Source organism: Flagellimonas sp. 389 (genome assembly GCF_018449435.1).
Taxonomy (GTDB): domain Bacteria; phylum Bacteroidota; class Bacteroidia; order Flavobacteriales; family Flavobacteriaceae; genus Flagellimonas.
This window is the reverse complement of sequence record NZ_JAHCMU010000005.1, coordinates 115,344-173,014: the sequence shown is the minus strand read 5'-3', so window position 1 is coordinate 173,014 and position 57,671 is coordinate 115,344. Positions and strand designations below refer to the sequence as shown.

The following is a 57,671-nucleotide window of genomic DNA, read 5'->3' as shown; positions in this document are numbered from 1 at the left end:
GGCTGCTACGTCTACACTTTCATCTTCAACGGGAAGATTTAGGGCATCGCCTTTTACTAGATTTACAAATTCACTTTTGAACCAATCGTTTTCCTCCTCCGCAATTTTGAAGTTCTTCTGGGATGCCTCCAACATTTCATCTACGGAATCCACCCCGGTAACACCTCCCTTTTGTCTAGAGAAATAGGAGAATTGTAGTAATTCCATTCCGCCGCCAACTCCTACATAAAGTACCTTTGGGTCATTTACAAGGTCTTGTGCCGAAACTGTACTTCCGCATCCATAGTTCATTTCTTGCATGATTTTTGGAATGGAAAGCCCAGGGAACTGCCAAATAGGATTGGTAGTACAGCAAAGCCCAACATCTGGAGTTATTGCCGCTTCTTTATATAAATCTTGGGTTGCATCTAGATAGCTCATAATTCCTTTATTAATTCTTTAAACAATTGTATCATTTTAGGCTCTGTTTTCCCTGCAATTTCTATGATTTCTTGAATGTTAACAGGTTCCAGATTGTCTGGGTCGCATTCATCCGTTAAAACAGATACGGCTACAATGGGTAGTCGTAAATGATTGGCAACAATTACTTCTGGTACCGTACTCATTCCCACGGCGTCCGCTCCTAAAATTTTTAGCATTCGATATTCCGCCTTTGTTTCCAACTGTGGCCCCACCACAGATGCATAAACTCCTTTCTTTAAAGAAATACCTTCTTTTTGCGCGGTCGCTTCTATTTTATTGCGCATTTCCACATCATAAGGTTCGCTCATATCTACAAATCTGTCGCCAAACTCGGCAACATTTTTGAAAGCAAGTGGCGAACCACCCTGTAGGTTTATGTGATCTTCAATCAACATAATGTCACCTTTCTTAAAATTCAGGTTAATTGCTCCAGCAGCATTTGAAACAAATAACTTTTTAATTCCGAGCTGATGCATTACTCGAATGGGATATGTGATATCTAAAAAATCATACCCTTCATACAGATGAAAACGTCCTTGCATGACAACCACTTTTTTATTGGCTATCGTTCCAAAGATCAATTTCCCGGTATGAAACTCTACCGTTGCTAATGGAAAGTAGGGAATATGGTTGTAGTGTGCTTCGATAGGGCTTTCGATTTCGTCTACTAATTGTCCCAGTCCTGTACCCAATACAATGCCTATGTCCGGTGCATCGAACCCTTTCTTTTGTAAATAGGCTACGGATTCGCCTAGTTGCTTCTTGGTCATTCTTTAATGTGTTTTAAATAAGGACTAAATGCCTCAATGTCTTTTATGTCTTCGTAAAGGTCTATGTCGTTCTTTGTAGGGAGCATAAAAATATCTTCGCCCTCTAGATTGTTCATGGTTTCTGGCAAAACGGTTGCTGTGCCCCAATCTTTATTTTGAAAGAGTTCCACTTTTAAAGATGTCATTCCTAAAAGATAATACCCTCCATCTTTTGCTGGTCCAAGCACATAATCGTGTTTGTTAAGTTGTTCAAAGGCTTCTTCCAAATCACTTTGCGAAAGGTCGTACATGTCACTGCCAATTATAATGATTTTTTCAAAACCGGCATCAAAGCCATTTTTGAAGGCATTCTCCATTCGTTCTCCCAAATCTTTACCGTACTGAAGTTTTTTGTGGTAAAGTTTATTGCCCCAGATGTCATCTTTCCAAATAGCTTCGGAATAATGAACCTGTTTTTCCACTTTTAAATCTTTGGTGATGGTAACGGTATGTTCAAGTAAGAATTTGTAGATGCTCAGTGCTGCCTCATTACCAGTCTTGGCGGCAAGTCTGGTTTTACATTTTCCGAGTTCGGGATTACGTGTAAAAATCAGGAGTAGGTTACTGTTTTTCTGGTTCAATTTGTTTTAATTTGGTTCCATTTGCGTTTTGCATTGGTCACTAATTGGTTCTATTACTTACGAAATACCTTGGATTCTATGATACTTTAATAGTTGAAAAACCACGGTGTTTAAACATAACATTTTTGCAATAAAATGATTTTCAAAGATAGTGTTTTGCTAGTTTGAAATTTTATTATCATTATCTTAAGCTTTGAATTTTATGAATACAAAATGCTTAAAAAAACCTTCTCGCTTACAATACTGGTTCTATTTCTATCATGCAAATCTAAAACTGAAAAAAAAGTGGTTGAGGGTGAAGAACAAAATGTTTACAAGGAGCTATACCGTCCCCAATATCATTTTTCACCACCTCAAATGTGGATGAACGATCCTAATGGATTAGTTTATCATGAAGGGGTGTACCATCTTTTTTATCAATATTATCCAGAAGATATTGTTTGGGGGCCTATGCACTGGGGACATGCGATAAGCGATGATCTGTTACATTGGAAACACAGGCCCATAGCCCTTTATCCAGATGAGCATGGGTTTATTTTTTCTGGTAGTGCCGTAGTGGACAAGAACAATACTTCTGGATTTGGAGTGGATGAAGAAATACCATTAGTTGCAATTTTCACGTATCACCTAATGGAAGGCGAAAAACAAGGAAGAAAAGATTTTCAAACCCAAGGTATAGCTTATAGTTTGGATAATGGGGAAACTTGGAAAAAATATTTGGGAAACCCAGTAATTGGCAATGAAGGAATCAAAGATTTTAGAGACCCTAAAGTGTTTTGGTATGAAGATACCCAGAGTTGGATTTTATCTTTGGTAGCCGGAGACCATGCCAAATTTTATACATCCAAGGATTTGAAGAATTGGAAATATTTAAGCGAATTTGGAAAGTATAATGGAGCTCATGGCGGTGTTTGGGAGTGCCCGGATTTATTTCCGTTGAAGGTTGAAGGGTCAGATGAGGAAAAGTGGGTTTTGATAATCAGTATTAATCCTGGAGCGCCAAATGGTGGAAGTGGCACACAGTACTTTATTGGTGATTTTGATGGAACTTCTTTTACTTCTGACCAAAAAGAGCCTAAATGGTTGGATTACGGAACCGATAATTATGCAGGTGTCACCTACAACAATACACCCAATGGAGATAGAATTTTTATAGGTTGGATGAGCAATTGGGATTATGCAAGGGATACCCCCACCAAAAAATGGCGAAGCGCCATGACTGTTCCTAGAAAATTAGCGCTCAAAAAAAATGAAGATGATTACTTGTTGACAAACATGCCCGTCAAACAAATAAATGGACTGGCAGCTTCAACTCTAAAAAAAGACATCAATGTTCCGCCTAAAACCTCAGACACCTTCAAAATAGATGATTTGAATCAATCGCAAATTGATTTTACTACGGCGTCCCGAAATTTTAAATTGATTTTTTCCAATGATTTAAACGAAACGCTGACCTTGACTATGGATTCAAAAAGCAAAGGTTTTATAATTGATAGAATGTATTCAGGAAAGATTGATTTTCAATCTGAATTTGGCAACAAAAAACATTTTATGCCATTTGAGAGAACCAATAGCAAGCCCTACGAAGTAATTATTCTGATGGATTGGTCTTCCATAGAAGTTTTCTTGGACAACGGAACCTATGTGATGACGGAACAAATCTTTCCTACCAAACCTTATAACATGTTGGTCATTGAAAATTTAGATGAACAAGCAACCATTGAGAATGGTCATATAAAACATCTAAAATCAATTTGGTGAAACTTGTTTTGGCCTTTATTTTAAAGTTAAATCTAAACATCTCTGATTTTTATCAGGTTTTTTATATCAATTGATTCAGAACTTTAGCGCACTAAATTTCTATACAAGGGCATGCCTTTTGAGCAACTAAATGAGATAGGTTCACAGATTGAAGCTTTAATAGCTAAAATTGAACAACAGGACATTGCCAACAGAAAAGCCCTTAAAGATATAAACCAAGAATATAAAGAAAGTGCTAGAAATCTTCTACACTACGGAACCTTTAGAAGTTTTGATGTACGGGAAGTTCAGGAAAAACTCAAGCACTTGGGTTTAACACGTTTGGCAAATGCAGAGGGCAATATTTTGGGAAGTCTAGTAAATGCCCGAACGGTGATAGATCGTTTGAACTTTTGTTCGGAAAAATCAAGTAGCAACGATTGTTTGCCCATAGGAGAAGGGAGTAATCGCTTAAAAAAGCACACGAATAATCTTTTTGGAGCTAGGTCAGAGGATAGAAGGGTGCGCATTATGGTAACCCAGCCCACAAAAGCGGCGCATGACTATAATATGGTTCTAGAAATGGTGAAGAGCGGAATGGATTGTGCACGAATTAACTGTGCCCATGACAATGCCGAGATTTGGAAGGACATTGTGCTGAACATAAAAAAAGCAGCTTTGGAGTGCGGTACTACGGTTAAAATTGCGATGGATCTGGCAGGACCCAAGATAAGAACAGGCAATCTTTTGGAGGGTTCCAAGGTAAAAAAATTCAAACCAAAGCGAACAGCGGTCGGAATTGTTGAAAGCCCAGCACATATCGAACTTGTTCCAGATACAAAAGGTGATTTAGGTCCAAATGAAATTCCTGTTTCCAATTCTTGGATGACACAGTTACAAGAAAGAGATTTTGTTGCTTTAAAAGATACCAGGGGCAAGTTTCGTAAGCTACAAGTCGTAAAGGTTAAAAAAGACAAGCTGTTGCTCAGTAGTGAAAAAACGGTGTACATAGGAACAGGGACCAAATTGTTTCCCATGCGTTCGGATTTAGATAAAGGTGTTGTAGGTGAACTTCCTGAGATAGCTAGGTACATTGTTTTGCGTAAAGGGGATTTGTTAATAGTTTCAGGAAAAGGTGAGGAAGGAAGCCTTTCTAGATTTGACGGAGAGGGACACTTGATACAGCCAGGTAAGATATCCTGTATACCCGGCTCTGTCGTTACAAAAGTAAGAGAGGGAGAACCTATTTTATTTGATGATGGGAAAATCAAAGGAATCGTAGAAGATGTAAGTGATGATTTTTTCACGGTACGTATAAAAAAAGCAAAAGAAAATGGGTCTAAATTAAAAGCTGAAAAGGGAATTAATTTTCCAACTCTGGATATGGGTATAAGTGGGCTAACGGCAAAGGATAAAAAAGATTTAGAATTTGTTGCCCAATATGCAGATATCGTAAACTACTCATACATCAACACTGAAGCTGACGTAGTCGAGTTATTGGAAGAAATGGAACGATTGAATATAAAGGATAAGATAAGTATAATCCTCAAAATAGAAACGCGCTTTGCTTTTAGGAATTTAGTGAAAATATTGCTTGAGGCAATGAAGACAAAGTATTTGGGAATCATGATAGCAAGGGGCGATTTGGCATTGGAAGTAGGGTGGAAAAATATGAGCAAAGTACAGGAAGAGATTTTGTCTTTTTGCGGTGCTGCACATATCCCGGTTGTTTGGGCCACTCAGGTTTTGGAAAGTTTGGCTAAAAATGGACTGCCATCGCGCTCCGAGATTACGGACACGGCATCTTCCGTTAGGGCAGAATGTGTAATGCTAAATAAAGGCCCTTACATCAATGAAGCTATTATGTTGTTAGATGAAATTCTACGTGATATGGAACGTTTTCACGAAAAAAAAGAAGGGATGTGGCCAAAAATAGAATGGCTTTGACGTTGTTAAGATAGTGAAAATTGAGCGGTTTAGAGGCATAGGTGCTACTGCAGGATGCAATAGGCTTAGGAAAAAAGGGATGGAAGAATCAATTAAAAAATGGGTGTCGGTTTGGCTGACACCCATTTTTTAGTTTACATAATAATAGAGGCTGGTAATAAAAGCACACATAGAACATGCAATGACAAAAAACCAGAATAGATAGCCTACTTTTTCTTCTATAGTGTTCATAATAAATTATTTATTTGGGGGTTGAGGTTTGATTTATATTCCGAAATTAAGGAATAGAATGCCTCAAAGTTTTAGCTTTTCGTCAGTTGTAGCTAAAAAGATGTAATTGGTAAAGATTTCTTTGTAAACTGCAAAACACCATTACAGGTCAGTAAAGCTTTCTACAAACCTATAATGAAGTATAATAGAAAAATCATGTAAAGCTATTCAGCTTTGCTATACATTGATTTTCTGAGGTTTACTTTTGTACAAAGTATAGCTGTATGGAATTACAACAAATAGATCAGAAGATTGCAAAAATAATGCGCAGATGGGGACTGTTGGCGGTTCGTATCTCCTTTGCCATAATTTTCTTTTGGTTCGGTATTCTAAGCCCTTTGGTTTATCTGCGGCAACAGAACTGTTATTGGCCACTGTAGCCTGGCTGCCCGTTGGAGAGCCACAAACCTGGCTTGTAATTATTGGATGGTGGGAAGTTGGTATTGGAATTACATTTCTTTTTAGGAGAACAACAAAAATTGCAATAGCACTATTGTTTCTACAAATGTTGGGCACTTTTATGCCACTGCTATTTTTACCAGAGATTACATTTCAGGACAAAAATTACCTCCTGCCCACATTAGAAGGGCAGTATATTATAAAAAATATATTGATTATATCTGCGGCATTAATTGTAGGAGGAACATTCTACAAGCCAAAAACAATCCCTGAAATTTCTAAAAATTCTTAAAGATAAAGTTCGTTATACTAGGGGGGTTCCCTTTAAACGCTTTTCTATCTTTTTCTTCTTTTCAGTGAGACGTTTCATGACATCCATTAAGTTTTCGTCCTTGGTCTCTTTATAAATTTCGTTAATGGAAAGTATAAGCTGTTTAGCTTCTCTTGAAGCAGCTACCCTGTCACTTGTGGACATATGACTCAAAGTTCTGTTTTCAAACTCCTTTGCCTTTTCTAATAAATCTTCGGTCATTTTTATTTAAAATTAATCTAGATGGGCTAAATATAAGAGTTAGTTTCATATTTTGTGCCTATAGGAGTATTCGATTTTTATATTTATGAATTTATTAAGAATTCGATTACAGGGCAAAAATCAAAAAAACCGGCAAAGTTGCCGGTTTTTTTGTGGTACCTCCAGGAATCGAACCAGGGACACACGGATTTTCAGTCCGTTGCTCTACCAACTGAGCTAAGGTACCTTTAATGCCTTTTGCTAAGGCGGGTGCAAATATAATTTCAAATTTAGGATATCCAAACAAAAACCAGAAAAAAGCCATCGGGTTTTTTTCAATTTGTCATCTTTGTAGTATGAACCTTGTTGTTGATATAGGTAACACACGTATAAAGTATGCGGTTTTTGAACATAGAACACTAAAATTCTATGAAAGCTCAGAATCTAGATTGTTTTTATCACGGGTGAAAGAGCTCTTTGAATTATATCCAAAAATTGATAGGGCACTAATTGCATCGGTTGGAAACTTAGAAGGCAAAGAGCTTGAGATTGTTTCGTTATTCTGTAAAGTACACCTGCTTTCCAGTGATTCCAAAGTGCCGTTCAAGAATAGCTATGCAACCCCTTCAACCTTGGGTATGGATCGTGTAGCGTTGGCTACAGCTGCTTTTTATCAAAACCCAAGGGGAAATACATTGGTTATCGATGCAGGGACATGTATAACGTATGACATGATGAACGATTCCGGTGAGTACGTTGGTGGAGCTATTTCGCCAGGTGTACAAATGCGATATAAGGCCATGCATGATCAAACAAACGCACTTCCGCTACTTCAACCAGAAGAAATCTTGGATTTTATCGGAAACTCTACTAAAACGAGTATGCACAGTGGTGTAATAAACGGCGTTTCTCAGGAAATTGATGGGGTGATTAACCAGTATAGATCTCGCTTTCAAGATTTAACAGTTATTTTAACAGGCGGCGACTCCCATTTTTTTGCTAACCGATTAAAAAATACCATATTTGCGAATTCTAAATTTCTCTTGGAGGGGCTAAATTACTTGCTGGATTACAACAAACGCTAGATGGTTAAGAAATTTTTGATTGCTTTTTTTTGCATAACTGCACACGGCATTTTTGCGCAAAATGGTACAGTATCACCATATTCATATTTTGGAATAGGTGAGTTAAGGAATAATGGAACAGTGGAAAACCAAATGATGGGGGGGATAAGTATGTATGCGGACAGTATACATATAAATTTGCGTAACCCAGCTGCATACTCCAAGCTAAAGCTTACTACCTATGCCGTGGGATTGTCCCATACAGAATTTCAACTTAAGGATTTTTCGCAAGAGCAGAGTACCTCTGTAACCAATTTAGACTATTTGTCAATTGGTTTTCCGTTGGCTAAAAACTTAGGTTTAGGGTTTGGAATAATGCCTTTTTCCTCCGTAGGATACAATTTGACGGATGAAGTTGAGATTACGGGCGAACCTACCATAACAAATGTTTTTGCGGGAGAAGGAGGATTAAACCGAGTATATATGTCCATAGGCTTTGCACCAATAAAGAACTTAAGTATTGGGGCTACTGCCAATTTTAATTTTGGAAGATTGGAATATCAACGTATTCAAAGCGTGGAAGATGTACAATTTGGAACCTTGGATAGGCGTGAATCCAGAATTAACGGCTATGACTTTAATTTTTCAGCGAATTATACACCCACTATTAAAGATAAATACACCTTATATACATCTTTAATGGTGAATACCCAGGGAAATCTGGTTTCGGAAAATACTGAGCGTTTAGGTTCCTTTTCTCTGGTCAATGGTCAAGAAATTGAAGTAATCGATGTGGATTTGGATGCAACAAACTTAAGAAATACAGAGATTAAGATTCCTTTTCGGACAACGGTTGGGTTGGGTTTTGGTGAAAATAAAAAATGGTTTCTGGGTGGAGAGTACAGTTTTCAGCAGTTCAGTGACTTTCAAAATGAATTCTTAGGATTGGACAACGTAATCTATAATGACGCTAGCAGTTTTGCGTTTGGTGGCTATTTTATACCTAATTATAGGTCACTTTCTAGCTATTTTAAAAGAATTACGTACAGGGCTGGAATGCGTTATGATGTTAGTGGTCTAGAGGTTAATAACAAAGAGATAAATAATCTTGGCATAACTTTTGGACTTGGATTACCGTTGTCCGGAACATCATTTGATGCCTTTTCAAATTTGAACTTGGGAGTTGAACTGGGAAGAAGAGGGACAACTGATCAAAATCTGATTGAGGAAAATTATATTAAAATAAATGTCGGTTTATCTTTAAACGCAAAATGGTTTGAGAAAAGAAGAATAAATTGATGAAGTTTTTTAAATGTCGATAAATAACCACCAATATATGTTTCATCAAGATGATTTTTTCATGAAAATTTGTACATTAACCACTTTAAAATTAGTAAAATGAAGAAGAAACACTACTTAACGATGTTAGCTGTCATTATGTCGATGGGATTAAGTATGGCTCAAGCACAAAATCCAGAGTGCATGACCAATCTTTCCATTTACGCAGAACATGCTAAGGTAAAAAATTATGATGCAGCTTACGAACCATGGAAAATGGTTTATGAAAGTTGCCCGGATATTAACAAGGCTAATTTTTCCTATGGAGAAAAAATCTTGTCCTATAAAATAAAGAATTCATCTGGTACTGATAAAGATGGGTATATTCAAGACTTAATGTCTCTATATGACAATAGCCTAAAGTATTTCCCAAATAAGTTTAGCAAAGCAGGAGTTGCCATAGATAAAGCGCTTTTGTCTTATGAGAACAAAATGGCCTCGGATGAAAAGCTTTATGACATGTTGAACGAAGCTTTTGAAGGAGATAGGGAAAACTTTAAAAACCCCAAGGCGCTTTATCTATATTTCTCAAGTTTAGTCGACTTGCACGGTTCTGGGAAAAAAGATTTGCAGGAAGTTTTTGATGCTTACGATGACGTAACTGAAAAAGTTGCAGAAGAAAATAAGAAACTTACAGCTGTAGTTACCAAGTTACTTCCAAAAGATTCTTTGGGAACGTTGACTTCGAAAGAAAAGAGACAATTGAAAGCGGCGACCATAAATTCAAAATCTTATGGTCAGATTGCTGGTAGTATTGATTCCAAATTGGGAGCACTTGCAGATTGCGGAAACCTTATTCCTCTCTACAAGAAAAGCCTTGACGCAAAGAAAGGTGATGTTGATTGGGTGAAAAGAGCAGTAGGGAGAATGTTCTCCAAAGAATGTACAGATGATCCATTGTTCAGTGAAATGGTGGAGATTCAGGCAAGTTTAGATCCATCTGCAGACGTATATGTTTATTTGGGAACTTTAAAATCCAAAAATGGAGATAGAAAAGGAGCTATCGCTGACTTTAATAAAGCAGTGGAGTTAGAATCTGATTCTTATAAAAAGTCCAATATTCTTTACAAGGTGGCAACTATTGTCAGGAAATCTAGCAAGTCACAAGCTAGAAGTTATGCACAAAAAGCAATTAACGCAAATTCCTCCAATGGAAAAGCATATCTTTTGATTGCCAACTTATATGCAACCAGTGCCAACGCATGTGGAACAACCCCATTTGAAAAAAGAGCTATTTATTGGAAGGCAGCAGATATGGCCAGCAAAGCGGGAAGAGTTGACCCATCATTGAGTTCAAGGGCGAATCAATCAGCAGCTAGTTACAGGGCAAAAGCTCCGGATAAGACAATGATCTTTAATTCGGGAATGGCCGGTAAAACAGTTACATTCAAATGCTGGGTAGGCGGTAGCGTAAAAGTACCGAATTTGTAATGTGAAACGGACAAAAAAAAATAAGCTTGAATATTTTGCCACGGTTCTTACCGTGGCAATCCTTTTTATATCCTGTGCTGATGACTATAAACGAGTAGGAGAGGAAGCGGTTAAACCCATTTTTCCACAAGGGGTAGCACAAAATTTCACACTTACCTACACAGAAACCATAGATGAAATGAGTACGGAAGACTTGTCCAACTCTAGGGTAATTGCTGTGCTAACGAGTCCAATAACAGAGGATTTCGACAACCAAGACTTTAAATATCGTACCTTTCCAGAAGGATTAAAAGTTGATTTTTTTGATGAAAAAAGTCAAAAAAGTGTTATTACGGCCGACTATGGGATAGTATATTCCCAGACCAATTTAATAGACCTTCAGGGTAACGTTGTCATTGAGAGCCACGATGGAAAAAAGTTGGAAACTCCCCAGCTCTTTTATGATAGGGCGAATAATTGGATTTTCACCGAGGAAAAGTTTACCTATACAAATCCGGAAGATGGAACGGTAATGGACGGAGAGGGTATGGATTTCAATAGGGACTTTAGTTTTTTTAATGCACACAAAACCTATGGTCTAATGACCTTGAAAGAAAAAGAATAGTATGATTAAATTTCTAAGATATACCGAATATTTATACTTGGCGGTGGCAATTGTTTCTATTTATAAAATAGCTACGCTTTGGAGTGTAGACCCCAGTAGCACCTATATTTTTATATTTTTTGCTGTGGTTTCAATTGGAATGTTCCTTTTTAGAAGAAGGTATCGTAAGCGTTTTGAGCAACGTAAAAAAGATAACCAGCAGTAGTATTGGATACGTCTTTACTTATCATAATTTTTTCTTTATTGTTTTCCGCTTTTTTCTCGGGGATGGAGATTGCGTTTATTTCTGCGAATAAAATCCATATAGAAATTGAGAAAAAGCAAGAAGGTTTTTTTGCTAAAGTACTTACCTGGTTGACTGAGAAACCTTCAAAATTCATTGCTACTATGCTGATTGGAAACAATATAGCATTGGTCATTTATGGTCTGTTCATGGGCGAAGTGCTTATGGAATGGTTTCAAAGTATATTGCCCTCTTCTTCTGGGTTTTTAAACGCATTGTTGACCGATTTTAGCCTACTTTCCCAAACAGTCATTTCTACGTTGGTGATTTTGGTTACCGCTGAATTTTTACCAAAAGTTCTTTTTCAAATATATTCGAACACGCTTCTAAAAATTTTTGCAATTCCAGCGTATTTCTTTTACCTGTTGTTTTCCTTTATCTCTTGGTTCGTAATAAAAGTATCGGATTTTATCCTAAGGGTCTTTTTTAAAACAGATGGTGACGAGGTGCAATTGGCCTTTACTAAAATAGAACTCGGTGACTACATTACGGAGCAAATGGAAACCGTGGAAGAAGAGGATGAGGTGGATTCAGAAATTCAGATTTTTCAAAATGCTTTGGAGTTCTCTACTGTTAAAGCTAGGGAGGTGATGGTCCCAAGGACTGAAATCACAGCGGTTGAGATAGACGAAACCCCAAAAAACCTTACCAAGTTATTCTCAGAAACGGGGCTTTCCAAAATTCTGGTCTACAAAGAAAGTATAGATGAAATTATAGGTTATGTTCATTCTTATGAACTTTTTAAAAAACCCAGGACCATCAAAAGTATTTTACTCCCGGTCGAGTTTGTGCCAGAAACGATGCTCATCCAGGATATTCTCAACGTATTGACCAAAAAACGGAAGAGCATTGCCGTAGTGCTGGATGAGTATGGTGGTACATCTGGTATCATGACCGTGGAGGACATCATAGAAGAATTGTTCGGGGAAATCGAGGATGAGCACGACACCACGGATCTACACGAAGAACAGGTAAGCGAGAACGTATACAAATTCTCTGCGCGTCTAGAAGTAGACTACATTAATGAAAACTATAAATTGGAACTTCCAAAGAGTGATGAGTACGAAACATTGGGTGGATTGATCATGAATGAAATTGGTGAGATTCCAGAACAAGACTCCGAAATAAAGATAGATGATTTCATATTTCATATTTTAGAAGTATCCAATACCAAAATAGATTTGGTCAGCGTTCACGTTCTGCCTGAAAATTAAGAATTTCCGACGGCTCTTTCACTTTCCTATTTGAAAAGAAAATGGTATTTTCGCCCACTGAAATTATAGAAAACAAGTAGTAAAATGGCAATATTAGAGAATATTAGAAAACGAACTACAGTACTGATTTTGATAATCGGTCTTGCTTTGTTCGCATTTGTAATATCAGGAGTCTTCTCAAGCAATGATTTGGGAGGTGGAAAAGTTGGTTCTGCAGTAGCTGAGGTGAATGGGGAAAGTATTTCTATTGATGATTTTAGGAGAGAAGTAGAGATTGCATCCAGAAGATTTGGCCCTAATCTATCTTCAACACAGCTGGTAAGCCGTGTGTACGATCAAGAAGTAAGAAAGGAAATCCTGGGTCAGCAGTTTGAAGACTTGGGCATCAATGTGGAGAGCGACCAAATCGTAGAGTTTGTAAAGACCTCGGGTTATGCGCAGATTCCCGATTTTCAAGATGAAAATGGAGTATTTAATGCTGAGGTGTTTAAAAGCGCCATTGCAGACTGGAAAGCAAACGACCCACTTCGTTACGATGCTTGGTTACAAGATGAGAAGTCCATTATACAATCTGCGAAGGAACGCCTATATTTTAATTTGATAAAAGGGGGCGTTGGTGCAACCTTGACCGAAGGTGCATTTGATTATAGGATGTCGAACGAGAAAGTCGATATCCAATACGTTCGAGTGCCATATACCTCGATTGCAGATAGTACCATTCAAGTTTCAAAAAAAGATATTGAGGCTTATGTAAATGAGCACAAGGAAGATTTTAAACAGGAAAAAGCTAGGGATATCAGATTTGTCTTTTTTGAGGAAAAGGCTTCCGTAGAAGATGAAAAAGCTGTTGAAGACGCAATGACTGCCCTTTTGGACGATACTGTTGAATACATTCAGGAAAGAAATACTACAGATACTATTCCAGGTTTTAGAAACGCTACAGATGTTGCCGCTTTTTTAGATAGAAATTCCGATAGTAAGTTCGATACCATTTTTAAAGCCAAAAAAGATTTACCTGCAGTTGTGGCCGATAGTTTAATGGATTTAGAAGTAGGGGGAATTTACGGACCTTATCGTGATGGCAACTTTTTCAAGGTTTCTAAAGTGATGAATAGAAAGCCCAATGGAACCGTAAAAGCAAGTCATATTTTATTTGCTTACGAAGGTGCCGAACGTGCCAACCCTAGTATTAAAAGAACAAAAGAAGAAGCGGAGGAAAAAGCAAAAGAGATTTTGGACGAAGCTAAAGAAGAAGGAGCTGTATTTACAACACTGGCAAGAGATAACTCTGATGGACCTTCAGCGCCAAGAGGTGGTGATTTAGGATATTTCCAAGAGGGTGTAATGGCAGATGAGTTCAATGACTTTGCTTTTGGAAACGATGTAGGTACTATAGGCTTGGTAGAGACCCAGTTTGGTTTTCATGTTATCAAAGTGGACGATAAACAAGATGTTGTGCAAGTAGCAACTTTCTCCAGGGAAATAGAACCTTCAGAAGAGACAATAAATACTTTGTTTACAGAAGCTACCAAATTTGAAATGTCTGCTACGGATGGCAAGGCAGATGACTTTGGGGATATTGCAAGAACTTCCGAACATACCGTAAGACCAGTTAATAAAATTAAGGAAATGGATGAAAACCTTCCTGGTCTTTCTGCACAAAGAGGTATTGTGCAATGGGCTTTTAACGAAGATACCGAGGTTGGTGACATCAAACGTTTTAATATCAATAACGGATATGCCGTGGTGCAATTGACCAAAAAGTATAAAGAAGGTTTAATGACTTCTGAGGATGCTTCGGCCACTGCATTGCCAAAGATTAGAAAAGAGCGTAAAGCAGAAAAAATCATGCTTGCCAATCAAGGCAAAGATATGGATGCTTTTGCAAAAGACAATAATGTCACCGTTTCCAATGCTTCTGCCTTGACCATGAAATCCCCAACCATACCAGGTGCTGGACGTGAATCTTTGGTCGTTGGTACAGCTTTTGCCATGGAACAGGACAAAGCTTCTGGTTTGATTAAGGGAGAAACAGGAGTGTTCAAGGTCAAGGTGACCAAAAAAGAGGAAGCTCCACAAATTGATAACTTTAGTACGTATGCAAATACGTTAAAGACCAGTGCTTCAAACAGAGTTAATGGAGATGTGTATAATGCATTAAAAGAAGGAGCTGAAATAGAAGATAAACGCGCTACGTTCTACTAGCGATAACGATATTTAAAATATATGAAGCCTCCTTTTGGGAGGCTTTTTTATTGAATTCTTAAAGTACCATATCAGCATAGGGTATAACCGTTTCAAACCCTTTTGCCTTAAAATAATCTGGAACATTTGTACTGCCAGTTGCCATAATAAAATCACCGCCCCATGCACCAAGGCTTTTTATAGCTCCTTGATAATCACGAAAAAGTTTGGATTTTACGGTTTCTAAGCCCAGTACTTTGGATAATATGTCTTCATGTTGCAGCATTAAGGATTCAAACTCTGAAAGTGCTGTGGTATTGACCATCTTTTTGGTAATCGTAGAAACATTAATAATTAAACTATGCATATCAAACTGTTCCTTTCTATAGGCTGTGATAGCATCTTTACTACTTTGCTTTTGGTTGAGGTAAACAAAATATATGGAATTAGAAAAAGAAGGTTGGAAGGTGACTTCTTCAACCTGTGTGGTTTTATTTTCTTTTTGATACAGAATGGGTTGGTTATGCCTTGCACAGGCTATATCGTATCCGCTACCGCCAAAGGCATTCCATAATAATTGATAAGCATCTACTTCTGCCCATTGGGCGATGTTATTAATTAGTGTGGAAGAGGTGCCCAGTCCCCATATTCGCGGAAAAGTAAGCTTGGTTTCCACTTTTAAACCTGATGAATTTTCTAAGAATCGGGAATTTTGTGATTTGGCCTCTGTCAATAATCCAATTAGTGTTTCGGAAATGGATTTATCGGTAGCGTCGATTGTCTTTAGGTTTTTTACATCAAAACATCCCTTAAACCACGTAGTGTTGTTTTCGTCAAAACTTTCCCATTCTAAAAAACCCGTATCCGTGGTGATTACTTTTAAGGATTGCCCATATCTTGTAGGTATCGCAAGACTCAAAGCGCCATCTAAAACAGCATATTCCCCAGATAGCAATAGTTTTCCGTTACTGTAAAATTCTTTTTGCATTATTTAGCCTGAATCTTTTCCAAAGCCTCCCTAACTGAAGCATTGGTTACGGTTTTGTCTTTAAAGTAATCAACAAGCTGTTGCTTTTCGTTTTCCGTTGCACCCATTTGGTTAAGCATATTGAGCAGATGCATTTTCATATGCCCTTTTTGTATGCCCGTGGTTACAAGAGACCGTACTGCTGCAAAATTTTGGGCCAATCCAGCTACGGCAATTATCTGCATCAACTCTTTAGCTGTCGGGTTTTGCAAAATCTGCATGGCTAATTTTACTAAGGGATGAAGCGAAGTAAGTCCGCCAACAGTACCTAAGGCCAAAGGGACTTCAATCCAAAATTTGAAAATGCCATCTTCAATACTGGCATGCGTTAAGCTAGAGTAACTCCCATCTTTCGCAGCATAAGCATGAATTCCTGCCTCAACGGCCCTAAAATCGTTTCCGGTAGCCAGAACAACTGAATCAATTCCGTTCATAATTCCCTTGTTATGGGTCACAGCTCTGTAAGGTTCCGCTTTTGCAATTTCTATAGCCCGAACCATTTTCTTTGCAAACTCATTGGGTGCAATGGTATCTCCGTCCAGCGCTTCAACTGGGCAACTCACTTCCGCTTTTACCAAACAATTGGGGACGTAGTTGGACAAAATGCTCATGACAACCTCGATGGCCTTTTCCTCATCGGTGAAATCAATATAAGAAGCTGCTCCCTCTTGCAATGTTTTGGCAAACTGTTCCAAGCAAGAGTTGATAAAGTTAGCACCCATAGCGTCCAACGTCTCGAAAGTGCAGTGCAATTGGTGGTACCCTTCAATTTTATCGCTAAGGTCCCTAAGTTGGATGTCGCTGATGCCTCCGCCACGTTTTTCCATACTTTTAGTAATAGAAGCAGTGTCCTTGTAAAAGTTAGGTTTTATGGTATTAAAAAATTGATGCAGTTTGGCTTTATCTCCCTTAAAGATAAAATGGACCTGCCCTACTTTTTCCGTACCTAGTACTTCAGATTTAAAACCACCTCGTTCCAACCAGAACTTGGCAGCTTTGCTAGCGGCAGCAACTACAGAACTTTCTTCAATTGCCATGGGGATGACATAGAGCTTTTCATTGATTAGAAAGTTTGGTGCAACTGCAAATGGGAGGTAGTAATTGGAAATGGTATTTTCTATGAACTCATCATGAAGCTTTTGAACAGAAGCGTCATTGTTCCAATACTGTTCCAATACTTTTTTTGACTCCTCAGGATTTTTGGTATAATTGGTTACTAACCAGTTAATTTTTTGATTTTTGGAAAGCTTGGAAAACCCTTCAACAGGAACGCTCATAATGTTTGGTTAAAGGCCTCAAATATAAGGATAATGCGATTTTTCATTGTACTAATGCGGTTTTTCATTCTATTTAAGTCATACTGTAATCGTATTGAAGGATAATTCTTGTTACAATTGTAACATCAAAGTTTATATTCTGAATAAATATTAGTAAACTTGATGGTTTTTAATCAATTTACGACTTCATGAGAAAACAGTTCTTTCTGTTCCTGTCCGTTTTCGGATTTTTAACCGTTACAATAGCCCAAAAGAAAAAAATAACCCTAGAGGATATCTGGGGAGGTACATTTAGAGCCGAATATATGGATGTGCTCCGTTCCATGAAAAATGGAGAACAATACACGATCCTAAATTTCAACCGTTCGCCACGTTCCAGTAGCTTGGATAAGTATGATTATGAATCATCGGAGAAAGTAGAAACCATTGTGACTTCTTCAGATGAAATTCCTTTCTTTAGTTCTTATACGTTCAGTGCCGATGAATCCAAAATAATACTCACCACGGAAACCGAAGCAATATTTAGACGATCAAAACTGGGAATTTATTATGTATATGATGTGGCCAGTAAAACCGTTGTGAAGATTTCAGATGAGAAAATCCAAGAACCATTACTTTCGCCAGATGGCTCAAAAGTAGCGTATGTAAAGGATAACAACCTGTATGTTTTTGAAATTGTAACAAACATCACAAAGCAGATTACTACCGATGGTAATAAAGGAACCATAATTAATGGGGTTACAGATTGGGTATACGAAGAGGAATTTGCCTTTGTACGTGCTTTTGACTGGAACAGCAACGGAACCAAGATTGCATTCCTCCGCTTTGACGAAACCAATGTACCTCATTTTTCAATGGACGTGTATGGTCAGGAATTGTATCCTTATCAGCATGAGTTTAAGTACCCCAAGGCTGGAGAGGAAAATGCCAAGGTAACGTTGCATATGTACGATATGGCGTCAGGAAATATTTCAGATATTGATTTAGGGGATGCCTATTACGTACCAAGAATAAAATGGATGAACAATCCTAATTATTTAAGTGTTCAGACCCTTAATCGCCATCAAGACCATTTAAAACTTCATGAGGTCAATGCAAAAGACAATTCAGTCTCAATATTGATAGAAGAGAAGGACAATGCGTATGTTGATGTTACCGATAACCTTACTTTTTTGGCGGATGATAGTTTTATCTGGACCAGCGAAAAAGATGGCTACAATCATATCTACCTTTATAATGAGGATGGAAAATTAATGAACCAGGTTACCCAAGGAGAATGGGAAGTGACCAACTACTACGGTTACGACCAAAATGAAGATAGAATCTATTATCAATCCACAGAAAATGGCTCTATAAACAGAGACGTATATAGCATTGGAACAAACGGCAAGAAAAAGAAAAGATTGACCACGAAAGAAGGGACCAATGCAGCGGATTTTAGTGCTAACTATACCTATTTCATCAATACATTTTCTGATGCCACTACACCATATCAATTCACATTGAACATAGCTTCAGACGGTGAAGAGGTAAAAGAAATCAAGAATAATTCGGTCTTGGACAATAAGCTAGAGGAATATGAATTAAGTCCAAAAGAATTCTCCACCATCAATATCAACGGGAACGATTTGAATATGTACATGATTAAGCCCGTAAATTTTGATGAAACCAAAAAGTATCCACTGTTTATGTTTCAATATAGTGGGCCAGGTTCGCAGCAGGTAGCCAACAGGTGGTTTGGTTCTAACGACTACTGGCACCAACTGTTGGTCTCAGAAGGTTATATCGTTGTGTGCGTTGATGGCCGTGGTACAGGATTAAAAGGTCGTGACTTTAAAAAAGTGACACAAAAAGAACTTGGTAAATATGAAGTTGAAGATCAAATCGCAGCTGCAAAGAAACTAAGCGAACTATCATATATCGATGAGAACAGAACCGGTATTTGGGGATGGAGCTATGGAGGTTTTATGTCCACAAATTGCTTGTTAAAAGGAAATGATGTTTTTGAAATGGCCATTGCTGTGGCCCCTGTAACCTCATGGAGATTCTATGATACCATTTATACGGAACGCTACATGCAGACCCCACAAGAGAATGCCAGTGGATATGATGATAATTCTCCGTTCAACTATCCAGAACTTTTAAAAGGCAAATATCTATTGGTGCACGGTTCTGGCGATGACAACGTACATGTGCAGAACACCATGCGTATGATCGAAGCATTGGTACAAGCAAACAAACAATTTGATTGGGCCATTTATCCAGATAGAAACCATGGAATCTATGGAGGAAATACACGATTGCACTTGTATACCAAGATGACCAATTTTATCAAAGCAAACCTGTAATCTAACACAATAAATATATGTCAGACCTTGTAAAACCTGCACACAAGAAAGAACTTTTTGGACATCCCGTTGGGCTATATGTGCTCTTTTTCACAGAAATGTGGGAGCGCTTTTCCTATTATGGAATGAGAGCCCTTCTAACGCTTTACATGACAGCACAAACATTGGAAAATAATCCTCAAAGCGGATTAGGTTGGACAGTGACGGAAGCGCTGGCACTTTATGGATGGTATACCATGTTGGTCTATGTAATGAGTATCCCAGGTGGTTTTTTGGCTGATAGGTATCTGGGACAGAAAAAAGCAGTAACGATAGGCGCTATACTATTGACCATAGGTCATGGTATTTTGGCCATAGACGATCTTTGGGCCTATTATACAGGTCTAGGTTTTGTGATTTTGGGTGTCGGAATGCTGAAACCGAATATATCTACTATGGTAGGAGGGTTGTATGGTAAAAAAGACATTAGAAGAGATAAGGGCTTTAGTATATTTTATGTAGGTATAAATTTAGGGTCTTTCCTAGCGTCTTTATCCGTAGGTCTGGTTGCCAAGGCTTATGGCTGGCACTACGGATTTGGTATGGCAGGTATAGGGATGCTCTTGGGGCTACTCGTCTATCTATATGGACAACGGTATTTAATTCATGTAGGGAATCCACCAACGGTCGAAGAAAAATCTTCCGATATAAGTCTTGGAGAACTTTTTTCACAACTATTTAAATCTCCACTGCAATTGGGAATCGTGGTCTTGCTTTTAGCCTACTCGATTTATGCCGGATTCACCTATGAAGGACCTGATAATTGGGGCTTTGGTATTCTGTTTGTTTTTCTTTCCCTTATCACTGGACTCATGATGATGATTTATAAAAACCTAAATGGAAAGGTTGAAAAGGACAGGTACGTCGTTTTGCTACTTTCTCTTTTAATGGTAATCGTATTCTGGGGATGTTTTGAGCAAATGGGCGGTTTAATGAACCTGTATGCACAAGAGAAAACAAACAGAATGTTACTGGGGTGGGAAGTTCCAGCTGCTTGGTTTCAATCTGCCAATCCAGGGTTCATAATTTTGTTCGCGGTAGCTGTTGCTAGTTTTTGGGCCAGAAGAAAACTAAAAGGAAAAGAGGCTACCTCCTTATTTAAAATGGCCGTTGGGGTAATTATTATGGGTGTGGGTTTTGCCTACATGGTATTCGCTTCTTTACAATATGAGAGTCAAGGAAGCTCGGCAATGTACTGGTTAGTGCTCGCTTATCTTTTCCATACACTTGGTGAACTCTGTTTATCACCGGTATCCTTATCATTTTTCACAAAATTGGCACCTGTACGTTATATGGCATTGATGATGGGGGTATACTGGGCCGCAACTGGATTGGGAAATAAAGTAGCTGGTGTCATCGGTGAGAGTTCGGTAAAAGCAGGTGAGCTTAAAGTATTTGGGGGGCTCTTTTTATTCGCTGTACTTTTTGGCATATTGGTCTTATTGCTGTTAAAACCATTAAAACGATTGACGCACGGTGCAGAGGACGAAGAAACTGTAGTCCATGACTAAGAACCAGTAGGGTTTAAATTAGTGGACCGCTAATCTTCCTCAAAATAAAAAGAATAACTTCCCTTTTCACGAGTGCTGTGGAAAGGGATTTTTCTTTTATTACAAGTGGCTTTCCAACGCGCTATATAGCTTTTAAAGTTACTTCCGTCTGCAATCACAATTTTGGGTTGGATGGAATCGATAATCCGATCCAGATTTATTTTTGGGGATTGGGTCAGCACTAAAAACTCTAGGTTTTTGTTTTGAGGATACATACTGGTACTGTCCATAATGTATATCTCTTTATTGCCAAGAATAAAGTTATATTTTAATGGTACAAAGTTTATAGAAGGATTCCGCTCCGCTATTGTATAGTTATTAATTACCGATGCCATACCAAGACTGTCCGTAGTATAGACTGTTAAAGAACCACCTTTCTGATGCAATAGCGAGGTATTCTTCGATTTATGGAGCAAAACAAAGGCCTCTTTATCCTGTAATCGGAATTGGTTCCAAATGTTCCATCCTTGGAACAAAATAATTCCAAAAAATAAGGGGAGGATAGCCTTGAATTTTGGTTTGGAAAGAAATAAAACGAAGGAAATTATAATGATATAACCCAAAATCATTTGGACACTATCAAATGGAATATTTTTAATGATAAAACCCTCTTGATGGGCAACCCAATCGATAATGGCGTTCATGACCGTAATGATTGCATCATAACTTTGAACCATGAAGTTGGGCAGGCGGTCCAATAACGATAATGCAATCACTAAAATTCCGAGTCCTAAAATCAATCCCAAAAAAGGAACTATTAGCAAATTGGAAACAAAGAACAAAGCAGGAAACTGATGAAAATAAAAAAGGCTTATGGGCAAGACGCCCAATTGTGCCGCTACACTTACCGATATCAATTGCCAAATCTTACGAGCAATATAGTTATGGGGAAACCAAAAACGTTGGAGTTTTGGATAGATCCATACAATCGCAAAAACCGCTGCATAACTCATCTGAAAACCTACTTGAAACAAAAACAGCGGTTTGAAGAGCAGAATAAAGAACATGGACAAGGCCACGATGTTGAATGAATTTGTTGGACGATTTAAATACATGGCATAAGCAAAAAAAGAGAACATGGTTACCGCTCGCACTATGGACGGGGAAAGGCCGGCTATAAAAGCGTAGCTCCAGAGTAAAACCACTATAAGTACCAACTTAAGTGTCTTTCCTTTTGGAATTCGCTCCAAAGGCGATAACAAGAACTGCAGTAACAACAATAGAATACCAACATGAAGTCCGGAAACGGCTAGAATGTGAACTGCCCCAGCATCGATATAACTGTTATAGGTTTCTTCTGAGATATCATTTCGTTGACCTAATAAAAGTGCTTGAATAACACCTAATTCATCTTTGCCAAAGTTCTCTTGCTTCAATTTTATGATGATGCGTTCCCTTAAATTTGCAGCTAAGCCCTTAAGCGTAGTTGATGCTTTATCTTTTAAAATAATTGCTTCAGGATAAACTTGGATTTGATGATATATTCCTTGCTTTTCCAGATACCTTTTATAATCAAATTGATGTGGATTTTGTGGAGCGGAAATTCGGTTGGACAATAAATTAACGAACAATTCATTGTCAACCTGAAGCTTTCGTATAGTAGAATCTACGAATAGATTCAAAATTATCTTCCCAGTGCTCTTTTTATTTTCAAGAGAAATGACTTTGGCTATATAACGCTCTGAATATTGATTTGGCTTAAGCTTTTCTTCAATCTTAAGTTCCCACAAGTTTGGCCTCTCAAGATTTTGTTTTGAATAATGTTTCGGTAAATCTTTGGATTTCGCCAAAGTAACAATGAAAACACCAAGGGCTAAGGTGATGAAAGTTGTTATTGATTCAAAAAATGGAAATCCTTCCCGGGGCTGTTTTTTATGAGCCCAATACAGAAAAGGCAATAAAACAATAGCGGTAACAAACGTTAAGGATAGTGCTATCTCAAAATAGAAGCCGATTACAATGCCCATAATAAGGCATAGGTTCAATTTTATAGAAACAAAATTAAAAAACCGCATTATAAAAACCGCGTAGCTTTCACGAAGGCATAGTTCCAGTAACCTTCACGTAAAGAAGAAACGATAACACCTCTAGATGTTGTGGAGTGAATGAATTTTATGTCATCTCCTTTTACGTCAACTACAAGTCCAACGTGATTGATGCGTTTTCCACTTTTTCCGGTCTTAAAAAAGAGAAGGTCCCCTTTTTGGACTTGAGGGATTTTTATTCGCTTCCCTTCTTCTGCCATTTGATACGAAGCTCTAGGAAATATGATATCATTTTCCTTAAGGGAAACATACAAAAGTCCGGAACAGTCCATTCCTTTATTTGTGGTGCCACCGTATTTATAGCGTGTTCCGGAAAACGTCATTGCGGTTGCAATGATATCTTCTGCTCTGGAGTTTTTTCTCTTCTCCTTTTTTGGAATTTCAAAAGGAGGGGGCTCTTCTTTTGATGCTTCAACAGAAACTGTTCGAGGGGTAGTGCTGTAGGTTCTTTTCTTTTTAGTTCCACAACTAAAAAAGAAGAAGATTGCGATAAGATAAAGGGCTTTTTTTAACATCCAAGAATAACTTTTTCTTCTTGGAAGCTAAATCTAAGCATTTTCTGCGATTAATTTAGCTGCTAATTGACTGGCGCCCTTTCCACCCAATTTCTTTCTTAACATATCGTAATCTTTCAATATGGTATCCCTTTCACCCCCATCAATTATTTTTGATAATTCATTTCTAAGGTTTTTAGTTGTCAATTCACTCTGAATCAGTTCTTTAACAACCTCTTTGTCCATTATTAAGTTGACCAAAGAAATGTAATCGAGCGTAATAATTCGTTTTGCAATCTGATAGGAAATCCAATTTCCTTTATAACATACGACTTGAGGGATGCCAAAAAGTGCCGTTTCTAAAGTTGCGGTGCCACTTGTGACCAGTGCTGCATGCGAATGCTTTAAGAGCGAGTAGGTTTGGTTAGAGACATAATTGATGTTTTTATCCTTTAAAAAGGAAGCATAAAAACTATCCGATAAACTTGGTGCACCCGCAATTACAAATTGGTATCCTGGAAAATCACCTCTCACAGAAAGCATGATTTCCAGCATTTTCTGTACCTCTTGCTTTCTACTTCCGGGCAGGAGTGCAATTATTGGCTTTTTTGGATCTAATCCATTTTCTTCTCTGAATAGATGCCCATCAACAATTTTGGTATTTTCTATGGCATCGATCAGGGGGTGACCCACAAAATGTACGGGGTAATCGTGCTTTTTCTCGTAAAAATCTTTCTCGAAGGGAAGTATCACGTACATGTTATCGATATCACGTTTTATCTTTTTAATTCTTCCTTCCCTAGACGCCCAGATTTGGGGGGATATGTAATAATTGGTCTTGAAATTATTTTTCTTTGCCCATTCAGCTATCCGAAGATTAAAGCCAGAAAAATCGATGAAAATAATTTGATCAGGATTAAACCTTGAGATATCTTCTTTACAAAAGGAAATATTCTTGAAAATAGTTGGAATATTCTTGAGGACTTCCAAAAAACCCATGAAAGCCATGTCTTTATAATGCTTGGCTAAATCACCCCCCGCTTTTTGCATTAAATCACCGCCCCAACAACGAATATTCGCATCGGCGTTTTGCTCTTTAAGTGCCTTGATGAGGTTAGACCCATGGAGATCTCCCGAGGCTTCGCCAGCTATGATGTAGTATTTCATTAGTTAAGTTCAAGTTTCAAATACAAGTTCAAACTCAAATATCAAGCTCAAATGTCAAGCTCAAATGTCAAATACAAATGTCAAATACAAATACAAATACAAATACAAATACAAAATTAAACTTTAAAATAAGTGCAAAGACCAAATTCAGTTTTAAACATTTTTTTCCTCTAACCTCTAACCTCTAACCTCTGACCTTTTCAAAAAATCTTATAATACAATATCACCAATGCAGTGAGCAAGGTTGCGATCATAACTCCTCTGGCCCTATAATCTCTTTTTAAACGCAAGAATCCAAAAAATGCAACTAAATTTAAGATAGCGCCCAATGCCAACAAACTTCCTATGTGTTCTTGGGCAACAGCAGCTTCAAATGTTTCGACAATACTTAAATCAGAAAAAATAAGGATGTAAAGTAGCGTTCCCAAAGTATTGGCGATGATTCCTACGGCAAATCCAATTAAAACTTCTTTTTTACTTTTCATTTAAACTCCAGTTGTTTACTTGTGGAATTACATGATGTGCGGTGAGGTCAAACTGTGTGGGTACAACGGAAACAAATCCTTGCGCCAAAGCCCATTCATCGGTATCTTCACCCTTGTCCAATAATTCAAATTCACCCGTGAGCCAATAATAGTCTTTGCCCGTGGGACTTATGCGCTTGTCGAATTTCTCTTTCCAATTGGCTCTAGCCTGTCTACAGATTTTAATTCCTGCAGGTTCATTGGTGCTTTTGGGAATATTCACGTTCAATACGGTTCCATTTGGGATGCCATGTTCCAGTGCTTCCAGTACTATTCTCTTTACGGATTTTAGCGCATGTTTAAAATTGGCATCCCAAGAATAATCACAAAGTGAAAATCCTATTGCGGGAACTCCTTCGATTCCAGCTTCTATTGCTGCGCTCATGGTTCCTGAGTAAATTACGTTTATCGAAGAATTAGAACCATGATTAATGCCACTAACACAGATATCCGGCTTTCTGTCCAATATTTCCTGTAGTGCCAATTTAACACAGTCCGCAGGTGTTCCACTACAACTATATTCACTGGGAGCGCCTTCATCTTGATCTATGACAACTTTCTTGGAATAGAGGGTGTTATCTATGGTTATGGCATGCCCCATGCCAGATTGAGGACTGTCAGGAGCTACAACGATAACCTCTCCTATCTGTTTCATTACCTTAATTAATGCCCTTAGTCCTGGAGCAGTAATTCCATCATCATTAGTCACTAAGATGAGTGGTTTTTTCATAAGATATAATTAAAGTCGTAAAAATACGTTTTTCATAAGGATATGAACCTCTAGGCGTTTAACAAAAAATTAAAAACCATGATTCATACTGGCACGGTTTTTTCTGTATCTTAGGGAATTCGTATGAAAAAGAAAGAAGGATGACGTAATGACAATTTGGCTTTGATATGTCAATTGATTTCGTTCCCAAATAAACACACCTCTTATGAAAAAGAATTTTGTTCTTGGCTTTTTAGTTATACTTATCGCAGTAGCCTCCTGCAGTTTCACAAATAAATCTTTTGAGAACGATGACAAGGATAAATTGTTGTTGGATTTGATTACCTACGTTTTGGAGCGTGGCCACTATGAACCAAAAGATTTAAATGACAATTTCTCTTCCAATGTCTTTGATGATTTTATCGAAATATTAGATCCGACCAAAAGATACTTTTTGGCCAGTGATATAAGAGAGTTTGAAAAGTATAGATTTCAAATTGACGATGAGATAAAAAATACAGATATCACATTCTTTAATATTGTTTACCAGCGTTTAATGAAACGTATGGATGAAGCAAAGGGCATCTATAAAGAAGTACTATCCCAACCGTTTGATTATACGCTCAAAGAGAGTATCAACATAGACTACAAAGACCAAGATTTTGCTTCGAACAAAAAGCAATTAAAAGAGCGTTGGAGACAACAATTAAAATACAATACCCTTGGTGTTTTTGACAACAAAGTAGAAAATAGAATTGCAGAAACCAATCAGTCACAGACAGCTACTGTTTCTACTACATTTAGCTTCAATGAAATTCCTGCATCGATAGATAAAGAAACTACAGAAAAAGAAGCTAGAGAGAACACTATGAATACGTTGGACGAATTCTTTGATTTTGTTGACGATTTAGAACGTAAGGATTGGTTTGTACAATACATCAATACCATTGTTGATGAATTTGATCCGCACACGTATTACTTTGCTCCGGACGACAAGGAAAAATTTGACATTGGAATGTCAGGTAAATTTGAAGGCATTGGCGCTAGGTTACAAAAAAAACCAGAAGGAGCCAGAATCATGGAAATTATATCTGGAGGTCCGGTCTGGAGAGCACAAAGTTTAGAGGTGGGCGACGAGATTTTGAAAGTAGGCCAAGATGGCGACGACCCTACCAATATAGTTGGTATGCGTTTAGACGATGCAATTAAATTGATTAAAGGTCCTAAAGGAACTGTAGTTGACTTAACGGTTAGAAGGGTCGATGGAACTATTGAAGAAGTATCCATTACCAGAGATGTTGTGCTGTTGGAAGAATCTTATGCGAAATCTGCCAAAGTAAAAGAGAAAGACCATAACTATGGTATTATCAATCTGCCAAAATTCTATGTTGACTTTGAAGATTATACCGAAAGAAACGCTGCTTCAGATGTAGCAAAGGAAGTAGAGCGATTAAAACAAGAAGGTGTAGAAGGAATTATTTTGGATTTAAGGGACAATGGTGGCGGTTCGTTAAAGACCGTAGTTGAAATGGCAGGACTTTTCATTAAAGACGGTCCTATTGTTCAAGTGCGATCTTCTGGTCAAAGAAAAGAAGTGCACGAAGATAAAGATGAACGCATTCAATGGGATGGACCATTGGTGATATTGGTCAACGAACTTTCAGCATCGGCTTCAGAGATTTTGGCTGCCGCTATGCAAGATTATAAACGTGCAGTTGTCATAGGAAGCAAACAGACCTTTGGAAAAGGAACCGTTCAGAATGTAATTCCTTTGGACAATATCGTTAGAAGTAATGAGCACGGGGATTTAGGAGCTATAAAATTGACCACGCAGAAGTTTTATAGAATCAATGGCGGATCTACGCAGTTGGAAGGTGTAAAAAGTGATATTGTTGTACCGGACAGGTATAGCTACATTGATCTTGGCGAAAGGGACCAACAAAATCCTTTAGGCTGGGATAAGATTACTCCGGCCGAATACAAAATTTGGGACGGTTATATCGATTTTGAAACTACTGTTGAAAACAGTAAAAAAAGAATGGCGAACAATCAACATATCAAATTGATCGAAGAAAATGCAAAATGGTTGAAGGAACAACAAGAAGAGACTGTAGTTTCTTTAAATTATGATGTGTATACAGATAAAGGTGAAGAGGCAAAAAAGAAATCAGAATACTTTAAATCCCTAAGGGATTATGATTCGCATTTGACTTTTGAGTCGTTGAAGTATGAAACAGAACTCTTTGTTCAGGATTCTGTATTGCGTGAGAAGAGGAATAGATGGCACCAAAATTTAGCAAAGGATATCTATGTCGAAGAAGCTGTGAACGTTCTTAAAGATTTGCAGATAAACAATATCAAAAACAACGAAAGAAAGTTGGCAAGTGTAAAGGGATAGTCTATTCACAAGTAAAGATATACGAAAGCTGCTTCATATGAAGCAGCTTTTTTTATATCCTTATGTTTACCCAAAATAAGTGGCAGTGCTGAAATTCTGATTTTCAAGACTGTCATAAATAAAGTATGTTTATAACAGAATGAAAAATAAAACAATTTATACCCTACTGTTTGTAGTATTTGTAGTTGGCTTTTGGCTATTTGAGAATTTTTATACTCCTGCAACCTATTCAGACCCAAATTTCAAAACGCATTCTTCTCCGTTTACAACAGAATTTTTGCCAAGCTCCACCACAGGAGCGATTATAAAGCACGATTATTTTATGCTCTCTTACAGTGAACCACACGAACAGGCAGAATGGGTGGCTTATGAGCTTAAGCAAAGCCATCTGACCTATGATGACAGGGAAAGACCTTATTTTATCGAAGACCCAAAAGTAAAAACTAAATCTGCAGATTGGAAGAATTATAGAGGTTCTGGTTATGATAGGGGACATCTTTGCCCCGCAGGAGATAGACGTTTTTCAGAATACGCATATAATGAAACCTTTTATACAAGTAACATCAGTCCTCAAAATCGAGAATTTAATGCTGGGATTTGGAATAGGTTAGAACAGAAAGTTCGTTTTTGGTGTAAAAAATACGGTGATTTAACTATAATAACAGGAGGTGTTCTGGAAAGAGGATTGAAAGAAATAGGAAGCGAGGATGTAGATGTTCCCAATACGTTCTATAAAGTTATTTTTAGAAAGAATGGAGATTCGGTAAAAGTACTTTGCTTTTTGATTCCAAATAAGGAGAGCAAGGAATCATTGGAAAGTTTTTTAGTCTCAATAGATAGTATTGAGGAAATAACCATTATCGATTTTTTCAAAAATAAATCCGAAACCTGGCAAGAAAAACTTGAAAGTACAGTAGATACTTCTGGTTGGACTTTTTAAATGCCGTCCTTTAAACGATTGGAGTCCAGCTTTAGAAAAATGAAAAGTAACATTGTAAAAAAGATAAGTCCAGAACCACCGTAACTAAAAAATGGTAAGGGAACCCCTATAGTGGGCAATAGCCCTATTACCATACCTATATTGATGAAATAATGGATAAGCAGTATAGAAATTACGCCATAGCCATACATTCGGCTAAAATCGTTTTTCTGTCTTTCCGCAATAAAAATCAGTCGTAAAAAGAAAAAAGTGAACAGTAGAATTACAGTTACCGTTCCCATAAACCCCCATTCTTCACCTACAGAACTAAAAATATAATCCGTATGTTGTTCTGGCACAAAATCTCCCTTGGTACGCGTGCCCTCTAGAAAGCCCTTTCCAAAGAACCCTCCAGACTCAATGGCTTTTTCTGATTGATAGGTATTGTAACCAATATTTTTTCTAATCTCCTCTAGCTTACCCTCATCTTTTTCCAAGCGTAACCACAGGGCAAAACGGTCACGATGCCGTTGTTCAAAAACATTTTCAAAAATAAAGTCAACCGAAAGCGAGAATAGAATCGACAGAATAACTATACCTCCAAGCGGTAACAAAGGTATCTTTGTTGATTTTTTCTTGAATACAAAAATGACGCCTGTCAATAGTCCCAAGGCAATTGCTATCCAAACAGTTCCGAACATTAGCGTTGCGGCAAAAAGTGTAACCATGACCAATATGATACCTAGATAATATAATGGGAATCCCTCCCTAAACAGAACGAAAAAAAGTGAAAAATAAATCAACGAACTTCCTGGATCTGGTTGGGGCAGTATTAAAATTGCTGGTATGAGGATAATCAATAAGGCATATAGTTGATGCTTTCGGTTCTTTATATCGGTCTGAATGTCACTTAAATACTTTGCCAAGGCAAGAGCGGTGGTTACTTTGGCAAGTTCAGAGGGTTGTAGGTTGAAAAAACCTAAGTCGTACCAAGATGTCGCCCCCGCAATCGTTTTTCCAAAGAGGAACAGTCCCAAAAGCAAGAATATTGAAATGATATAAAAAATCGAGGCAAAACGCTCAAAGAAATTGGTCTCGATAAAAAGCACGAATATAATACCGACACCAGCCACGCCTATAAAGAAAAGTTGTTTTCCGTATAGTGTCGAAAAATCAAAAATAGAAGCGTTTGGGTCGCTGAGCGTTGTAGAGTATATATTTATCCACCCAATGAAGACCAAAAAAGCATAAAGAAAAATGGTAAGCCAATCTATTCTTCCAAAAAGCCCTCTACCAGACATATTCATTTATCTTGAAAGGTTCGCCACTGTATGGTTTTGCATATTCGTGTTCCAGTGTTTTTTCAAGCATACGCTTCTCCAAATCCTTTCGGGTGATTTCGCCTTTCACATATTTTTCAATCAATAAAGAAGCAATGTGACCAGCATAGCGCGAACCATAATATCCGTTTTCAATGTAAACGGCTAAGGCTATTTTTGGATTATCAACAGGAGCAAATGCTATAAATACGGAATGATCTGTAAGTTGCATGCGCTCACCGTTGATTCTAACAAAATTTTCAACGGTTCCTGTTTTTCCTGCTATTTCAATATCGGGTACTTGAACCCATCTTCCGGTACCATATTTATAAACGTTCGCCATACCACCAATTACTGGCTCAAAATGCTCTTTATCAATAGTGGTTTCGCGTCGCTCTGTAAACCGCGAGTCAATTGCACCAGTTGAACCCACATTTTTGATGATATGGGGTGTATAAAAATAACCACGGTTAGCTATTGCAGCCGTCATGTTGGCAAGCTGCAACGGAGTAGCCGCAACTTCTCCTTGCCCAATAGCGTTTGAGATTATTGTTGAGGAGCCCCATCTTCCATCTCCATACCATTTATCATAAAAACCTTTTCCAGGTATTCTACCAGGGCGTCCGGTTGGAATATCGGTACCTAAATAGCTGCCAAGTCCAAAACTTTTCATATGTTTTTCCCAAACATCCATACCTTTATCCGTAGAGGAAAAATTTTCATAGATTTTTCTAAAAGTTCCGGCAAAGTAGGCGTTGCAGGATTGGTAGATTCCCGAATTCATGTCTCGTGTACCGCCACCACAATGGCATCCCTTCTTTTTACTGCCTACGTAGAATCCATTATAGCATCTAAACTTACTTTCAGGAGTTATTGCACCTTCCTGTAATGCCACCAAGGCGTTCATGATCTTAAAGGGTGAGCCTGGTGAAGGTTCCGCTAGGATTGACCGATCCCATGTGGGTTTTGAAATAGTATCGTAATGTAGTTTGCTGTAGTTTCTAGAACGTTTTCTGCCCACCAAAAGTGCTGGATCATAGGTTGGTCCGGAAATCATGGCCAATATTTCCCCGGATTTTGGTTCGATGGCTACGATGCCCCCTCTTTTTCCATGCATCAACCGTTCTCCATATTCTTGAAGCCTTTTGTCCAATGTAATATGGATTTCTTTTCCTTGCTCGGGCAAAGTATCCAGCTTTCCATTTTTATAAGGCCCGATATCCCGGTTAAAACGGTCTTTTTGAATAAATTTCACTCCTTTTCGTCCCCTTAGGATTTCTTCATATTGTTTTTCAATTCCAGTTCTGCCTTTTAGCTCACCCGCTACATAATAAGGATTGTTCTCTAAATCACGTTCATTGACCTCGCTAATGTAGCCTAGTACATTGGCAGCACTATTGGTGTCATAATAGCGCAGAGACCTTTTTTGGATGTAAAAACCAATAAAATGCCTCATTTTTTCTTGAAGCCTTGCATAATCTTCCTTGGATAATTGAGGAACCAGAACGGACGGCAATCTTGGTGAATAGATCTTTGCTTTTTTCATCTTATCAATAAAAGAAGCTTTGTCTATACCCAAAAGTCCACAAAACTCTAAAGTATCCAATGGTTTCACCTCCCGAGGAATCACCATTACATCATAAGCAGGTTGGTTTGCTACCATGAGCTCACCATTTCTATCGTATACATAACCTCTTTCCGGGTAATCATAAATGGCTTTAATTGCTGGGTCTTCCAAAGTTTGATTTGGAGAAAAGCTGAAAAGCTGCAAATAGGAGAGTCTGCCAATAAAGGTAAATCCTATGATGACAATGATAGAGGATAGTAACAGTTTTTTCATAAACGGCCAAGTTTTAATTACGCTACATATTATTTCAACGAAATTGTATGGGTTTTATTCGCTTTTTGGACTAAAAAGTGAACTAAATAGCGTACATACGAACAAAGTTACGATACCAGTGGCAAAAACCTTTTTCAAAATTAGAAGGATGTGGGATAAACTTAACATTTCAAAAGTAAAGAATACAATCTGATGCAGTAAAATTAAAAGCCCCAAAAAAGTGACACGCTGTACCTTGGTGGTATTTTTAAAACTGAAATTTTGAAATTCATAATTGACTCCAAAACAAAATCGCATAATGATGGGTCTTACAAAAGCAACGGTCAATGTGGCCATTGCATGAAGCGCCATGGTATCCGAAAAGACATCGATCATAAAACCAATAAGGAATGCCGACAGCATAAATACACCTCTGTCCCCCTTTATGGGATACCAGTATAAAAATATGACATAGACAAGGGGATTTATAAAGCCCAAAAAGTTTAAGGTGTTAAAAATCAGTACTTGTGTGAGCACCAGTAGAATAAACCTAAGAATATTTATTAATACGGTACTATTCATTCGTAATGTTTGCTTCCAGTTCTATAATTTCCTTTCGGTTCTTGTTTTTTATCAAATACACGTTTTTAACATTGGCCATATCATTGAACAGCTCAACATCGATATTATAAAAACTTTTTGAAGTATTTAAATCATATTTTTTAATTGTCCCTATAGGAATTCCTTCTGGAAAGATACTGGACATTGCACCAGTAACTATGGTGTCTCCAACAACCAACGGGACCAACCTTGGAATATCTATCAGTTGCACTACATTGTATTCCTGTGCATTCCAAATAAGTGATCCAAAATAATCGGTGTTCTTTATCTTGGCATTAATATTCGACTTGGTATTGAGAACACTCTGAACCGTTGAAAAGTTAGAAGATGTATTTTCAACGATACCTAAAATACCTTTGGGGGTAATAACACCCATGTCCTGCGCAACACCTTGCTTTTTACCCTTGTCCAGCGTAATATAATTTCTGGGAGAGGAAAAACTATTTTTAATAAGATTGGCACTGATTACCTCATAATCGATAGTTGTTGTATCTATTTGAACATTGGACTTTTCTTCAGAATTAAATAGCAATCTCCGTAATTCTTCGTTCTCCTGTACCAATCTATTGTTTTCATCCCTAAGCTGAAAATAAGAAGAAATGTTAGCGGCGTTGTTATAGACATTCCCTGTAATCCATTTGGACGAATTGAAAAATTTTGATTGATGGTACGAATGAGACCTAACGGTCATTATTAAAGATATCACTATAAGAAAGACATATAAAAATGTAATTCTGTAGCTTAAAATAAAATTGATGATGCGCTGCATGCAATCATATCATTAAGAAAGTACAACGACTTTCAGGTGACCAAAAATAATTGGGTAACCAAATTATTTTATCAATATACTTTTATAACGCTCTAAATTTTTAAGCGCTATGCCCGTACCACGAACAACTGCTCTTAAAGGGTCTTCTGCTATGTAAACGGGTAAATCCGTTTTTTGTGAAAGCCTTCTGTCCAATCCTCGTAACATGGATCCACCACCTGCTAAATAAATACCTGTATTGTATATGTCAGCGGCTAGTTCCGGAGGGGTCTGCGAAAGTGTCTCCATCACGGCATCCTCAACTCGCAATATACTTTTATCGAGCGCTTTGGCAATTTCCCTATAGGAAACCTGAACTTGTTTTGGCTTCCCTGTTAACAAATCCCTACCCTGTATGGATTTATCTTCTGGCGGTGACTTTAAATCTTCAGTTGCGGAACCAATTTCAATTTTTATGGCTTCGGCAGTACTTTCCCCAACATAGAGGTTATGTTGCGTTCGCATATAATATATGATGTCGTTCGTGAACACGTCACCTGCAATCTTTACCGATTTATCGCACACGATCCCACCTAGGGCTATCACAGCAATTTCAGTAGTTCCACCACCTATATCTACGATCATATTTCCTTTGGGCTGCATAATGTCCAAACCTATACCAATAGCGGCAGCCATGGGTTCATGAATCAAATAAACTTCTTTTCCGTTTACCCGCTCTGCCGATTCACGTACCGCACGCATTTCCACTTCGGTAATACCGGAAGGGATACAAATTACCATTCTTAGGGCGGGAGGGAACCATTTTTTCTTTAAGGCAGGAATGTTTTTGATGAACATATTGATCATCTTTTCAGATGCATCAAAGTCAGCGATTACCCCATCCTTTAATGGCCTAATGGTCTTAATATTTTCATGGGTTTTACCCTGCATCATATTGGCTTCTTTCCCTACGGCTATAATCTTTCCGGAAATACGGTCTCTAGCTACTATGGAAGGGCTGTCAACAACTACTTTGTCTAAATGAATGATTAGGGTGTTTGCAGTACCAAGGTCAATCGCAATTTCCTCGGTCATGAAATCAAAAAATCCCATAAAAAGTGTCGGTTTTTTGGATTAGAAATAAAATTAAAGACTAAAGTACTAAAATTAATGCTTAAAATGTCTAGTGCCAGTCATTACCATTGCTAACCCGTTCTCATTACAATAATCTATACTCAATTGATCTTTTATGGATCCGCCGGGTTGTATCACGCTTTTGATGCCTGCTTTATCGGCAATCTCTACACAGTCGGGAAACGGAAAGAATGCATCGCTTGCCATTACAGCTCCCTCCAATTCAAAATTGAAGGACTTTGCTTTATGAATGGCTTGGTTCAGGGCATCTACTCGTGAAGTTTGTCCCGTTCCACTTGCACATAGCTGTTTATTCTTTGCAAGGACTATGGTATTGCTCTTCGTGTGCTTGCAGAGTTTTGAAGCGAAAATCAAATCTTCGATTTCCTGTATGTTGGGTTCTTGTTTGGTAACCGTTGTAAGACTGTCCGATCTATCGGTCTTTGAATCCTTGTCTTGTACCAATACACCATTTAAGCAGGTTCTGACCAAAGTTTCTGGTAGTGCTACTTCATTTTGTACTAATATGATTCGGTTCTTTTTTCCTTTAAGTGTTTCCAAAGCTTCTTCTGAAAAACTAGGGGCAATTACCACTTCACAAAACAATTTGTGGATTTCTTCTGAAGTAGGGCCATCAATTTCCACATTGGAAATAAGAATACCCCCAAATGCTGAAACAGGATCACCAGCAAGTGCATCAACATAAGCTTCCTTAATAGAGCTTCTTGTTGCAAGCCCACAAGCATTGTTGTGCTTTAAAATGGCAAAGGTTGGAGCGTCGTTTTTAAACTCTCCCATTAAATTTACTGCTGCATCAACATCCAAAAGATTGTTATAGGATAGGGCTTTACCATGAAGTTTAGTAAACATAGCATCAAAATCCCCGTAAAAAAATCCTTTTTGATGTGGGTTTTCACCATAACGAAGCACTTGCCCGTTTAGCTCGCTTATTTTTAAAGCGGTTTCGGTTCCGTCTCCATTAAAATAATTGAAAATCGCAGAATCATAATGTGAGGAAACATTGAATGCCTTTGTTGCAAAACGTTTTCTGTCTTCAATCGTTGTTGCTCCGTTTCCTTCAGAAATTACATTTAAAAAATCTTCATAATCTTCCATGGAAGACACACAAAGTACATCTTTAAAGTTTTTTGCAGCAGCACGGATGAGAGATATACCACCTATATCTATTTTTTCAATAATATCTTGTTCTGATGCGCCACTGGAAACTGTCTTTTCAAAAGGATACAGATCAACAATGACAATATCCAATTGCGGGATTTCAAATTCTGTCATTTGAGCAACATCACTTTCGTTGTCCTGCCTGTTCAATATACCGCCAAAGACCTTGGGGTGAAGTGTTTTTACACGACCACCTAAAATAGAGGGGTAGCTTGTGACATCTTCCACGGGGACTACATTGATGCCTAAATCTTGAATGAATTTTTCCGTTCCGCCAGTTGAATACAGGGTTACGCCAAGTTCATCAAGTTTTTTTACAATAGGCTCTAGTCCGTCTTTATGAAAAACGGAAATTAACGCAGCAGCAGCTTTTTTGGTGGTGTTCATTTTGTGTCTTAAAAATCAAATTAGTAAGCACACAAAAGTAAATTTTTTTGTTGTTAAAAAGTTATAGGGGTTATCAACAAATTACATTAGTTTTAAAGAATCTGGGCTACTTTTTCATTTACAAATTCCAAAAAGCGCTCATCTTCTTCAGTAAATGGGTCGGGGGTGTTGGAATCTATATCTATTTGTCCAATATTAGCTCCATTCTTGAACAGTGGGACAACAATTTCAGCCTTTACGGTAATACTGCAGGCAATATAATTATCTTGGGCTGCAACATCGGGTACTACAAAGTTTTCATTGCTTACCGCTACTTGCCCACAGATTCCTTTTCCGAAGGGAATTATGGTGTGGTCCGTGGGTTCCCCAGCATAAGGACCAAGTTTTAATTCATTCTTATCCCCATTTTTAAAATAAAAGCCTACCCAATCATAGTAATCAATAGTAGACTTAAGTAATTGGCATAGTTTATCTAAACGATTTTCTGCACTTTTTTCGTTTTGAGATAGAATTTCAACAACTTTTGGTTTTAGGGATGCTAACATTAAAACAGTTTTTGCAAATATATTTTTTAATTAGTGATTTTGGTCGCAAGAAATATTGAAAATTACACTTTCCAATACTCTAAAAATTAGTTAACGTAATCCGTTTTAAATTCAAAAAGGTAGAGTTTTTGTAATTTTGCATTTGTGAAAAAGATTTTCCGGCATATTGCATCAGTATCCCTAGCCATTATGGTGTTGTTTTCTACCGTTTCTTGGACTGTGGATAAACACTTGTGTATGGGCAGGGTCATGGACATTGCGCTGTTCGTAAATGCCGATGATTGTGGTATGGAGGATGCTATGACCGCTATGGGAATAGAAAAAATGGAAAATCATTGTTGCGATGATGAATCCTTTACGCTCGAAGGTCAAGATGATCTAAAGTTGTCTTGGGATGATTTTGAACTGGACCACAAATTGTTTCTGGTAGTCTTTTCGCAATCTTACTTTAATTTATTTGTTCCGGTCGAAGAGCTTCCGGTTCCACACGAAAAATACCCACCTCCCAATTTGGTCAGGAACATCCAAGTTTTGGACCAAGTCTTTTTAATTTGATTCTATTGAACTTTTTTAAAGTCCCCTGATAAGGACTGAATGGCACATTCTTCTGTGCCAAGTACAAATGTTCAATACAAACAAATGAAATATATTTTAATACTTTTTTTATGGCTTCCCGTATCGATTACTGCACAAGATGCAATAAGAGGAATGGTGATGGAAGCTAATCCTGAAAACAAACATATTGGACTCGCAGGAGCTAATGTGTATTGGTTAAATTCCCAGATTGGAACAATGACCAAGAATGATGGTACATTCAGTATTCCCTACACAAAAGAGCACAACAAGCTGATTGTTAGTTTTGTTGGATTCAAGACGGATACGTTGACCATCAATGAACCAAAAAACATTCATCATTGGTTAAAACCTTCCAATCAACTGGATGAGGTAGTTTTGGAAGAGAAGAGAGATGCTGTTCAAAAAACGTTCTTTTCTGCTCAAAACGTAGTTACAGTGAATAGTGCAGAGCTCTTGAAAGCTGCATGCTGCAACCTATCTGAAAGTTTTGAGACCAATCCTGCTATTGATGTTAACTTTAACGATGCCCTTACAGGAACAAAGCAGATTCAGATGCTGGGGCTTACAAGTCCTTATTTATTGATTACACAGGAAAATATTCCTATGGTGCGGGGAGCATCGCAAGTCTACGGACTTACTTTTACCCCAGGTACTTGGGTGGAAAGCATTCAAATTACCAAAGGTGCCGGGAGTGTAGTCAATGGGTATGAAAGCATATCGGGGCAAATTAATACCGAACTCCAAAAACCGTCTACGGACTATCCCATTTTTGTGAACGGATATGCCAATTTGAATGGAAGATTGGAGCTGAATACACATATTAACAGAAAGCTATCGGATAAATGGAGCACGGGCTTTTATGTACACGGAAATCGCCGAGATGTCGAAATCGATAATAACGATGATGGTTTTTTGGATGCTCCTTTGGCCAATCAAATCAATATTGCGAACCGGTGGCAATATCAAGATGTCGAAAAAGGATGGGTCAGTTTTTTTAATGTCAGATTTCTGAACGATGAAAAGCAGGTAGGGCAGACGAGTTTTAATCCAGATACAGATAAATTCACTACAAATGCTTGGGGGAGTGAAATTGATACCAAACGGTTTGATAGTTCGCTCAAATTAGGATATGTTTTTCCCGAATCACCCTATCAAAGTTTTGGTTTCCAGGTTTCTTACAGTAATCATAAACAAGATTCTTTTTATGGATTCAATGTTTATGATATTGACCACGAAAGTCTGTACTCTAATTTCTTGTTCAATTCAATATTGGGAAATACAAAAAACAAGTTTAAGGCAGGCCTAACTTTTGCTTTTGATGGATACGATGAACTAGTGAACAATCAAGATTTTGCAAGAATCGACCGTTCAGCGGGAGCTTTTTTTGAATACAGTTACACCAATCTTGAAAAGCTGAGTTTAACAGCTGGTTTGCGTGTAGATACGCACAATCGTCTGAGTACTTTCATAACACCAAGATTGCATGTTCGTTATACGCCTTGGGAAAAGGGCAGTCTAAGGGGGGCTTTTGGGATTGGTAGAAGAGCGGCCAATATTTTTGCCGAAAATCAGCGGTTGTTCGCTTCTTCAAGAATGATTCGATTGGTGCAAAACGAGGGTAACGTCTATGGTTTTGATGCTGAAAAAGCATATAATTATGGCGTTAGTTTTATACAAGGGTTTACCTTGTTCGATAGGCCAGGAGATGTTTCAGTGGATTTTTATCGAACCGATTTTGAAAATCAAATCGTTGTGGATTGGGAAAATCCTAGAGAGGCGGTCTTTTCAAATCTAGATGGGAAGAGCTTTGCCAATAGTTTGCAAATTGAGCTGAACCATGAAATTTTGCCCAATGTAGAGCTGCGAACTGCATACAAATATTATGACGTACGTACCGATTATCAAACCGGACTTTTGCAAAAACCATTACAAGCCAGAAATCGGTACTTTGCAAATATCGGTTATAATTCTCCAGAGAACGAAAATGGAGCGCAATGGCGTTTTGATTATACCTTGCATGCTTTGGGAAAACAACGATTGCCCAATACCTCTGCAAATCCTGAAGCTTTTCAATTAGGCGAATTTTCAGGAGCATATAGTTTGATGAACGCGCAAATAACCAAAGTTTTTTCAAAGAAATTTGAAATGTATGTTGGGGGTGAGAATTTGACCAATTTTAGACAAAATAATCCTGTTTTAGATGCCGATAATCCATTTGGGCCTAATTTTGATACTACCATAGTGTTCGGTCCTATTTTGGGTAGAATGGTGTATACAGGGTTTAGATTTAAATCATAACATAATTAAATAACATAAAAATGAAAAAAGTATTGATTTTTCTAGTATGTATCATGGGGATGCTCATGGGCAATGCGCAGGACAAAAAAAAGAAACTTGAATTTGAGGTAGACGGGAAATGTGAGATGTGCAAAATGCGTATCGAGAAAGCTGCGCTCAATGTTCCTGGTGTAAAATATGCGGTTTGGGATATTCCATCGCACCAGCTCTCTTTAATTGTGGATGAGCAAAAAACAGATGCGATGCAAATAAAAACCGCATTGGTTAAAGCAGGTCATGATACAAAGGAGTTGAAAGCTTCGCAAGAAGCATATGATAATATTCATCCGTGCTGCAAATACCGCGATGACAACACGGACGATAGCGAAAAGCATTAAATAAGGAAATGAAGCATACATATACCGTAACTGGAATGACCTGCGAAGGGTGCGTAGCATCTGTGCAGGAGAAACTTTCAGGACTTGATGGTGTTACCGATGTTAGTGTGGATTTAGAAACTTCTTCGGCACATATTACGATGGAACGGCATATTTCTTTAAGAGAGTTTAGTGCGGTGTTGCCTAATAAATATGCAATTCAAGAAAGCCAAAGTGAGGTTGTATCCGCTGTGGGAGAAATGATGGGAGAAAAATCCAAATGGGCGCAATTGCGCCCATTGTTTTTGATTTTTGCATATCTATTTGCTGCATCAATCTTATTGAACTTTAAAGATTGGAATTTAGGAGAGGCCATGCTCGACTTTATGGGGCTATTCTATATTGTTTTTAGCTTTTTCAAGTTTTTGGACTTAAAAGGTTTCCCAGAGAGTTTTAGAATGTACGACCCTTTGGCAAAGACAATTCCTGTATATGGTTGGATATACCCCTTTCTGGAATTGGGATTAGGCCTACTATTCTTAATGCGTGTTCAAGTGACGGCGGCCTTGATACTAACCGTAGTTATTTTAGGAGTTACAACAATTGGTGTGACCAAAACCCTGCTTGATAAAAAGAGCATAAGATGCGCATGTCTTGGAACTGCTCTAAAGTTGCCTATGACCGAGGCGACCTTTATTGAAAATGCCATTATGTTGGTCATGGCATTTTGGATGTTATTTTAAGCACCTTCCAATAAAAAATCCGCTCTTAACTTAAGAGCGGATTTTTAATATTTGTTGGTTCTCCAAGGAGACTACATCATACCTGGCATTCCGCCACCACCCATTGGAGGCATGGCTGGAGCATCTTCTTTAATATCGGTCAATGCACATTCTGTGGTCAATATCATTCCAGCAACAGAAGCGGCATTTTCCAAAGCAACACGAGTTACTTTAGTTGGATCTATGATACCTGCCTTCATCATTTCAACATATTTATCGGATTTGGCATCAAAACCAAAATCCCCTTTACCTTCCATAACTTTGGCAACAACAACCGAACCTTCGCCACCTGCATTTTCAACTATCGTACGCAATGGAGATTCAATAGCTCTGGCAACGATTTGTAATCCAGTTTCTTCGTCTGCATTAAGCGCATCAACTTTAGAAAGAACAGATTTTGCTCTTACCAATGCAACGCCACCACCAGCAACAATACCTTCTTCAACAGCAGCTCTTGTAGCATGCAATGCATCATCAACACGGTCTTTCTTTTCTTTCATTTCAACCTCTGAGGCAGCACCTACATAAAGCACCGCAACACCTCCAGCCAATTTGGCTAGACGCTCTTGTAGTTTTTCTTTGTCGTAATCTGAAGTGGTTGTTTCTATCTGTGCTTTAATTTGGTTAACACGAGTCTTAATATTTTTGGCAACACCCCCACCATTAACAATTGTAGTATTGTCTTTGTCGATTGTTACTCTTTCCGTAGTGCCCAACATATCTATTGTTGCGGTTTCCAAAGAGAATCCTCTTTCTTCCGAAATTACGGTACCATTTGTCAAGATAGCGATGTCCTCCAGCATTGCTTTTCTTCTGTCACCAAAACCAGGAGCTTTAACTGCAGCAATTTTTAAGGAACCTCTTAGTTTGTTCACAACCAAAGTTGCCAATGCTTCACCATCAACATCTTCGGCAATGATCAATAATGGCTTTCCAGACTGAGCTACAGGCTCCAATACTGGAAGTAAATCCTTCATCGCAGAAATCTTCTTGTCAAACAAAAGAATATAAGGGTTGTCCAAATCTGCAATCATTTTCTCGGAATCTGTCACGAAGTAGGGAGAAAGATACCCTCTGTCAAACTGCATTCCCTCAACAACATCAACGTATGTATCTGTTCCTTTTGCTTCTTCTACAGTAATTACCCCTTCTTTACCAACTTTTCCGAATGCTTGTGCAATTAAATCACCAATATTCTCATCATTGTTAGCAGAAATTGCGGCTACTTGTTTTATCTTTTCTGAAGAGTCTCCAACTTTCTTGGATTGCTTGGCAAGGTTTTCAACAATGGCTTCCACCGCCTTGTCTATACCTCTTTTCAAATCCATGGGGTTTGCACCTGCCGCAACATTTTTAAGACCTTCTTTTACGATTGCCTGTGCAAGAACTGTGGCTGTAGTTGTACCGTCACCGGCTAAATCGTTTGTTTTGGAAGCTACTTCTTTTACCATTTGCGCACCCATATTCTCAAGTGCATTTTCTAACTCTATTTCTTTTGCAACTGTTACACCATCTTTGGTAACTTGTGGAGCACCAAATGATTTACTAATGATAACATTCCTTCCCTTAGGGCCTAAGGTTACTTTTACAGCATTGGCCAAGGCATCTACACCTTTTTTTAGACCATCACGCGCATCTATGTCGAACTTAATATCTTTTGCCATTTTCTTTAGTTGATTTTTTTATTAAACAATTGCTAAAATGTCACTTTCACGCATCATCAAATAGTCAGAGCCATCCAATTTTAATTCTGTGCCGGCATATTTTCCATAAAGAACGGTATCGCCCACTTTTACAGTTATTGCTTCATCTTTGGTGCCTGGACCAACGGCGACTACTTTTCCTTTTTGTGGTTTTTCTTTTGCGGTATCAGGAATGATGATTCCCGAAGCTGTCTTTGTCTCAGCTTCAACAGGTTCTATAAGAACTCTGTCCGCTAATGGTTTGATATTGACTTTAGCCATCTTATTGATTTTTTGATTAATTTAAAAATTCTCAATTTTTTGGGCAGAAATTATGCCATTGGTTAAAAACTGACATTATTAGAAAATAAAAATGCCAGCTTGTCACTCAAGCCGGCATTTTTATAGATACTGTCATTGTTATTAGTTGATAGTGTCCGCTGGATTATCGTTTGTAGCAGGTGGAAGTTGTTCTGGAACTTCTTCTGGCACAGTCTCCGGAATTGTAGTTTCTACATCGTCACCTTGTAATAGTTTGGAATCTGCTTGACTATAGCTTCCTTTAAGGGAAACATTGGAAACAAGAATTAAGACAATTAAGAGAGATGCTAAAGTCCATGTGCTTTTATCCAGGAAATCCCCTGTTTTTTTTACACCCCCAACTACTTGGTTGCCTCCGCCCCCAAAAGAAGAGGATAATCCACCACCTTTAGGATTCTGCACCATAATTACCAATACCAATAAAAGGCACACTATGATAATTAGTATTAAAAATATTGTAAACGTACTCATGATTTTCTGTTATTCGTTTTCTTTTTGAAGCTTCTTTACTGTCCGAATTTGGTCTGCAAAGAAACCATTTTTTTCTGGATATTTCAAACTCAATATTTTAAAGGCTTGAATGGCTTTTTTATACTTTTTTTGTTCTAAATACACTTTGGCCAAAGTCTCTGTCATCAGCTCATTGGTATTCATCTTTGTGGACTCTTTTATCTTCACCTTTGCCTTTGAGTCTTCATTTGGAACAATCTTGGGTTTGTTCTCTATAAACTTGTCCAATAAATCGAACTTTTTCTTTTTTTCCAACGCTGCCGTTTCTTCAGATTCGGTTTCTTCGGAAGTGTTTTTGGAAGCCAATTGCAACCATTCCGTAAAAGAGTGTTTTTCTTTTTTTGTGAAGGGTATGGGTTTTCCAATGTTCAAATCAACATTAGGACTTTTTTTTTCTGATGGATCAGGTTCTTCTATTTCTGGTTTCTTCGATTTAAAAAGCGTTGGGTTCAGGATACGTTCCGCATCTTGAAGGTTCTGCGGCAAGGCACCCTCTTTAGATTCGCCAAGAATGGTCTCCATATCTGGATTGGGCTGAATTTCTTCAGAAACGGCCTTTTTATCTTCCAGTTTTTGGGTCCGTCCCATCATAGTGTCCGCAATATTGTTTTGGACAAATTCCTTGGATGTAACAAAATCAAAAAGGACATCCCTGTCCGCAGTATGGGCAGCAGTAACCTTTAATGCACTATTGTATTTATAGCTGTCCAGATTTTTAAGTCCTTTTAAATGTAATGCTCTTGCAGTCTGAAAATAAGGGTATTCATCAATAATATCCTCTAACGCCTTTGTCTGTTTTGGTGACAGAATGGTATCTGATTTTTGAATAATTTGTATGAAGTCGGATACATTCATGGGGTCTACCAATTTCCTAGCGAAGCATTAAAAATATCTTGGGTGATACGATCAAAAATTTCTTCATGGGCTTGGGCCTGCACCGAGGCTAATGTAGCTGTTGCGTCAAAATCAAAAAAGAAAGAGAAACGTTTTTCAAAATCCACTTCTTCTTTGGTTTTATTAAAAAACCTAACATTAACGCTCATGGTAAGGCGGTTTTGCGCTGTAAGTTGGTCTGCTGTTGCAGTCATGGGAACAACCCTATATTCTACAATTTCTCCTTCGTACAACAAATCTCCATTACTGCCCGTAAGCGCCAAACTTGTTAAGTTGGTAATCAATTCTTGCAAAGCATTGGTGAAATCCCTATCCAAACCAGGTTCAATGACAGAGCCCGGACTCTGGTCCGCGTAATTTTGGAAAAAATTCACCTGAAAACTTTTGGCCGTTCCAATATCCGCTCCTGAGAAATTATATGCTCCGCAACCGTAAAGACATAGCAGAAGGGAAAGGATTCCCAGTTTGTAGTTGCTTTTTCTCATCAGCTTTTGTTCTTGTGACATTTTCAAAAGATTTTGAAATCTAGAGATCATATTGTTTGATTTTTCTGTACAGGGTCCTTTCGGAGATACCCAATTCCGTAGCTGCTGCTTTCCGTTTCCCCCTATTTCGCTCCAATGACTTTTTGATCAGTTCAATTTCTTTTTCCTGTAGCGATAAGGTTTCTTCCTCTTCAATTTCTTCAGCAAAATGATAACGATCTTCCTGTGGTTGTGTTACTGTGGCACTGGTTGTTTCTACAATTGGCTCGGGTAAATGAAGCACTTCAGTTGTTCTGTTTTCTTGTTGTGGAATCTCATCCTCTTCATTTCCGTATATTTTTCTGATCAACGTCTCGTTTTCTTCCTGTACTTTCTCGGAATCATTGTTTTTTAGCAGCTCCAAGGTAAGTTTTTTTAAATCATTGAGGTCGCCCTTCATATCAAATAATACCTTATAAAGAATTTCCCTTTCATTGCTAAAGTCACTATCCTTTTTTGTTTGCCCTACAACAGCAGGGAGATTACTGGTGTTGGCATTGGGCAGGTAACTGTTGAGCGTGGACGCCGTTATGGCCCTATTTTCCTCTAGGACAGAAATTTGTTCTGCTATGTTTCGCAATTGGCGAATGTTACCGGGCCACCTATATTTTAGCAATAATTGAACCGCCTGTTCTTCTAAACGAATAGTGGGCATCTTGTATTTCTGGCCAAAATCCGAAGCAAACTTCCTAAATAACAAATGAATGTCTTCTTGGCGGTCACGGAGTGGAGGAATACTAATTTCTACTGTACTTAACCTATAATAGAGGTCTTCTCTGAACTTCTCTTTTTCAATGGCTTCGAACATATTTATGTTAGTGGCCGCTACAATCCGCACATCTGTTTTTTGCACTTGTGAAGAACCTACTTTTAAAAACTCGCCATTTTCTAGAACCCTGAGCAACCGTACTTGTGTGGTTAATGGTAGTTCACCAACTTCATCTAAAAATATGGTTCCGCCATCAGCTACTTCAAAATAACCGCTTCGGGTTTGTGTAGCTCCTGTAAAAGCCCCTTTTTCATGTCCAAAAAGTTCACTGTCTATGGTTCCTTCAGGAATGGCACCACAGTTTACTGCAATGTATTTTGCATGTTTTCTATGTGAAAGAGCGTGAATAATTTTTGGAATGGCCTCTTTACCAACACCGCTTTCCCCAGTTACCAGCACCGAAATGTCCGTTGGGGAAACTTGTATGGCCTTTTGCAAAGCGCGATTGAGCTTTACATTGTTGCCTATAAGTTCAAAACGTTGTTTTATGGATTGAACGTTTTCCATAGATTAATTGTTCTTTGAATGTGCAACGGCCTCCCCTATAAGGGTTGCAGAGGTACATTCATTAATTTTTACATTGACAAAATCTCCAACTTTGTAATTTTCCTTTGGAAAAACAACTACAATATTTTGGGAATTTCTGCCTTTCCAATGCGCATTGGATTTTTTTGAAGGCCCTTCAATCAAAACTTCTTCGGTTTTACCAAGATGTTGTTGAGTTCTGAAGAGGGAATGTCGTTGTTGAAGATTTATAATATCGTTCAAGCGTCTTTTCTTGATATCCTCCGGGACATCGTCATCCAACTTTCTTGCTGCCATGGTGCCAGGCCTTTCGGAATATGCAAACATAAAACCAAAGTCATATTTTACATATTCCATCAAGCTCAAGGTGTCTTGATGGTCTTCTTCGGTTTCCGTAGGAAAACCAGCGATCATATCTTGGCTTATGGCACAGTCTGGGATTATTTTTCGAATACTATCGATCATCTCAAAATATTCTTCTCTCGTATGAAGACGGTTCATTGCCTTCAAAATTCTATCACTGCCACTTTGAACGGGAAGGTGTATGTAATTGCAGATGTTTACATACTTGGCCATGGTCTCTATAACATCCAAGGTCATATCCTGTGGATTGGAAGTAGAAAAACGAATTCGCATTTTTGGCTGCGCCTTTGCCGTTAACTCCAAAAGCTTTGCAAAATTTACCGAAGTTGCCTTCTGCATTTCCGAAGCTTTTTCAAAATCTTTCTTCAATCCTCCACCATACCAAAGGTAACTGTCCACATTTTGTCCCAACAGCGTAATTTCCTTAAACCCTTTTTCCCAAAGATCGTTTACCTCTTCAAGAATGGACTGTGGATCACGACTTCTTTCACGTCCCCGGGTAAACGGAACTACACAAAAGGTGCACATATTGTCACAGCCGCGTGTAATGGAAACAAAAGCGCTTACCCCATTCGAATTTAATCGCACCGGAGCAACGTCACCATAGGTTTCGTCTTTGGACAGTATTACGTTAACAGCGTTTCTGCCCCCATCGATTTCTTGAATAAGGTTGGGCAGGTCCTTATAGGCATCTGGCCCTACGACCATGTCCACAATTTTTTCCTCTTCCAGAAATTTGCTTTTGAGACGTTCGGCCATACAGCCAAGCACGCCAACTTTCATTCCTGGATTTATCTTTTTGACCGCATTGAATTTTTCTAAGCGTTTGCGTACGGTCAGTTCCGCTTTTTCTCTAATGGAGCAAGTATTTACCAATACCAAATCTGCTTCCTCTAGTTGTTGGGTCGTATTAAAACCTTCTTTCGCCAAGATTGAAGCTACAATCTCGCTATCGGAAAAATTCATCTGGCAACCATAGCTCTCAATGTAGAGTTTCCGGCTGTTGTCTTTGTTCTTTTCCAATGCCAAGGGGTTTCCTTGTCGGCTTTCATCTATAACTTTCTCTATGTTTTCGTTCGCTGTCATTTCGTTATAATGGGATGCAAAGATAATGCATATTCTATGTTGGTGACAATTTGGCAGTATATTTTAATACTATATTTGGGTATTATTAAGTTATTGTTAGCTTCAATCTTAAATTGAACCAAAAGATATATGAATATTGACGGTCTGTCCCAAAAAATAAGCGAAAGCAAGCCATTGGATTTTGGAAGTATTTTCAATAATTCCCTAGAGCTATTTAAAAAAGTCTGGTTGGAAGGATTTGTAATCGTTCTTTTGACTGTTGTATCCATGTTGCCATTTTACGTATTGCTCTATGTACCCATGTTTGCTTTTGGTATCGCAGACCCCGAAGCTTTTCAGAATGATGAAATGCCACTGGCAGCTGCAATATTCATGCTGTTGCTCATGCCCATTTTTCTGTTGGGTGTAATGGTCTGCAGTTTATGTTTAAATGCAGCATTTTTAAGGATATGTTGGCTAAAGGATTTAAATCGACCTGTAGATGGCTACTTTTTTTACTTTAAAAAAGAATATTTGATCAAGGCCTTATTGCTTTCGTTGATTATTTTCGGACTTAGCATTTTAGGGTTTTTGGCCTGTGGATTGGGAATTTTTTATTTGATTGTACCTCTATCACTTTTTCCTGTATTCTTCACTTTTGATAAAGAGCTAAGTGCAATGGACATTGCAAAAGCAAGTTTTGCCCTTGGTAATAAAAATTGGGGAGTTATTTTTGGAGTACTCCTGCTAATGGGTATTATTGGCCAACTTGGAGTATTACTGTGCTTTATTGGTGTGTTCTTTACTGCAATGATGAGCAGGATTCCTGCCTATTTCATTTATAAAGAAGTAGTTGGTTCTCCATCGCAGTTATAATTTTTTAAGATTGCTACGCAACTTTGTTTAAGTTTTTTAATCTATAGGATACTATTCTAACAAAAAAACTAAACAAAAATGAAAAAGAAACTTTTACTGTCGTTGGGCATACTTGTATTGGTCTTTTCGTCTTGTGACGACAAGGATGATGATTATGCGGAATATTTGGTCGCACGCCCTTTAATTATGAGTAAAGCTGAATTTGCTACAAGCTTATCAATAGAGGTGCCTCGCCCTATAGATGAATCTGGAAAAGTGTATACATATCAAGATTATATTTTTATCAACGATAAAAGTCAAGGGATTCATGTGATAGACAACAGTAACCCCCAACAACCTCGAAAAGTTTCATTTATTAAGATTCCGGGTAACGTTGATATCTCTATAAAGGACAACTTTTTATATGCTGACAGTTTAATGGATTTGGTGGTTTTGGACATTTCGGATATCGATAATATTAAACCTGTAAATCGATTGGAAAATGTTCTCGGTAATTATGTTTTCTTTCCTTTTGGAGCTGATATTGTTGAGTATACCAATTTTGATTATGATACAGAGATAGTAATTGGATGGCAAACGGTTACAGAGCGCAGATTGATTGAAGAAGTTGAGCAAACTAGAATCGATTTTTTTAATGATGCCGCTCTGGCTGAATCGACCAATGGTGGGGATACAGGCCAGGGAGGCTCTTTGGCGCGTTTTAAAATTGTTGATGATTTCCTGTATGCAGTGGATAGCCATAACATTAATATATTCAATATTTCAGATTTGGAGAATCCCCAAGATTTAGAAGATGTGTATGCAGGATTCGATATTGAAACAATTTTTAACAGGGACAATCACTTATTTTTAGGGAGTATGCGCGGAATGTACATTTATGATATTTCCTCCCCGGCAACCCCGACCTTTGTTTCAGAATTTCAGCACGGTACCGCTTGCGACCCCGTGGTTGTGGATGGCGATTATGCTTACGTAACCCTACGTGGCGGAAATGAGTGTGGCGCTCTGGATAGTGGACTGTTCATTGTGGATATTTCAAATATAGAAAGTCCCGAGTTAGCTGTGGACTACCCAATGGATGAACCGTATGGACTAGGCATTAAAGATGAGAAGCTATTTATTTGTGATGGAGGTTCTGGATTGAAAGTTTACGATAAAACAGATGTGAATAATCTAATAAGCTTAAACCATTTTAAGAATATCGTGACCTTTGATGTAATTCCTTTGGAAAGCCATTTGATCATGGTAGGGGATGAGGTGCTTTATCAATATGAATATTTGGATGATGACATAAAACTGATCAGTCAGATAGGTCTGAACTAAAAAAATGCCCCTTATTTGAAGGGGCATTTTTAATTCTATTCTAAAACTTCAAAAACAGTTTAGGAATATTACTTTGAGGAAATCATCTTTATTTTGTTTTCGGAGACTTTGCTATTGATTTTTGAGATGTAGTTTTCCAATAAACTATCAAGTGCATTTATTTCTGTATCCAGTTCTTTTGTTACTTCTTTGAAAAATTCCAAAGACTGATCCGTTGGCGGATAATCGCCTCTTTGGGAATCTGCCATCAAAAAGGCGAGCCGATTGTTGATGCGAATTCCATAGTTCAAGGGATCTTGTCTACTTTGGTTTTTGGTCATGTGAATGTTGTTTTCCAATACGTCCAATTTGGATTGAAACTCTTGGACAAGGTTTTGAATCTCTTCGTTGCCTTCGGTTTTTTCTTTTAGATAATTTAAATCTTTTTCAACGGACCTAATCGCCGAGATGGCAGTATTTGCTCTACTTACCTGATCTCGAACTTTCATTAAAAAGTCGAACTGGTTCTGATAATCTTCGTCTGTGTTGGGTAATCTAGGATCCTTTGTAATTTTAAAGGGTTGTTCCATTTTTTCTCCATTGTAAGTCATTCTTACTTTGTATTCTCCCGGTACGGCTTTTGGTCCTACATTGGGCGAGGAGTAAAAAACCATACCCTCGAAGCTTTTAAACCCAGGGTATCTCATGTTCCAAACCAATCGATTGCCACCAGAGGCTACTTTAATGGGTTTTGTAGCTTCCGGATTCAATTTGTCCGCTTTTACAGTATTGGAAAATTCTTGAACCATCGTACCATCGGATTCTAAAATTGCAATACTAATGGAATCTTCTTCTTTTAAATCTTCAATATAAAAATTGATGATTGCACCATTGGGATGATTTTCCCCTACCAATTCCATGTTTGGTTTGGACCATCCGCCAGACTGTTGCATTCTATAGGCTTTATCCGGTTTGTAGAGAAAAAATGAATTATTGGCCATTTCTGAAGATAGTTGGTGTAAGGGAGTTAGGTCATCGATCATCCAGAAACTACGCCCGTGGGTGGCTGCAATCAAATCATTGTCCCGTACATGTAAATCCCGAATGGCCGTAATGGGTAGGTTGAGTTGAAATGGTGACCAACTAATCCCATCATCAAAAGAAACATACATGCCCCATTCTGTGCCGGCATAGAGCAGACCTTCCCTTACTTTATCAGAACGTATGGCCCTAGTGTAATGATTGCTTTTTATGCCAGTGGTTATTGTTGTCCATGATTTTCCATAATCATTGGTTTTATATAGATAAGGAGTGTAGTCCCCAAATTTATACGATGTTGCCGCTACATATGCAGTGCCTTTTTTGAACGGACTGGGGTCTATACAATTGATCATATTCAATTTAGGACTCATAGTTGAAGGCGGGGTAACATTTTCCCAGGTTTCACCATTATCTTTTGAAATATGGATAAGTCCATCATCACTACCTACCCAAATGACTCCCTCTTCCAAAGGAGATTCATTTATGGCAAAAAGATTTGAATAAAACTCAGCTCCTGTATTATCCTGTGTAATAGGGCCGCCAGATGATTCTATCGTCTCTGGGAGACCTCGGGTAAGGTCCGGGGAGATAGTTTTCCAGGTTTGTCCTTCATTTGTGGTTACATGTAAATAATTAGAGCCCGCATAAAGTTTCTTGGAGTCGTGAATGCTAAATTTTACGGGAAAGTTCCAATTAAAGCGATACTTCATAACCTCCGCTCCCGAGCCTGCCGGATTATCTGGCCATATATTCACAGATCTTGTTTGGTCCACAGAATGGTCTTTGCGCATCATATACCCTTTGTAGGTGCCTCCGTAGACAATGTTATTATTATTGGGGTCTGGTGCAAGATGTGCGCTTTCACCGCCAGATGTTGGTTCCCAATGCGCTTCATTTATGGAAGCTCCTGATGTTCGGTGATAGATACGAACTGTACTATTATCTTGCTGAGCACCATAAATACGATATGGGAAAGCATTGTCTGTTGTCACTCTATAAAACTGAGCGGTGGGTTGGTTATAATAGGTAGACCAATTTTCACCACCATCATTTGAGATTTGGGCTCCTCCGTCATCCGCGATGACCATTCTCTGATTGTTATGGGGGTCAATCCACAAATCATGATGATCTCCGTGTGGCGCATTTTTTAAAGTAAAGGTCTTGCCTCCATCTGTAGATACCCCGTAGCTAACGTTCATTACAAAAAGTTTGTCCACGTTTTGTGTATCGGCGTAGATACGGGTGTAGTACCAAGCTCTTTGGCGCAATGCCCTGTTTTCATTTATCTTCTTCCATGTTTTTCCGGCATCATCGGATCTGAACAGACCACCATCTTCTGCTTCTATTAAAGCCCAGACCCTATTGGAATCCAAAGGTGATACTGTAATGCCGACTATGCCCCAAGGACCAGCGGGTAGTCCTTTATACTTTGAAATGTCCGTCCATGAATCCCCTCCATCGGTACTTTTGTACATCTTGCTATCTGGCCCGCCACTATCCATACGATAGCCGTTTCGTTTCATTTGCCAGGTAGCTGCATACATGATTCTTGGATTATTTGGGTCTAGTAAAAGGTCTCCCGCACCAGCTTTATCACTCTCATACAATATCTTTTCCCAAGTTTTACCCCCATCTTTTGATCGGTATACTCCTCTAGTTTCATTGGGTATCCAAAGGTTGCCTATAGCGGCTACATAAACTAAATCTGGATTTGTAGGGTGAATTCGTATTCTCGAGATATGTTCAGACCCTTTGAGTCCGATAAACTCCCAAGTCTCACCCGCGTCCATGCTTTTCCAAAGACCATTTCCCGAAGAAACGTTGCCTCTAAGTGTCTGCTCTCCTTCTCCTACATATATAATATTGGGATCCGTTTCCGAGACTGCGATTGCTCCAATGGACCCTCCAAAATAACCGTCGGAAATACAGCTCCAACTGCTACCGGAATCTGTGGTTTTCCAAATCCCGCCACCTGCAGTACCCATGTAATAGAGGTTTGGGTTGCCGACAACTCCGGTTGCCGTTCCTGCTCTTCCTCCCCTAAAAGGACCAACAAGGCGCCATTGCATTCCGTTATAGAGATTTTCTGAAAAAGTGCTAGAGCTCTCCTTTTTATTTTTCTTGCGCTGAGCGTTTATATCGACTAAAGTAAATACTGTTGAAAAAGCAATGAGGAAAAGTGTGATTTTTTTCATGAGTGTTTGGTTGAAGTAGTCTCTAAAAATAATCATAAAATAGTGTCGGACGAATATTTTGTAATTGGTTTTTTAATGAATACTATTTCATCATTCATAAGTTCATTTTATGATGACCATTCATCTTCTTATATGTAGTATGTAGCACCAAATCGAAAATTTGATATATTTTTGTCACTTCAAAACCCATTCCATGCCAAAAAATTTAGTTATTGTTGAGTCCCCAGCAAAAGCAAAGACCATTGAACGCTTTTTAGGGAAAGACTACCAAGTTGAATCAAGTTTCGGCCATATTGCCGATCTTCCCTCTAAAGAGCTTGGTGTTGACGTGGAAAACGACTTTAAGCCCAAATACACTGTTGACAAGGAGAAAAAAGCCCTCGTGAAAAAATTGAAAGATTTGGCAAAGAAAGCAGATACCATCTGGCTGGCCAGTGATGAAGACCGAGAAGGAGAAGCAATTTCTTGGCATTTGGCAGAAGCGTTGGGGTTAGACAAGAGCAGAACCAAACGTATTGTCTTTAACTCTATAACCAAATCGGCAATCCAAAAGGCTATTGAAAATCCTAGGGAAATCAACTACAATTTGGTGAATGCTCAGCAGGCAAGAAGAGTGTTGGACAGATTAGTGGGATACGAATTATCCCCTGTGCTCTGGAAAAAAATAAAGCCAGGACTATCTGCCGGCAGGGTGCAATCCGTAGCCGTACGATTAATTGTTGAACGGGAAAGGGATATAGAAGCCTTTAAGCCAGAGGCATCCTATAAAATACAGGCAGAGTTCAAAACCAAAAAAGGGAATGTATTTGCTTCAAAATTGAATAAAACGTTTCCCACAAAACAAGCGGCCGAACAATTTTTAAAACAAAATATTGGAGCGGATTTCTCTGTTGCCAATCTAGATAAAAAACCTGCAAAGAAATCTCCGGCAGCTCCTTTTACTACTTCTACGTTACAACAAGAAGCTTCCAGAAAACTTTATTTTTCAGTAGGTAGGACTATGCAGGTAGCACAACGGTTGTATGAGGCAGGTCTTATCACATATATGAGAACAGATAGCGTGAACTTATCCAAAGAAGCCTTAAATGCTGCTAAGGACGCTATCATTCAGAATTATGGGGAATCTTACAGTAAGGTTAGAAATTATACCGGTAAATCAAAAGGTGCCCAAGAAGCACACGAGGCCATTCGTCCAACGGATATGAAATTGAACAATCCTTCCTTGGAGCGTGATCAGGCCAAACTATACGAATTGATTTGGAAACGGACTTTGGCTTCGCAAATGAGTGATGCAGCCCTGGAACGAACCAATGTGAAGATTAAGGCGAGTTCGCATAGTGAAGAATTTTCTGCAAATGGGGAAGTAGTAAAGTTTGATGGCTTCCTTAAAGTATATTTGGAAGGAACGGATGAAGAGGACAGGACAGAGGAGCAAGAAGGAATGCTTCCGGCTATGGGTGTTGGCGAAGCACTTCATAATAACTTTATTACAGCTACAGAACGTTTTTCAAGACCGCCGTATCGCTATACTGAAGCTTCTTTGGTAAAAAAATTAGAAGAACTCGGAATTGGAAGGCCCTCTACTTATGCGCCTACGATTTCAACAATTCAGAATAGAGGCTATGTTGAGAAAGGAACGGTAGAGGGAACAGAGCGTCACTATGCTCAATTGATTTTGGAGAGTGATAAGCTTCTTGAGAAAAAACTGTCTGAAATGATAGGTTCCGATAAAGGAAAATTGGTGCCCACTGATATAGGAATCATTGTTAATGATTTTTTGGTAGATCATTTCACGACGATTCTGGATTATAATTTCACGGCAAAAGTTGAAGAAGATTTTGATGAAATAGCTGCTGGAGACGAAGATTGGCAAAAAATGATGAAAGAGTTTTACTCAGATTTTCACCCCAATGTTCTGGAAGTTGAAGAAAATGCGGAACGTGCCAGTGGAGAACGTATTTTGGGAGAGGACCCAAAAACCGGAAGACCTGTACTGGTTCGCCTAGGTCGTTTTGGACCAATGGCACAGATTGGTGATGCAGAAGATGAAGAAAAAAGATTCGCAAGCCTTTTACCTGATCAATCCATAACCACCATTACATTTGAAGAAGCTTTAACACTATTTGAATTACCTAGAAAATTAGGAGTGTACGAGGGTGAAGAAGTGGAGGCAAACGTAGGTCGTTTTGGACCCTATGTTAAGTTTGGCAAAAAGTTTATTTCATTGGACAAGGGCGAAAGTGCTTTTGATGTGGATATGGATAGGGCCATCGTGTTAATAAGGGCAAAACAGAAAGCAGATGCGCCCATCGCACACTATGAGGATAAGGAAGTTACCAAAGGAGTAGGTCGTTTCGGTCCTTTTATAAAATGGGATGGAATGTTCATTAACGTAAATAAGAAATACGATTTTGATAACCTTTCCAAAACTAACATTGTTGAACTCATAGAAGCAAAAAGAATAAAAGAAGCGGAAAAGCTTATTCAAGAATGGCCAGATGAGAAAATTCGTATTGAAAAAGCAAGATGGGGCCGCCATAATATTATCAAGGGAAGAATCAAGGTTGAGCTGTCCAAGGATGTCGATCCAACAAAGATTTCTCTAGAAGAAGCGCAGTCTCTCATTGAAAAAAAATCACCTAAGAAAAAAACCAAGGCCAAACCAAAGGCAAAGAAATAGTATGGCATTCGATTTTTTGGTTCCAGTAAAGGATAAAGTTTTAGCATTCTCCGAGCTATTGCCTCCTCAAGCGTTAGGTAAAAATATCTTCAAGCATACCGAAAAAAAGGGATTGCCCGTATTTGCCAATGCGACAGTGGCGCTTTTTGGTGTTTTGGAATCAAGGAATGCTTTTGAGAAAAAACCGGAGAAGTTAAATGTGGATGAAATCCGTATTCAGCTATACCGTTTAATGACGGGCAACTGGAATTCCACTATTTTGGATATTGGAGACGTACAAGAAGGTGATACTGTCGAGGATACTTATTTTGTTGTAAAAGAAATTGTGGCGGGCCTCTTAGAAGAAAACATTATTCCCGTCGTTATAGGAGGTACTCAAGATATCACATTTCCTACTTACAGAGCTTTTGATAATATTAGGAATATGGTCAATTTGGTATCTATTGATAGCCGTTTTGACTTTGGTGAAGACGAGGAATTAATTTCGTCACACTCCTATATGAGTAAAATTATTACGGACAAACCCAACAATCTTTTCAATTTTTCCAATATTGGATATCAAAGTTATTTTAATGCTCAAGAGGAGATAGATCTAATGGAGCGTCTTTTTTTTGATGCTTACAGGCTCGGTGATATTGCCGCAAATATAGGATTGGCAGAACCAGTATTGCGAAGTGCCCATATTGTAAGTCTGGATTTGCGGGCAATTAGAGCTTGTGAAATGGGAATGCATAAAAACTTTTCTCCAAATGGTTTTACAGGTAGGGAGATTTGCGCTATCGCTAGGTATGCAGGAATAAGTGATAAGGTATCCCTATTCGGGATATATGAAGGAGAAAATTCTCTACAGGCATTTCAAATGATAGCCCAGGTCATATGGTATTTCCTGGAAGGTATAAGTTTTAGGATAAAAGAGTTTCCAAGCTCCAAGAGTGAGGACTTTACCAAGTTTACCGTTCCTACGGATACCGAAGAGCTCGTATTCTTCAAGAGCCATATTACAGAACGTTGGTGGGTAGAAGTCCCAACAATATTAACAGAACATACTAAAACAAATTCGGCGGCGTTATTACCTTGCACCGAAGAGGACTATCTGGATGCTTGCAACCAGAACATTCCAGAAAGGTGGTTCAAGGCCTATAGAAAAGGGCTTTGATTTAATAAATTAATTTTTAAGCATTAATTGTATTTGCACAATAATTTATTCAAAAATCAGTTTTGAGAATAGTGAATTTGTGTTACGCAGTTTAAAATCTTAAATCGAAAATTTAACCTAAAGTATGAGAAAGCTATTCTTTTCATCTATAGCACTTGTTTTTTTACTCACCAGTTGCGGTTCAAAATCAAGGTCAAAAGGTGAACTAGTCGGAGCCCAAGGTAAAAAGTGGTATCCAGAGAAACCTTACGGAATGGAACTTATTCCACGTGGCTCCTATGTAATGGGTAAGGCTGAAGAGGACCAGGCAAAAGTATTGAATGCTCCTACCAGAACAGTTACCGTACGTTCATTTTATATGGACGACACCGAAATCACAAATAGCGAGTATCGTCAATTTGTGGAATGGGTGAAAGATTCCATTGCCAGAACTAAATTGGCCATCCTTGCCGACGAACTGGGTATTAGTCCAGAAGATGATGGTATAGGAGAGTTTGCCTTTAAAGATACCGATACTACCAGACTTTCGGTTTATGACAAATATATGTTGGACAATTATGCAGGCTTAGGCGAAACTGGATATGAAGGCAGGGCCTTGAACAAAGATGCTGACTTAACTTGGGATACATCTGAATATCCAGATGAGTACTATGCCGAGGTAATGGACTCA

49 protein-coding genes and 1 tRNA gene (2 of these 50 cut by a window edge) are annotated in these 57,671 nt (G+C 38.3%); 23 read left to right on the top strand and 27 right to left on the bottom strand.

Features of this window, described 5'->3' with window-relative positions; genetic code table 11:
- The 3 genes in view from arsM to KIM67_RS06295 are tightly spaced (each overlapping or abutting the next) and all read right to left on the bottom strand, a layout consistent with a single transcriptional unit that may run on beyond the window.
- On the bottom strand, nt 1-420 hold the 5' portion of the coding sequence (gene arsM, locus KIM67_RS06305) for an arsenosugar biosynthesis arsenite methyltransferase ArsM (protein ID WP_213830494.1). 546 nt of this gene lie to the left of the window's left edge; 420 of the gene's 966 nt are visible here — the first part of the coding sequence; the start codon lies at nt 418-420; its stop codon lies off the left edge, out of view.
- Entirely contained in the window at nt 417-1,232 is an 816-nt protein-coding gene (locus KIM67_RS06300) for a purine-nucleoside phosphorylase (RefSeq protein WP_213830493.1), read from the bottom strand. The genes arsM and KIM67_RS06300 overlap by 4 nt, the downstream gene beginning before the upstream one ends.
- Entirely contained in the window at nt 1,229-1,852 is a 624-nt protein-coding gene (locus tag KIM67_RS06295; protein WP_213830492.1) for a TIGR04282 family arsenosugar biosynthesis glycosyltransferase, read from the bottom strand. Before KIM67_RS06295 ends, KIM67_RS06300 begins: the two co-directional genes overlap by 4 nt.
- A 285-nt stretch (nt 1,853-2,137) precedes the next feature.
- Between KIM67_RS06295 and KIM67_RS06290 the strand changes: the two genes are divergently transcribed.
- The 3 genes from KIM67_RS06290 (at nt 2,138) to KIM67_RS06280 (ending at nt 6,500) form a co-directional block, all read left to right on the top strand.
- Complete coding sequence (locus KIM67_RS06290) at nt 2,138-3,613, top strand: glycoside hydrolase family 32 protein (protein ID WP_298868067.1); 1,476 nt, start codon at nt 2,138-2,140, stop codon at nt 3,611-3,613.
- A gap of 111 nt (nt 3,614-3,724) precedes the next feature.
- Nucleotides 3,725-5,539, top strand: coding sequence for a pyruvate kinase (locus KIM67_RS06285; protein WP_213830490.1), 1,815 nt, complete (start codon nt 3,725-3,727; stop codon nt 5,537-5,539).
- Nucleotides 5,540-6,080: 541 nt separating this feature from the next.
- Nucleotides 6,081-6,500, top strand: a complete 420-nt coding sequence (locus KIM67_RS06280) for a hypothetical protein (protein ID WP_250149176.1) — start codon at nt 6,081-6,083, stop codon at nt 6,498-6,500.
- Between the two features lie 12 nt (nt 6,501-6,512).
- On the opposite strand, the gene KIM67_RS06275 is transcribed toward KIM67_RS06280, so the two are convergent.
- Together KIM67_RS06275 and KIM67_RS06270 are read right to left on the bottom strand one after the other, a co-directional pair.
- Nucleotides 6,513-6,740 (bottom strand): hypothetical protein, encoded by a 228-nt coding sequence (locus KIM67_RS06275; RefSeq protein ID WP_163417679.1) that lies wholly within the window; start codon nt 6,738-6,740, stop codon nt 6,513-6,515.
- A gap of 153 nt (nt 6,741-6,893) precedes the next feature.
- A tRNA-Phe gene (locus KIM67_RS06270) sits at nt 6,894-6,966 on the bottom strand.
- A 109-nt stretch (nt 6,967-7,075) separates the two neighbouring features.
- Here KIM67_RS06270 and KIM67_RS06265 point away from each other — a divergent pair.
- The 7 genes from KIM67_RS06265 to KIM67_RS06235 all read left to right on the top strand — a co-directional run bounded on the left by KIM67_RS06265 (nt 7,076) and on the right by KIM67_RS06235 (nt 14,858).
- Nucleotides 7,076-7,804, top strand: a complete 729-nt coding sequence (locus KIM67_RS06265) for a type III pantothenate kinase (RefSeq protein ID WP_213830489.1) — start codon at nt 7,076-7,078, stop codon at nt 7,802-7,804.
- The gene (locus KIM67_RS06260) at nt 7,805-9,082 is read left to right on the top strand and encodes a hypothetical protein (RefSeq protein WP_213830488.1); all 1,278 of its coding nucleotides are present in this window, start codon (nt 7,805-7,807) and stop codon (nt 9,080-9,082) included.
- A gap of 99 nt (nt 9,083-9,181) precedes the next feature.
- Nucleotides 9,182-10,552 (top strand): hypothetical protein, encoded by a 1,371-nt coding sequence (locus KIM67_RS06255; RefSeq protein WP_213830487.1) that lies wholly within the window; start codon nt 9,182-9,184, stop codon nt 10,550-10,552.
- 1 nt (nt 10,553) lies between these two features.
- On the top strand, nt 10,554-11,156 hold the full coding sequence (gene lptC / locus KIM67_RS06250) for an LPS export ABC transporter periplasmic protein LptC (RefSeq protein ID WP_213830486.1): 603 nt from the start codon (nt 10,554-10,556) through the stop codon (nt 11,154-11,156).
- Between the two features lies 1 nt (nt 11,157).
- A complete protein-coding gene (locus KIM67_RS06245) occupies nt 11,158-11,361 on the top strand; it encodes a hypothetical protein (RefSeq protein ID WP_213830485.1) in 204 nt (67 codons plus the stop codon).
- A 2-nt stretch (nt 11,362-11,363) separates the two neighbouring features.
- Nucleotides 11,364-12,653, top strand: coding sequence for a hemolysin family protein (locus KIM67_RS06240; RefSeq protein ID WP_213830484.1), 1,290 nt, complete (start codon nt 11,364-11,366; stop codon nt 12,651-12,653).
- Nucleotides 12,654-12,737: 84 nt separating this feature from the next.
- Complete coding sequence (locus tag KIM67_RS06235) at nt 12,738-14,858, top strand: peptidylprolyl isomerase (RefSeq protein WP_213830483.1); 2,121 nt, start codon at nt 12,738-12,740, stop codon at nt 14,856-14,858.
- A 58-nt stretch (nt 14,859-14,916) separates the two neighbouring features.
- Here the strand turns inward: KIM67_RS06235 and KIM67_RS06230 are convergent, their stop codons facing one another.
- Together KIM67_RS06230 and KIM67_RS06225 are read right to left on the bottom strand one after the other, a co-directional pair.
- Nucleotides 14,917-15,825, bottom strand: a complete 909-nt coding sequence (locus KIM67_RS06230; protein WP_213830482.1) for a GYDIA family GHMP kinase — start codon at nt 15,823-15,825, stop codon at nt 14,917-14,919.
- The gene (locus KIM67_RS06225; protein WP_213830481.1) at nt 15,825-17,141 is read right to left on the bottom strand and encodes a hydroxymethylglutaryl-CoA reductase, degradative; all 1,317 of its coding nucleotides are present in this window, start codon (nt 17,139-17,141) and stop codon (nt 15,825-15,827) included. Before KIM67_RS06225 ends, KIM67_RS06230 begins: the two co-directional genes overlap by 1 nt.
- A gap of 188 nt (nt 17,142-17,329) precedes the next feature.
- On the opposite strand from KIM67_RS06225, the gene KIM67_RS06220 reads away from it, so the two are divergent.
- Together KIM67_RS06220 and KIM67_RS06215 are read left to right on the top strand one after the other, a co-directional pair.
- The gene (locus tag KIM67_RS06220; protein WP_213830480.1) at nt 17,330-19,489 is read left to right on the top strand and encodes a S9 family peptidase; all 2,160 of its coding nucleotides are present in this window, start codon (nt 17,330-17,332) and stop codon (nt 19,487-19,489) included.
- A gap of 17 nt (nt 19,490-19,506) precedes the next feature.
- On the top strand, nt 19,507-21,039 hold the full coding sequence (locus KIM67_RS06215) for a peptide MFS transporter (protein ID WP_213830479.1): 1,533 nt from the start codon (nt 19,507-19,509) through the stop codon (nt 21,037-21,039).
- 29 nt (nt 21,040-21,068) lie between these two features.
- Here the strand turns inward: KIM67_RS06215 and KIM67_RS06210 are convergent, their stop codons facing one another.
- The 5 genes from KIM67_RS06210 to surE form a co-directional block, all read right to left on the bottom strand.
- Nucleotides 21,069-23,045 carry a ComEC/Rec2 family competence protein gene (locus KIM67_RS06210; RefSeq protein ID WP_250149175.1) on the bottom strand — a complete coding sequence of 659 codons (1,977 nt, stop codon included), beginning with the start codon at nt 23,043-23,045 and terminating at the stop codon, nt 21,069-21,071.
- A 47-nt stretch (nt 23,046-23,092) separates the two neighbouring features.
- Nucleotides 23,093-23,638 carry a C40 family peptidase gene (locus KIM67_RS06205; RefSeq protein ID WP_213830477.1) on the bottom strand — a complete coding sequence of 182 codons (546 nt, stop codon included), beginning with the start codon at nt 23,636-23,638 and terminating at the stop codon, nt 23,093-23,095.
- Between the two features lie 33 nt (nt 23,639-23,671).
- Nucleotides 23,672-24,784, bottom strand: coding sequence for a lipid-A-disaccharide synthase (gene lpxB, locus KIM67_RS06200; protein WP_213830476.1), 1,113 nt, complete (start codon nt 24,782-24,784; stop codon nt 23,672-23,674).
- Nucleotides 24,785-24,984: 200 nt separating this feature from the next.
- The gene (locus tag KIM67_RS06195) at nt 24,985-25,269 is read right to left on the bottom strand and encodes a hypothetical protein (RefSeq protein ID WP_213830475.1); all 285 of its coding nucleotides are present in this window, start codon (nt 25,267-25,269) and stop codon (nt 24,985-24,987) included.
- On the bottom strand, nt 25,259-26,038 hold the full coding sequence (gene surE / locus KIM67_RS06190; protein ID WP_213830474.1) for a 5'/3'-nucleotidase SurE: 780 nt from the start codon (nt 26,036-26,038) through the stop codon (nt 25,259-25,261). Before surE ends, KIM67_RS06195 begins: the two co-directional genes overlap by 11 nt.
- Before the next feature lie 205 nt (nt 26,039-26,243).
- Here surE and KIM67_RS06185 point away from each other — a divergent pair, with 205 nt between their 5' ends.
- Entirely contained in the window at nt 26,244-28,415 is a 2,172-nt protein-coding gene (locus tag KIM67_RS06185; protein ID WP_213830473.1) for a carboxy terminal-processing peptidase, read from the top strand.
- A gap of 139 nt (nt 28,416-28,554) precedes the next feature.
- Nucleotides 28,555-29,355 carry a DNA/RNA non-specific endonuclease gene (locus KIM67_RS06180; RefSeq protein ID WP_213830472.1) on the top strand — a complete coding sequence of 267 codons (801 nt, stop codon included), beginning with the start codon at nt 28,555-28,557 and terminating at the stop codon, nt 29,353-29,355.
- Here the strand turns inward: KIM67_RS06180 and rodA are convergent.
- The 7 genes from rodA to KIM67_RS06145 form a co-directional block, all read right to left on the bottom strand.
- A complete protein-coding gene (rodA, locus tag KIM67_RS06175) occupies nt 29,352-30,635 on the bottom strand; it encodes a rod shape-determining protein RodA (protein WP_213830471.1) in 1,284 nt (427 codons plus the stop codon). The two genes, KIM67_RS06180 and rodA, sit on opposite strands and share 4 nt — an antisense overlap.
- Entirely contained in the window at nt 30,625-32,493 is a 1,869-nt protein-coding gene (locus KIM67_RS06170; protein WP_213830470.1) for a penicillin-binding protein 2, read from the bottom strand. The genes rodA and KIM67_RS06170 overlap by 11 nt, the downstream gene beginning before the upstream one ends.
- A 54-nt stretch (nt 32,494-32,547) precedes the next feature.
- Entirely contained in the window at nt 32,548-33,054 is a 507-nt protein-coding gene (locus tag KIM67_RS06165; RefSeq protein WP_213830469.1) for a rod shape-determining protein MreD, read from the bottom strand.
- Nucleotides 33,047-33,862, bottom strand: coding sequence for a rod shape-determining protein MreC (mreC, locus tag KIM67_RS06160; protein ID WP_213830468.1), 816 nt, complete (start codon nt 33,860-33,862; stop codon nt 33,047-33,049). Before mreC ends, KIM67_RS06165 begins: the two co-directional genes overlap by 8 nt.
- Before the next feature lie 63 nt (nt 33,863-33,925).
- Nucleotides 33,926-34,954 (bottom strand): rod shape-determining protein, encoded by a 1,029-nt coding sequence (locus KIM67_RS06155; RefSeq protein WP_163417704.1) that lies wholly within the window; start codon nt 34,952-34,954, stop codon nt 33,926-33,928.
- A 54-nt stretch (nt 34,955-35,008) separates the two neighbouring features.
- Nucleotides 35,009-36,541, bottom strand: a complete 1,533-nt coding sequence (purH, locus tag KIM67_RS06150; RefSeq protein WP_213830467.1) for a bifunctional phosphoribosylaminoimidazolecarboxamide formyltransferase/IMP cyclohydrolase — start codon at nt 36,539-36,541, stop codon at nt 35,009-35,011.
- A 92-nt stretch (nt 36,542-36,633) separates the two neighbouring features.
- Nucleotides 36,634-37,086: a GAF domain-containing protein gene (locus tag KIM67_RS06145; RefSeq protein ID WP_213830466.1), complete on the bottom strand. Its 453-nt coding sequence runs from the start codon at nt 37,084-37,086 to the stop codon at nt 36,634-36,636.
- Between the two features lie 144 nt (nt 37,087-37,230).
- Here KIM67_RS06145 and KIM67_RS06140 point away from each other — a divergent pair, with 144 nt between their 5' ends.
- The 4 genes from KIM67_RS06140 (at nt 37,231) to KIM67_RS06125 (ending at nt 41,059) form a co-directional block, all read left to right on the top strand.
- Nucleotides 37,231-37,641 carry a hypothetical protein gene (locus tag KIM67_RS06140; RefSeq protein ID WP_298868038.1) on the top strand — a complete coding sequence of 137 codons (411 nt, stop codon included), beginning with the start codon at nt 37,231-37,233 and terminating at the stop codon, nt 37,639-37,641.
- An 84-nt stretch (nt 37,642-37,725) separates the two neighbouring features.
- Nucleotides 37,726-39,960 carry a TonB-dependent receptor gene (locus KIM67_RS06135; protein ID WP_213830465.1) on the top strand — a complete coding sequence of 745 codons (2,235 nt, stop codon included), beginning with the start codon at nt 37,726-37,728 and terminating at the stop codon, nt 39,958-39,960.
- Between the two features lie 20 nt (nt 39,961-39,980).
- On the top strand, nt 39,981-40,337 hold the full coding sequence (locus tag KIM67_RS06130) for a heavy-metal-associated domain-containing protein (protein ID WP_213830464.1): 357 nt from the start codon (nt 39,981-39,983) through the stop codon (nt 40,335-40,337).
- Nucleotides 40,338-40,345: 8 nt separating this feature from the next.
- A complete protein-coding gene (locus KIM67_RS06125; protein ID WP_213830463.1) occupies nt 40,346-41,059 on the top strand; it encodes a heavy-metal-associated domain-containing protein in 714 nt (237 codons plus the stop codon).
- A 71-nt stretch (nt 41,060-41,130) separates the two neighbouring features.
- Here the strand turns inward: KIM67_RS06125 and groL are convergent, their stop codons facing one another.
- The 7 genes from groL to miaB form a co-directional block, all read right to left on the bottom strand.
- Nucleotides 41,131-42,762 carry a chaperonin GroEL gene (gene groL / locus KIM67_RS06120; RefSeq protein WP_213830462.1) on the bottom strand — a complete coding sequence of 544 codons (1,632 nt, stop codon included), beginning with the start codon at nt 42,760-42,762 and terminating at the stop codon, nt 41,131-41,133.
- Nucleotides 42,763-42,783: 21 nt separating this feature from the next.
- A complete protein-coding gene (gene groES / locus KIM67_RS06115) occupies nt 42,784-43,062 on the bottom strand; it encodes a co-chaperone GroES (protein WP_055396737.1) in 279 nt (92 codons plus the stop codon).
- Between the two features lie 141 nt (nt 43,063-43,203).
- Nucleotides 43,204-43,572 carry a preprotein translocase subunit SecG gene (secG, locus tag KIM67_RS06110; protein ID WP_163417712.1) on the bottom strand — a complete coding sequence of 123 codons (369 nt, stop codon included), beginning with the start codon at nt 43,570-43,572 and terminating at the stop codon, nt 43,204-43,206.
- A gap of 9 nt (nt 43,573-43,581) precedes the next feature.
- Nucleotides 43,582-44,466 carry a hypothetical protein gene (locus tag KIM67_RS06105; RefSeq protein WP_213830461.1) on the bottom strand — a complete coding sequence of 295 codons (885 nt, stop codon included), beginning with the start codon at nt 44,464-44,466 and terminating at the stop codon, nt 43,582-43,584.
- 5 nt (nt 44,467-44,471) lie between these two features.
- Nucleotides 44,472-44,990: an LptE family protein gene (locus KIM67_RS06100; protein ID WP_213830460.1), complete on the bottom strand. Its 519-nt coding sequence runs from the start codon at nt 44,988-44,990 to the stop codon at nt 44,472-44,474.
- A gap of 40 nt (nt 44,991-45,030) precedes the next feature.
- Complete coding sequence (locus KIM67_RS06095; protein WP_213830459.1) at nt 45,031-46,305, bottom strand: sigma-54-dependent Fis family transcriptional regulator; 1,275 nt, start codon at nt 46,303-46,305, stop codon at nt 45,031-45,033.
- 3 nt (nt 46,306-46,308) lie between these two features.
- Complete coding sequence (gene miaB / locus KIM67_RS06090; RefSeq protein WP_250149174.1) at nt 46,309-47,772, bottom strand: tRNA (N6-isopentenyl adenosine(37)-C2)-methylthiotransferase MiaB; 1,464 nt, start codon at nt 47,770-47,772, stop codon at nt 46,309-46,311.
- A gap of 129 nt (nt 47,773-47,901) precedes the next feature.
- Here miaB and KIM67_RS06085 point away from each other — a divergent pair, with 129 nt between their 5' ends.
- Nucleotides 47,902-48,627, top strand: coding sequence for a hypothetical protein (locus tag KIM67_RS06085; protein WP_213830458.1), 726 nt, complete (start codon nt 47,902-47,904; stop codon nt 48,625-48,627).
- A 78-nt stretch (nt 48,628-48,705) separates the two neighbouring features.
- Nucleotides 48,706-49,950: an LVIVD repeat-containing protein gene (locus KIM67_RS06080; RefSeq protein WP_213830457.1), complete on the top strand. Its 1,245-nt coding sequence runs from the start codon at nt 48,706-48,708 to the stop codon at nt 49,948-49,950.
- 68 nt (nt 49,951-50,018) lie between these two features.
- On the opposite strand, the gene KIM67_RS06075 is transcribed toward KIM67_RS06080, so the two are convergent.
- On the bottom strand, nt 50,019-53,165 hold the full coding sequence (locus KIM67_RS06075; RefSeq protein ID WP_213830456.1) for a glycosyl hydrolase: 3,147 nt from the start codon (nt 53,163-53,165) through the stop codon (nt 50,019-50,021).
- A 193-nt stretch (nt 53,166-53,358) separates the two neighbouring features.
- On the opposite strand from KIM67_RS06075, the gene topA reads away from it, so the two are divergent.
- From topA to gldK, 3 genes are all read left to right on the top strand, one after another.
- Nucleotides 53,359-55,845, top strand: coding sequence for a type I DNA topoisomerase (topA, locus tag KIM67_RS06070; RefSeq protein WP_213830455.1), 2,487 nt, complete (start codon nt 53,359-53,361; stop codon nt 55,843-55,845).
- Nucleotide 55,846: 1 nt separating this feature from the next.
- The gene (locus KIM67_RS06065; RefSeq protein ID WP_213830454.1) at nt 55,847-57,001 is read left to right on the top strand and encodes a formimidoylglutamase; all 1,155 of its coding nucleotides are present in this window, start codon (nt 55,847-55,849) and stop codon (nt 56,999-57,001) included.
- A 124-nt stretch (nt 57,002-57,125) separates the two neighbouring features.
- Nucleotides 57,126-57,671, top strand: the 5' portion of a protein-coding gene (gene gldK, locus KIM67_RS06060) for a gliding motility lipoprotein GldK (RefSeq protein ID WP_213830453.1). Its footprint extends 834 nt past the window's final position; 546 of the gene's 1,380 nt are visible here — the first part of the coding sequence; it begins with the start codon at nt 57,126-57,128; its stop codon lies off the right edge, out of view.

What these genes read in the sequence shown, in the direction of transcription:
- KIM67_RS06300 (WP_213830493.1), bottom strand. Translation starts at nt 1,232, where the DNA reads ATGACCAAGAAGCAACTAGGCGAATCCGTAGCCTATTTACAAAAGAAA.
- KIM67_RS06285 (WP_213830490.1), top strand. Translation starts at nt 3,725, where the DNA reads ATGCCTTTTGAGCAACTAAATGAGATAGGTTCACAGATTGAAGCTTTA.
- KIM67_RS06280 (WP_250149176.1), top strand. Translation starts at nt 6,081, where the DNA reads ATGGGGACTGTTGGCGGTTCGTATCTCCTTTGCCATAATTTTCTTTTG.
- KIM67_RS06275 (WP_163417679.1), bottom strand. Translation starts at nt 6,740, where the DNA reads ATGACCGAAGATTTATTAGAAAAGGCAAAGGAGTTTGAAAACAGAACT.
- KIM67_RS06265 (WP_213830489.1), top strand. Translation starts at nt 7,076, where the DNA reads ATGAACCTTGTTGTTGATATAGGTAACACACGTATAAAGTATGCGGTT.
- KIM67_RS06260 (WP_213830488.1), top strand. Translation starts at nt 7,805, where the DNA reads ATGGTTAAGAAATTTTTGATTGCTTTTTTTTGCATAACTGCACACGGC.
- KIM67_RS06255 (WP_213830487.1), top strand. Translation starts at nt 9,182, where the DNA reads ATGAAGAAGAAACACTACTTAACGATGTTAGCTGTCATTATGTCGATG.
- KIM67_RS06245 (WP_213830485.1), top strand. Translation starts at nt 11,158, where the DNA reads ATGATTAAATTTCTAAGATATACCGAATATTTATACTTGGCGGTGGCA.
- KIM67_RS06235 (WP_213830483.1), top strand. Translation starts at nt 12,738, where the DNA reads ATGGCAATATTAGAGAATATTAGAAAACGAACTACAGTACTGATTTTG.
- KIM67_RS06230 (WP_213830482.1), bottom strand. Translation starts at nt 15,825, where the DNA reads ATGCAAAAAGAATTTTACAGTAACGGAAAACTATTGCTATCTGGGGAA.
- KIM67_RS06225 (WP_213830481.1), bottom strand. Translation starts at nt 17,141, where the DNA reads ATGAGCGTTCCTGTTGAAGGGTTTTCCAAGCTTTCCAAAAATCAAAAA.
- KIM67_RS06220 (WP_213830480.1), top strand. Translation starts at nt 17,330, where the DNA reads ATGAGAAAACAGTTCTTTCTGTTCCTGTCCGTTTTCGGATTTTTAACC.
- KIM67_RS06215 (WP_213830479.1), top strand. Translation starts at nt 19,507, where the DNA reads ATGTCAGACCTTGTAAAACCTGCACACAAGAAAGAACTTTTTGGACAT.
- KIM67_RS06210 (WP_250149175.1), bottom strand. Translation starts at nt 23,045, where the DNA reads ATGGGCATTGTAATCGGCTTCTATTTTGAGATAGCACTATCCTTAACG.
- KIM67_RS06205 (WP_213830477.1), bottom strand. Translation starts at nt 23,638, where the DNA reads ATGTTAAAAAAAGCCCTTTATCTTATCGCAATCTTCTTCTTTTTTAGT.
- lpxB (WP_213830476.1), bottom strand. Translation starts at nt 24,784, where the DNA reads ATGAAATACTACATCATAGCTGGCGAAGCCTCGGGAGATCTCCATGGG.
- KIM67_RS06195 (WP_213830475.1), bottom strand. Translation starts at nt 25,269, where the DNA reads ATGAAAAGTAAAAAAGAAGTTTTAATTGGATTTGCCGTAGGAATCATC.
- surE (WP_213830474.1), bottom strand. Translation starts at nt 26,038, where the DNA reads ATGAAAAAACCACTCATCTTAGTGACTAATGATGATGGAATTACTGCT.
- KIM67_RS06185 (WP_213830473.1), top strand. Translation starts at nt 26,244, where the DNA reads ATGAAAAAGAATTTTGTTCTTGGCTTTTTAGTTATACTTATCGCAGTA.
- KIM67_RS06180 (WP_213830472.1), top strand. Translation starts at nt 28,555, where the DNA reads ATGAAAAATAAAACAATTTATACCCTACTGTTTGTAGTATTTGTAGTT.
- rodA (WP_213830471.1), bottom strand. Translation starts at nt 30,635, where the DNA reads ATGTCTGGTAGAGGGCTTTTTGGAAGAATAGATTGGCTTACCATTTTT.
- KIM67_RS06170 (WP_213830470.1), bottom strand. Translation starts at nt 32,493, where the DNA reads ATGAAAAAACTGTTACTATCCTCTATCATTGTCATCATAGGATTTACC.
- KIM67_RS06165 (WP_213830469.1), bottom strand. Translation starts at nt 33,054, where the DNA reads ATGAATAGTACCGTATTAATAAATATTCTTAGGTTTATTCTACTGGTG.
- mreC (WP_213830468.1), bottom strand. Translation starts at nt 33,862, where the DNA reads ATGCAGCGCATCATCAATTTTATTTTAAGCTACAGAATTACATTTTTA.
- KIM67_RS06155 (WP_163417704.1), bottom strand. Translation starts at nt 34,954, where the DNA reads ATGGGATTTTTTGATTTCATGACCGAGGAAATTGCGATTGACCTTGGT.
- purH (WP_213830467.1), bottom strand. Translation starts at nt 36,541, where the DNA reads ATGAACACCACCAAAAAAGCTGCTGCTGCGTTAATTTCCGTTTTTCAT.
- KIM67_RS06145 (WP_213830466.1), bottom strand. Translation starts at nt 37,086, where the DNA reads ATGTTAGCATCCCTAAAACCAAAAGTTGTTGAAATTCTATCTCAAAAC.
- KIM67_RS06135 (WP_213830465.1), top strand. Translation starts at nt 37,726, where the DNA reads ATGAAATATATTTTAATACTTTTTTTATGGCTTCCCGTATCGATTACT.
- KIM67_RS06130 (WP_213830464.1), top strand. Translation starts at nt 39,981, where the DNA reads ATGAAAAAAGTATTGATTTTTCTAGTATGTATCATGGGGATGCTCATG.
- KIM67_RS06125 (WP_213830463.1), top strand. Translation starts at nt 40,346, where the DNA reads ATGAAGCATACATATACCGTAACTGGAATGACCTGCGAAGGGTGCGTA.
- groL (WP_213830462.1), bottom strand. Translation starts at nt 42,762, where the DNA reads ATGGCAAAAGATATTAAGTTCGACATAGATGCGCGTGATGGTCTAAAA.
- groES (WP_055396737.1), bottom strand. Translation starts at nt 43,062, where the DNA reads ATGGCTAAAGTCAATATCAAACCATTAGCGGACAGAGTTCTTATAGAA.
- secG (WP_163417712.1), bottom strand. Translation starts at nt 43,572, where the DNA reads ATGAGTACGTTTACAATATTTTTAATACTAATTATCATAGTGTGCCTT.
- KIM67_RS06105 (WP_213830461.1), bottom strand. Translation starts at nt 44,466, where the DNA reads ATGAATGTATCCGACTTCATACAAATTATTCAAAAATCAGATACCATT.
- KIM67_RS06100 (WP_213830460.1), bottom strand. Translation starts at nt 44,990, where the DNA reads ATGAGAAAAAGCAACTACAAACTGGGAATCCTTTCCCTTCTGCTATGT.
- KIM67_RS06095 (WP_213830459.1), bottom strand. Translation starts at nt 46,305, where the DNA reads ATGGAAAACGTTCAATCCATAAAACAACGTTTTGAACTTATAGGCAAC.
- miaB (WP_250149174.1), bottom strand. Translation starts at nt 47,772, where the DNA reads ATGACAGCGAACGAAAACATAGAGAAAGTTATAGATGAAAGCCGACAA.
- KIM67_RS06085 (WP_213830458.1), top strand. Translation starts at nt 47,902, where the DNA reads ATGAATATTGACGGTCTGTCCCAAAAAATAAGCGAAAGCAAGCCATTG.
- KIM67_RS06080 (WP_213830457.1), top strand. Translation starts at nt 48,706, where the DNA reads ATGAAAAAGAAACTTTTACTGTCGTTGGGCATACTTGTATTGGTCTTT.
- KIM67_RS06075 (WP_213830456.1), bottom strand. Translation starts at nt 53,165, where the DNA reads ATGAAAAAAATCACACTTTTCCTCATTGCTTTTTCAACAGTATTTACT.
- topA (WP_213830455.1), top strand. Translation starts at nt 53,359, where the DNA reads ATGCCAAAAAATTTAGTTATTGTTGAGTCCCCAGCAAAAGCAAAGACC.
- KIM67_RS06065 (WP_213830454.1), top strand. Translation starts at nt 55,847, where the DNA reads ATGGCATTCGATTTTTTGGTTCCAGTAAAGGATAAAGTTTTAGCATTC.